This is a genomic window from Spongiivirga citrea, from assembly GCF_010671565.1.
Lineage (GTDB): Bacteria > Bacteroidota > Bacteroidia > Flavobacteriales > Flavobacteriaceae > Spongiivirga > Spongiivirga citrea.
This window is the reverse complement of the sequence record NZ_JAABOQ010000003.1, coordinates 230687-288357: the sequence shown is the minus strand read 5'-3', so window position 1 is coordinate 288357 and position 57671 is coordinate 230687. Positions and strand designations below refer to the sequence as shown.

Annotated in this window: 55 protein-coding genes (1 of these 55 cut by a window edge); 25 read left to right on the top strand and 30 right to left on the bottom strand. The window is 36.7% G+C overall.

The features are described from left to right. The 4 genes from GWK10_RS07960 to GWK10_RS07945 form a co-directional block, all read left to right on the top strand. Positions 1-384, top strand: the end of a protein-coding gene (locus GWK10_RS07960) for a TonB-dependent receptor (RefSeq protein WP_204263106.1). 2331 nt of this gene lie to the left of the window's left edge; 384 of the gene's 2715 nt are visible here — the last part of the coding sequence; its start codon lies off the left edge, out of view; it ends in the stop codon at positions 382-384. A gap of 211 nt (positions 385-595) precedes the next feature. After that, a complete protein-coding gene (locus GWK10_RS07955; RefSeq protein WP_164031331.1) occupies positions 596-2701 on the top strand; it encodes a DUF5689 domain-containing protein in 2106 nt (701 codons plus the stop codon). A 68-nt stretch (positions 2702-2769) separates the two neighbouring features. Next, complete coding sequence (locus GWK10_RS07950) at positions 2770-5286, top strand: DUF2569 family protein (protein WP_164031328.1); 2517 nt, start codon at positions 2770-2772, stop codon at positions 5284-5286. Between the two features lie 120 nt (positions 5287-5406). After that, positions 5407-6816, top strand: a complete 1410-nt coding sequence (locus tag GWK10_RS07945) for an amidohydrolase family protein (protein WP_164031326.1) — start codon at positions 5407-5409, stop codon at positions 6814-6816. On the opposite strand, the gene GWK10_RS07940 is transcribed toward GWK10_RS07945, so the two are convergent. Together GWK10_RS07940 and GWK10_RS07935 are read right to left on the bottom strand one after the other, a co-directional pair. After that, entirely contained in the window at positions 6817-7977 is a 1161-nt protein-coding gene (locus tag GWK10_RS07940; protein ID WP_164031324.1) for a serine hydrolase domain-containing protein, read from the bottom strand. A gap of 58 nt (positions 7978-8035) precedes the next feature. Beyond that, positions 8036-8839, bottom strand: coding sequence for a helix-turn-helix domain-containing protein (locus GWK10_RS07935; protein WP_164031322.1), 804 nt, complete (start codon positions 8837-8839; stop codon positions 8036-8038). Positions 8840-8986: 147 nt separating this feature from the next. Between GWK10_RS07935 and GWK10_RS07930 the strand changes: the two genes are divergently transcribed. Continuing rightward, positions 8987-9361 (top strand): VOC family protein, encoded by a 375-nt coding sequence (locus tag GWK10_RS07930; RefSeq protein ID WP_164031320.1) that lies wholly within the window; start codon positions 8987-8989, stop codon positions 9359-9361. A gap of 4 nt (positions 9362-9365) precedes the next feature. Here the strand turns inward: GWK10_RS07930 and gldD are convergent, their stop codons facing one another. From gldD to mutY, 4 genes are read right to left on the bottom strand one after another with little or no spacing between them, the layout of a single operon-like run. Then, positions 9366-9944 (bottom strand): gliding motility lipoprotein GldD, encoded by a 579-nt coding sequence (gldD, locus tag GWK10_RS07925; protein WP_164031318.1) that lies wholly within the window; start codon positions 9942-9944, stop codon positions 9366-9368. A 2-nt stretch (positions 9945-9946) separates the two neighbouring features. Beyond that, positions 9947-11266: a gliding motility-associated protein GldE gene (locus GWK10_RS07920; RefSeq protein WP_394351649.1), complete on the bottom strand. Its 1320-nt coding sequence runs from the start codon at positions 11264-11266 to the stop codon at positions 9947-9949. Positions 11267-11286: 20 nt separating this feature from the next. Continuing rightward, on the bottom strand, positions 11287-11757 hold the full coding sequence (locus tag GWK10_RS07915; protein WP_164031313.1) for a single-stranded DNA-binding protein: 471 nt from the start codon (positions 11755-11757) through the stop codon (positions 11287-11289). Positions 11758-11816: 59 nt separating this feature from the next. After that, entirely contained in the window at positions 11817-12854 is a 1038-nt protein-coding gene (gene mutY / locus GWK10_RS07910) for an A/G-specific adenine glycosylase (RefSeq protein ID WP_164031310.1), read from the bottom strand. Positions 12855-12986: 132 nt separating this feature from the next. Between mutY and GWK10_RS07905 the strand changes: the two genes are divergently transcribed. The 3 genes from GWK10_RS07905 to GWK10_RS07895 all read left to right on the top strand — a co-directional run bounded on the left by GWK10_RS07905 (position 12987) and on the right by GWK10_RS07895 (position 15734). Next, a complete protein-coding gene (locus GWK10_RS07905) occupies positions 12987-13277 on the top strand; it encodes an HU family DNA-binding protein (RefSeq protein ID WP_164031308.1) in 291 nt (96 codons plus the stop codon). A 369-nt stretch (positions 13278-13646) separates the two neighbouring features. Continuing rightward, positions 13647-15191 carry an Rne/Rng family ribonuclease gene (locus GWK10_RS07900; protein ID WP_164031905.1) on the top strand — a complete coding sequence of 515 codons (1545 nt, stop codon included), beginning with the start codon at positions 13647-13649 and terminating at the stop codon, positions 15189-15191. Positions 15192-15254: 63 nt separating this feature from the next. After that, positions 15255-15734 carry a regulatory protein RecX gene (locus tag GWK10_RS07895; RefSeq protein ID WP_164031306.1) on the top strand — a complete coding sequence of 160 codons (480 nt, stop codon included), beginning with the start codon at positions 15255-15257 and terminating at the stop codon, positions 15732-15734. Here GWK10_RS07895 and GWK10_RS07890 read toward each other — a convergent pair. The 6 genes from GWK10_RS07890 to GWK10_RS07865 all read right to left on the bottom strand — a co-directional run bounded on the left by GWK10_RS07890 (position 15712) and on the right by GWK10_RS07865 (position 21810). Then, positions 15712-16173 carry a hypothetical protein gene (locus GWK10_RS07890; protein WP_164031304.1) on the bottom strand — a complete coding sequence of 154 codons (462 nt, stop codon included), beginning with the start codon at positions 16171-16173 and terminating at the stop codon, positions 15712-15714. The genes GWK10_RS07895 and GWK10_RS07890 overlap by 23 nt on opposite strands. A gap of 102 nt (positions 16174-16275) precedes the next feature. Beyond that, positions 16276-17145 carry a cupin-like domain-containing protein gene (locus GWK10_RS07885; protein ID WP_164031303.1) on the bottom strand — a complete coding sequence of 290 codons (870 nt, stop codon included), beginning with the start codon at positions 17143-17145 and terminating at the stop codon, positions 16276-16278. A 68-nt stretch (positions 17146-17213) separates the two neighbouring features. After that, positions 17214-18308 carry a biotin synthase BioB gene (gene bioB / locus GWK10_RS07880; protein ID WP_164031300.1) on the bottom strand — a complete coding sequence of 365 codons (1095 nt, stop codon included), beginning with the start codon at positions 18306-18308 and terminating at the stop codon, positions 17214-17216. A gap of 256 nt (positions 18309-18564) precedes the next feature. Continuing rightward, complete coding sequence (locus GWK10_RS07875) at positions 18565-20001, bottom strand: flotillin family protein (RefSeq protein ID WP_164031299.1); 1437 nt, start codon at positions 19999-20001, stop codon at positions 18565-18567. Positions 20002-20013: 12 nt separating this feature from the next. Further along, complete coding sequence (locus GWK10_RS07870) at positions 20014-20583, bottom strand: hypothetical protein (protein WP_164031297.1); 570 nt, start codon at positions 20581-20583, stop codon at positions 20014-20016. 69 nt (positions 20584-20652) lie between these two features. Then, complete coding sequence (locus tag GWK10_RS07865; RefSeq protein ID WP_164031295.1) at positions 20653-21810, bottom strand: beta-ketoacyl synthase N-terminal-like domain-containing protein; 1158 nt, start codon at positions 21808-21810, stop codon at positions 20653-20655. A 50-nt stretch (positions 21811-21860) separates the two neighbouring features. Between GWK10_RS07865 and GWK10_RS07860 the strand changes: the two genes are divergently transcribed. Then, positions 21861-22295, top strand: a complete 435-nt coding sequence (locus tag GWK10_RS07860; RefSeq protein WP_164031293.1) for a cytochrome c oxidase assembly factor Coa1 family protein — start codon at positions 21861-21863, stop codon at positions 22293-22295. Here the strand turns inward: GWK10_RS07860 and bioA are convergent. From bioA to GWK10_RS07830, 6 genes are all read right to left on the bottom strand, one after another. Continuing rightward, the gene (gene bioA / locus GWK10_RS07855) at positions 22275-23546 is read right to left on the bottom strand and encodes an adenosylmethionine--8-amino-7-oxononanoate transaminase (protein ID WP_164031291.1); all 1272 of its coding nucleotides are present in this window, start codon (positions 23544-23546) and stop codon (positions 22275-22277) included. The two genes, GWK10_RS07860 and bioA, sit on opposite strands and share 21 nt — an antisense overlap. Positions 23547-23587: 41 nt before the next feature. Beyond that, positions 23588-23866: a GIY-YIG nuclease family protein gene (locus tag GWK10_RS07850; RefSeq protein ID WP_164031289.1), complete on the bottom strand. Its 279-nt coding sequence runs from the start codon at positions 23864-23866 to the stop codon at positions 23588-23590. Positions 23867-24023: 157 nt separating this feature from the next. Further along, a complete protein-coding gene (gene bioD, locus GWK10_RS07845; protein ID WP_164031287.1) occupies positions 24024-24644 on the bottom strand; it encodes a dethiobiotin synthase in 621 nt (206 codons plus the stop codon). Between the two features lie 96 nt (positions 24645-24740). Next, a complete protein-coding gene (locus tag GWK10_RS07840) occupies positions 24741-25733 on the bottom strand; it encodes a S41 family peptidase (RefSeq protein ID WP_164031285.1) in 993 nt (330 codons plus the stop codon). 103 nt (positions 25734-25836) lie between these two features. Further along, positions 25837-26673 (bottom strand): LytR/AlgR family response regulator transcription factor, encoded by an 837-nt coding sequence (locus tag GWK10_RS07835; RefSeq protein WP_164031282.1) that lies wholly within the window; start codon positions 26671-26673, stop codon positions 25837-25839. Position 26674: 1 nt separating this feature from the next. After that, positions 26675-27814: an aminotransferase class I/II-fold pyridoxal phosphate-dependent enzyme gene (locus GWK10_RS07830; protein ID WP_164031280.1), complete on the bottom strand. Its 1140-nt coding sequence runs from the start codon at positions 27812-27814 to the stop codon at positions 26675-26677. 161 nt (positions 27815-27975) lie between these two features. Between GWK10_RS07830 and GWK10_RS07825 the strand changes: the two genes are divergently transcribed. Genes GWK10_RS07825 through GWK10_RS07795 form a run of 7 tightly spaced genes read left to right on the top strand, consistent with a single transcriptional unit; the run spans position 27976 to position 32641 of the window. Beyond that, positions 27976-28488: a DUF2975 domain-containing protein gene (locus GWK10_RS07825; protein ID WP_164031277.1), complete on the top strand. Its 513-nt coding sequence runs from the start codon at positions 27976-27978 to the stop codon at positions 28486-28488. Positions 28489-28491: 3 nt separating this feature from the next. Further along, positions 28492-29004 carry a DUF2975 domain-containing protein gene (locus tag GWK10_RS07820; RefSeq protein WP_164031275.1) on the top strand — a complete coding sequence of 171 codons (513 nt, stop codon included), beginning with the start codon at positions 28492-28494 and terminating at the stop codon, positions 29002-29004. 2 nt (positions 29005-29006) lie between these two features. Beyond that, complete coding sequence (locus GWK10_RS07815) at positions 29007-29213, top strand: helix-turn-helix domain-containing protein (RefSeq protein WP_164031273.1); 207 nt, start codon at positions 29007-29009, stop codon at positions 29211-29213. Positions 29214-29246: 33 nt separating this feature from the next. Continuing rightward, positions 29247-29678 (top strand): ankyrin repeat domain-containing protein, encoded by a 432-nt coding sequence (locus GWK10_RS07810; protein ID WP_164031271.1) that lies wholly within the window; start codon positions 29247-29249, stop codon positions 29676-29678. 52 nt (positions 29679-29730) lie between these two features. After that, entirely contained in the window at positions 29731-31539 is a 1809-nt protein-coding gene (locus GWK10_RS07805) for a M61 family metallopeptidase (RefSeq protein ID WP_164031269.1), read from the top strand. A 2-nt stretch (positions 31540-31541) separates the two neighbouring features. Beyond that, the gene (locus tag GWK10_RS07800; protein ID WP_164031267.1) at positions 31542-32084 is read left to right on the top strand and encodes a GNAT family N-acetyltransferase; all 543 of its coding nucleotides are present in this window, start codon (positions 31542-31544) and stop codon (positions 32082-32084) included. A 59-nt stretch (positions 32085-32143) separates the two neighbouring features. Next, on the top strand, positions 32144-32641 hold the full coding sequence (locus tag GWK10_RS07795; protein WP_164031264.1) for a hypothetical protein: 498 nt from the start codon (positions 32144-32146) through the stop codon (positions 32639-32641). A gap of 52 nt (positions 32642-32693) precedes the next feature. On the opposite strand, the gene GWK10_RS07790 is transcribed toward GWK10_RS07795, so the two are convergent. The 3 genes from GWK10_RS07790 to atpD form a co-directional block, all read right to left on the bottom strand. Next, complete coding sequence (locus GWK10_RS07790) at positions 32694-33194, bottom strand: hypothetical protein (RefSeq protein ID WP_164031262.1); 501 nt, start codon at positions 33192-33194, stop codon at positions 32694-32696. 93 nt (positions 33195-33287) lie between these two features. Continuing rightward, on the bottom strand, positions 33288-33581 hold the full coding sequence (locus GWK10_RS07785; protein ID WP_164031259.1) for a F0F1 ATP synthase subunit epsilon: 294 nt from the start codon (positions 33579-33581) through the stop codon (positions 33288-33290). Positions 33582-33652: 71 nt separating this feature from the next. Then, entirely contained in the window at positions 33653-35161 is a 1509-nt protein-coding gene (atpD, locus tag GWK10_RS07780) for a F0F1 ATP synthase subunit beta (protein ID WP_164031254.1), read from the bottom strand. Positions 35162-35423: 262 nt separating this feature from the next. Between atpD and GWK10_RS07775 the strand changes: the two genes are divergently transcribed. Continuing rightward, on the top strand, positions 35424-36695 hold the full coding sequence (locus GWK10_RS07775; RefSeq protein WP_164031251.1) for a sterol desaturase family protein: 1272 nt from the start codon (positions 35424-35426) through the stop codon (positions 36693-36695). A gap of 102 nt (positions 36696-36797) precedes the next feature. On the opposite strand, the gene GWK10_RS07770 is transcribed toward GWK10_RS07775, so the two are convergent. The 5 genes from GWK10_RS07770 to GWK10_RS07750 form a co-directional block, all read right to left on the bottom strand. Beyond that, the gene (locus GWK10_RS07770) at positions 36798-38354 is read right to left on the bottom strand and encodes an SGNH/GDSL hydrolase family protein (RefSeq protein WP_164031248.1); all 1557 of its coding nucleotides are present in this window, start codon (positions 38352-38354) and stop codon (positions 36798-36800) included. 17 nt (positions 38355-38371) lie between these two features. Next, entirely contained in the window at positions 38372-41236 is a 2865-nt protein-coding gene (locus GWK10_RS07765) for a TonB-dependent receptor (protein WP_164031245.1), read from the bottom strand. 96 nt (positions 41237-41332) lie between these two features. Further along, positions 41333-43180, bottom strand: coding sequence for a glutamine--fructose-6-phosphate transaminase (isomerizing) (gene glmS, locus GWK10_RS07760; protein WP_164031242.1), 1848 nt, complete (start codon positions 43178-43180; stop codon positions 41333-41335). A gap of 167 nt (positions 43181-43347) precedes the next feature. Beyond that, positions 43348-45021, bottom strand: a complete 1674-nt coding sequence (locus GWK10_RS07755; RefSeq protein WP_164031239.1) for a DUF4270 domain-containing protein — start codon at positions 45019-45021, stop codon at positions 43348-43350. 100 nt (positions 45022-45121) lie between these two features. Then, positions 45122-45925, bottom strand: coding sequence for a glycogen/starch synthase (locus GWK10_RS07750; RefSeq protein ID WP_164031235.1), 804 nt, complete (start codon positions 45923-45925; stop codon positions 45122-45124). Between the two features lie 107 nt (positions 45926-46032). Here GWK10_RS07750 and panC point away from each other — a divergent pair, with 107 nt between their 5' ends. The 6 genes from panC (at position 46033) to GWK10_RS07720 (ending at position 51671) form a co-directional block, all read left to right on the top strand. Then, positions 46033-46878 (top strand): pantoate--beta-alanine ligase, encoded by an 846-nt coding sequence (panC, locus tag GWK10_RS07745; protein WP_164031232.1) that lies wholly within the window; start codon positions 46033-46035, stop codon positions 46876-46878. A gap of 13 nt (positions 46879-46891) precedes the next feature. Further along, positions 46892-47242, top strand: coding sequence for an aspartate 1-decarboxylase (panD, locus tag GWK10_RS07740; RefSeq protein ID WP_164031229.1), 351 nt, complete (start codon positions 46892-46894; stop codon positions 47240-47242). Between the two features lie 4 nt (positions 47243-47246). Then, positions 47247-48227 carry a lysylphosphatidylglycerol synthase transmembrane domain-containing protein gene (locus GWK10_RS07735; protein ID WP_164031226.1) on the top strand — a complete coding sequence of 327 codons (981 nt, stop codon included), beginning with the start codon at positions 47247-47249 and terminating at the stop codon, positions 48225-48227. A 75-nt stretch (positions 48228-48302) separates the two neighbouring features. Further along, complete coding sequence (locus GWK10_RS07730) at positions 48303-49445, top strand: alpha/beta hydrolase (protein WP_164031223.1); 1143 nt, start codon at positions 48303-48305, stop codon at positions 49443-49445. A gap of 77 nt (positions 49446-49522) precedes the next feature. Next, complete coding sequence (radA, locus tag GWK10_RS07725; RefSeq protein ID WP_164031220.1) at positions 49523-50884, top strand: DNA repair protein RadA; 1362 nt, start codon at positions 49523-49525, stop codon at positions 50882-50884. A 460-nt stretch (positions 50885-51344) separates the two neighbouring features. Continuing rightward, the gene (locus tag GWK10_RS07720) at positions 51345-51671 is read left to right on the top strand and encodes a hypothetical protein (RefSeq protein WP_164031218.1); all 327 of its coding nucleotides are present in this window, start codon (positions 51345-51347) and stop codon (positions 51669-51671) included. Positions 51672-51745: 74 nt separating this feature from the next. Here the strand turns inward: GWK10_RS07720 and GWK10_RS07715 are convergent, their stop codons facing one another. From GWK10_RS07715 to GWK10_RS07705, 3 genes are all read right to left on the bottom strand, one after another. Further along, on the bottom strand, positions 51746-52786 hold the full coding sequence (locus GWK10_RS07715) for an NADP(H)-dependent aldo-keto reductase (RefSeq protein WP_164031214.1): 1041 nt from the start codon (positions 52784-52786) through the stop codon (positions 51746-51748). 113 nt (positions 52787-52899) lie between these two features. Continuing rightward, entirely contained in the window at positions 52900-53862 is a 963-nt protein-coding gene (locus GWK10_RS07710) for an OmpA family protein (RefSeq protein ID WP_164031211.1), read from the bottom strand. Positions 53863-53878: 16 nt separating this feature from the next. Continuing rightward, positions 53879-54643: an exodeoxyribonuclease III gene (locus GWK10_RS07705; RefSeq protein WP_164031207.1), complete on the bottom strand. Its 765-nt coding sequence runs from the start codon at positions 54641-54643 to the stop codon at positions 53879-53881. 148 nt (positions 54644-54791) lie between these two features. Between GWK10_RS07705 and GWK10_RS07700 the strand changes: the two genes are divergently transcribed. Both GWK10_RS07700 and GWK10_RS07695 read left to right on the top strand, forming a co-directional pair. Beyond that, the gene (locus GWK10_RS07700) at positions 54792-55343 is read left to right on the top strand and encodes a transporter (RefSeq protein ID WP_164031205.1); all 552 of its coding nucleotides are present in this window, start codon (positions 54792-54794) and stop codon (positions 55341-55343) included. A gap of 76 nt (positions 55344-55419) precedes the next feature. After that, positions 55420-55956: a DUF3575 domain-containing protein gene (locus tag GWK10_RS07695; protein ID WP_164031202.1), complete on the top strand. Its 537-nt coding sequence runs from the start codon at positions 55420-55422 to the stop codon at positions 55954-55956. A 116-nt stretch (positions 55957-56072) separates the two neighbouring features. Here the strand turns inward: GWK10_RS07695 and GWK10_RS07690 are convergent, their stop codons facing one another. Further along, positions 56073-57614 (bottom strand): glycine--tRNA ligase, encoded by a 1542-nt coding sequence (locus GWK10_RS07690; protein WP_164031199.1) that lies wholly within the window; start codon positions 57612-57614, stop codon positions 56073-56075. Positions 57615-57671: the final 57 nt, after the last annotated feature.

Below are 57671 nucleotides of genomic sequence, written 5' to 3'. Positions count from 1 at the left end.
AACTTTTTCAGCAACGCATATGTAGATGTTGCTCCACTACCGCGAAGTAATAATTTCTTTTTAGATGGTGATGGTCTTCCGCTTAATAATATCGATAATGACTTAGCGAGAGATTTATTAAAACAAGAAGAGTTTGAACCTTATATGGTCGTCAATGCAGTCGGCGGTAAATCATGGAAGGTGAAAGACTATTATCTCGGGTTTTTTGCTAGCATCAACAATATTTTAAATGAGACCTATAAAACAGGCGGATTCGAACAAGGACGGAATTCAAATTACAATCAGCTAAAGGAAGATTTCGAAAGAGACCGTCCAGTTTTCGGAAATAAATACTGGTTCGGCCGAGGCACCAACTTTTTTGTTGGCTGTTATTTGAGGTTTTAACTAATTGTTGGTTCGAGTGATTTCTATGAAATAGAAATTGTATCGAGAACTCTAAATATGACTAATAAAACTAGTTGAAAAGAATATATAAATAACTCCATAAGAGTCCCCTCTCCCTTGAGGGAGAGGGTGTAAAGCCAGAAGGTTGTGAAATGATTAATCATCGAGAACCTTATGTGAGACAAATTAATCAAGTAAGAAATAAACTAAAATGAAAACCAAACTAACATACTTAATAATCAGCTTTCTTCTAGCCGCCTGCGTCAGCGACGACGAATTCGAAATTCCATCAGCATTGAATCAGGAATTTGAAGAGCCAGCTATAGAAGGAACAAAAACAACGTTCAAAGCAGTAAAAGAACGTTTCGATCAATCATTTGGAGCGGTGACATTTCGTGAAGATGAAACAATTTATATAGAGGGTTATGTCGTGTCGAGTGATGAGAAGGGTAACTTCTTTAAAGAACTGATCATCCAAAATAAGTTGGATGATTCATCGAGTAACGAGGATCCGAGATTAGGTTTTAGGGTAGATATCAATCAAAGTGGACTCTTTTCAACTTATGAAATAGGAAGAAAAGTATTCATCAAATTAGCTGGTTTATCTGTTTCAAAAGAAAATGGAGTGTTGGTAATTGGCAAACTGATAAACGGAGAATTAGATCGAGTTCCGCAGCAAGAATTAGAAAATAGTATAATCAGGAGCACTCAGGTTGGAACGATAATCCCCAAAGATATTAGTATAGCAGGTGTTAGCGAAAGTGATTTAAATACGTTGGTAACACTAAATAATGCACAGTTCGCAACTTCAGAAGTTGGAAAAACCTACGCGGGAGAAGGTGATGATCAATTTGATGGGGAACGACGTTTACAACAATGTGCTGATGCGAGTACTATGATAGTAAGTAGTAGTAAGTTTTCTGATTTTGTTTCTGAAGTGATTCCAAGTGGAAAAGGAACAATTACTGCGGTGCTTTCAAGAGATTTTAGTGATACCAAAAACGTTTTGCAAATACGAGATACCAGTGATCTTATATTTAATGAAAGCCGATGCGATATTAGCCAGAATTTGGAAACTACAATTTCTCTAAACGAAGTTGTCTCAAAATATAATGGATCAGTTATTGATTTTGGATTGGATAATCAAATAACGGAAGGCTATGTTATTTCAACTGATGAAGAAAAGAATTTTATAAACAGCATAGTTATCCAAGATAAAGCTGAGAATCCGACAGTTGGAATTCCCATTTTAGTTGAAGGAGAGTTGCTATATCAGCGTTTTCCTTTAGGAGGAAAAATAAAACTGAAACTCGATCAATTAGCACTGGGTAACACCAAACAAGGAATGTTGGCAATTGGGATATTAAGAAACGGATTTATTGATGAAATTCCGCTAGAACAAGCTGACCAATTTCTTTTTAGAACAGAGGAAGAAGTAACTTTAATACCAACTGAATTAACAACAATGGAATTGGCAATTCCTGGATCTTTGATTGCTATTAATAATTTAGAACTAGTAACGGAAGAACAAAATTCGGCCTATGCATTTTTTAGTGGGACTGATGATGGAGAAAGACGATTAATTCATTGTGATTCCTTCGAAACCATTTCATTAAGAAATTCCGGTGAGTCAACCTTTGCAAATTTGACTTTTCCATCAGGGAACGGTCAAATAAGAGCGGTTGTTTTAGAAGATGAAGAAGGAAGGTTTTTGAAAATTCGAGAAATAGAGGATGTGACTTTTTCAAATCCATATCAAAATTGCACGCCGACTAGTTCTTCAAATGCGATTATCTTTTCCGAGTTAGCTGATCCTAACAATAATGATGGCGCACGGTTTATCGAGTTGTATAATGCATCCGATGAAGCGGTAAATATTACAGGTTGGAAATTACGTCGCTATACCAATGAAAGTACAACAGTAAGTGTAGAAGAGGAACTGGAAGGGATTTTATTTCCAAACACTACTTTGGTAATTTCTCCTAACAAAGCTGTTTTCGAATCAGTCTACGGATTCAGTCCAGATCTCATACCATCAAATACCACCTTAGCCGACAGCAATGGCGACGATAATTATGAACTAGTTGATGCCGAAGAGAATATCATTGATGTATTTGGCGTAGTCGGTGAAGATGGAACTGGGACGAATCACGAATTCGAAGATGGTCGGGCATTTCGGAAACTCAGTGTTACTTTTGGAAATCCAAAATATGACTTTAGTGAATGGCAAATATGGAATGATACTGGAGCAGCTGGAACTGTATTGGAAGTTAGAGATGCGCCTGGAGGGTTTAGTCCGGGAGAACGAGAAGAATAAAGAAATTTTGTTCTTGACCGAATAAAATATATGTTTGACTAAACTAACCTAGAATAAATTTTTTAATAATGAGTCTAAAATTACTTCCTCAAATACTCATAATATTTTTCCTTTCCTACTCCGCATCGGCTCAAGTAAAAAAGGCTAAGCATCCCAGATGGGTCACTAAAATTGAAGTAAAAGACGAGAATGTTGTAGACAATTCTGGAGGTTTCAAATATCTATTAATCGATAATCAAGATAATATTGTTGAAAAGACCATTTATCGAAAATATGCATTTAAATTGCTTAATTCTGAAGGCATTCAAAATATGTCAACGATAAGTGTGGATTTTGATCCTAAATATCAAGCACTAGTCTTTCACGAAATCAGTGTTGTTCGAGGGAATAAAAGATATGATAGACTTGAAGACTCATTTATTAAAACCATTCAACGAGAAACTGGGATGGATCGATCTCTTTATGATGGATCGCTAACTGCAATTGTTGATCTTTCTGATATTAGAAAAGGAGATATTATTCAATATTCGTATACTATAAAAGGTTTCAATCCTATAAATAAAGGAAGTTACTTTAGCTCCTTTTATCAGAAATTCACCTTTCCTTGTAGTCGGGTATTTCAAAGGGTAATTGCACTAAATGAGGAACAGTTAAACTTTAAATATTTCTTAGGTGCTAAGGCACCTAAAAAATCAAGGGTTGGCAGTAACGTAGCTTATTCATGGGACTTTAGTGCAGATGACGTTCTTGTTTTTGATAATAATACACCTAGTTGGTATGATCCTCAAAAAAATGTTCAGGTCAGCACCTATAGTAATTGGAGTGAAGTTGTGAATTGGGCTCTACCGCTTTACAAGTATGACAAAAAGACAATTAGAAATTTAATACCCGATAATAATGATAGAGTATTAAAGGATCAGATCCTTGATGCCATACGTCTTGTGCAAGATGAGATTCGTTATTTAGGATTTGAGTCGGGCATTGGGGCGTATCGACCCAATGCTCCGCGAAAAGTATTTGATCAACGTTTTGGGGATTGCAAAGACAAATCCCTTTTATTAGTTTCTTTACTGAGAGAGATTGGCGTTGAATCACATCCTTTTTTGGTAAATACTTATCTAAAAAATGAGATCGAAAAGGTAATGCCTTCGCATACAGTTTTCGATCATTGTATTGTTAACTTTAGTTATGATGGGAAGGACTATTTTGTTGATCCAACGGTATCTAATCAGGGAGGTGATATTAATAATTTATTCTTACCGAATTACCAATTTGGACTATTGATTAAACAAGGTGAAAACAATCTAAAGAGGATTGAAACTAGTCCAATTACTTCAATAGAAATCCAAGAAGACATTTTTGTAAACGAAATAGGGAAAGAGGCTTTAATAAAGGTTAAAACAGAATATACGGGAAGTCGCGCCGACTTTATGCGATCGTATTTCGACAATAATTCAAGGGAAACGATTCAGCAACAATTTTTAAATTTCTATAGCTCGCTTTATCCTTCCGTACAAACAGAAAGAGATTTTGAGATAGATGATTCTGAAAGATCAGTATCGAATAGACTTGTTACAACCGAATTTTACAAGGTTGATGACTTTTGGCAAGATGCGGAGGATGAACAAAATATTTATGCAGAAATATATCCTTTGGAATTAGAGTCTATCATTCAGCATACAAAATCAGCAAAAAGAAAAATGCCTTATTGGGCAGGAGAGCCAACGAATTTTACAAAAACAAGTACTATAAGACTTCCTGAGACATGGAATGTGGAGCCAGTTTCGAATAAGATAGAGGGACTAGGGTTTAGTTATATGAGTGAAATGAATGGGTTTGGAAAGATAGTTACAGTCAAATACGACTATAAACTTGCCAAAGATGTAATAGAAGCGGACGAGGTAGAAGATTTTTTAAAAAAACATGATGAGATACAATCGGATTTATCTTCTTATATCACCTATAATGTGAAAGCTGCTAATGCGAAGGGGATTAGTTATATTCCAATCTTGACATCTTTAATAACGATTATTTTGTTTTCTATTTTTTGCTTTAAAATTTACAAAAAATATAATCCATCAAATGAGATAAGCATTTCGAATAAGAAAGGTATTGGCGGTTGGTTGATTCTTCCTGCAATTGGTATAACGATAACTCCTTTTGTGCTAATAGTCGGAGTGCTTACAGGGGGGTTTTTAGACGAATCCACTTGGGTGGCTTTAGGTTCTTATGATGCGGCAACAAGAATTGAAATAGGAGCATTGTATTTGTTTGAACTTGTTTATAATGTTGGTTCCATGATATTTGTGATTTTATTATGTATTCTTTTTTATTCTAAAAGAACAAGTCTTCCTAAGCTTATTATTATTTTTTATGTGCTAAATGTAGTTTTTCAAATAATTGATATTGTGCTAGCCGATCTAATACTGTCGGACGTACTTACAAACACTGATTATAAAAATTCTAGCAAGGGAATAATAAGAGGAATTATTGCTGCGGCAATTTGGATTCCGTATTTCTTTAAATCTGAACGTGTTAAAAACACATTTGTAAATACCTACCAAGATATTCATGGTGCTCGGTAGAAACTAACTTGATTTGAAAGATGAAATACTGTGATATGAATTCTTAACAAAAGGATAAGCAAGAATGAAAGTATTTCTCTATTGAATTTAGTAAAATACTAAAAAAGCCATGTTCGAAATATGAAAAAAGCCTTTCATTTAATACTTGTTCTTTTAGTCATTAGCTGCTCTCAAACCAAAAAACAAGCCTTCGATATCGTCCTAAAAAATGGGAATGTAATCGACCTAGAAACGGGAGCAATAACCAGACAAAACATTTTTATCAATGACGGTCGTATAGCAAAAATCATTTCGTCCGAGAGCGATTTTCAATATCAAACTGAGAATGAAATTAATGCAGAGAATAATTACATTCTACCTGGCTTTTGGGATAATCATGTACACTTTCGTGGAGGCGATTCACTCATTCAAGAAAACAAAAATCTATTGCCACTTTTCACTGCCAATGGTATTACCACAGTTCGTGATGCTGGAGGTGATTTGACAAGCTCAGTTCATTCATGGCAAAAAGAAATCGAAGCAGGAGAATTAGTAGGGCCTACCATCTTTACTTCTGGACCTAAAATAGATGGTCCAAACGCTACTTGGGCGGGTTCTTTAGTTGTAGAAAATGAAAATGATATCAGTACAGCTTTAGATTCATTACAAGCATTAAAAACAGACTTTGTAAAATTGTATGATAGTAGAATTAGTGGAGACCTTTATCTAAAAACTATTGAAGAAGCCAAGAAAAGAGGTTTGATCACCTCTGGTCATAAGCCATTTACGGTCACTTTAGATGAAACCATAAATGCAGGAATTTCCGGGATAGAACATTTGTATTATATCATGAAAGGCTGCTCTTCAGAAGAAACATCGGTAACTGAAAAACTAAAATCAAAAGAAATCGGATTTTGGCAAGCCATGCCGATACTTCAAAGTACTTATCAAGATAGCACTGCGCAAAATACCTTTCTAAGACTAAAAGAGAATGGTGTATATGTCATTCCAACATTACACATAGGTGAAACCTTGAGTTATTTGGATGAGGTAGATCATCAAAATGACGATTATTTAAAGTATATGGGAAAAGGTATCGTAAAAACCTATCAAGGCCGCATTAAACGTGCTTTAAACGCATCGGAAAAAGCAGCAAAGGATAGGAAAGAATTGGATATGTTTTTCGGTTCGCTAACTAAATCTTTAAGTGATGCAGAGGTAAAGTTATTAGCGGGATCGGACAGTGGCGCTTTCAATTCATATACCTATTCTGGAATTTCATTACATAATGAACTAGAAGCGATGGTTAAAACAGGAATGAGTCCGTTAAAAGTATTACAAACATCAGCATATAACGGGGCGACTTTTCTTAAAAAAGATACCGATTACGGCATTATAGCCAAAGGCAAGGTCGCTGATCTAGTTGTTTTAACGGCCAATCCGTTAGATGATATTAGAAATACCAAAAAAATAAGTCATGTTATTCAGGGAAATAGGACCTATAACAAACAACAATTAGATGCTTTGCTAAGGGCATTGCTTTCCAGCTAATTATTTTTGCTGTTTCCGTTCCGCTAACCATTGCACATAATCAATAACACGTTGAGTAATCATATTGTCACCATCATTTGTATCATTAATGGCTATGCTGCAATTGTACGCCGGAAAGTGTAAAAATAATGTGCCCCAAAATCCGGAATGCAAGAATACTTCTATACCGGAGTCTTTGCCTTTTATACTACCAAAACCTAAACGTTGGTTGGGGAGTTCTTTTCCATTCGCATCGTACTCTTTCTGTAATAACATGATTGGTAGTGTATCCTCTTTTTCGAAAATTTTACCATTAAAAAGCGCTTGAAGAAAAATGCTAAGATCTCTAGTGGTTGATGCCAAGCCCCCACCACCATATAAATCGATAGAGTTATCCCAGTTGGTTGTATCGAGTGTCCCCATATATCTTTTTACTGATGGGAGAAGGTTTTCTGGTCTAGGTTCTAATGATTCTAACCAAGTAGATGACATGCCCAGCTCTTCAAATTTTAAAAGGCTTCGAAGTCCTTCGGCCAGTCCAGTTTTGGTTAGGGTTTCTATGGTTTCACCTAAAAGAATATATCCCGTGTCACTGTAATGCTCTTCAACACCTGGCGCTGCATGAGGCTTGCCGTTATCCATTGCAAATTGCAATTGTTCTGTTCTAGTCCACCGTTTTGAGGAGTCTTGAGAGGCTGTTTCTATGTATTCTGGTCCCCCTTCCGCATAGTCATAAAGTCCACTGGAGTGGGTTAGACAATGACGTATTGTTATTTGGTCAGGATTGTAACCACCTTTCTTCATTATGGTAATATGCTGTTGCGAAATGTATTTTGAAATAGGATCTTTTAAGGAAAGTTGATTGTTTTCCTTTAAACGCATAATAGCCGCTGCGACAAAAACCTTGGTGAGGCTCGCGATGCGAAACGGTTGCTCAGCATTAAGAAGATTATCCTTTTTAAGGCTGTCAAATCCTGCTGCTCCCGTAAAATCGATATCTAGATCTGGAGAAATCACTGTTAGTGATAAACCTACAGAACTTTCTGCATCTACTCCTATTTCTTCTTGTAAAATGCGATTGAAGTTTACACTTGGATTAGCATCGTAGTTAACTGGTTTTTTGGTGCTGTTGCAACTCACGCAAATCACACACAAAACAATGCACAATAATCTGTATTTCATTAATTTTATTTTGATACAAATATGAGCTTTCAGCTAAGTTTGTGATTGTAAAAATTCGTCATAAATACAATGGGCGAACCTCAATAAAGGCAGGGGTATTCAATAACCGTGCAGGTGTGTGATTGGTATAGCGCTTAATTTCTTTTATAAAATGCGATTGATCGTAATAACCATATTTAGCGACATAATGTTGCCAATCGCTATTGCGCGTGACGTACAACTCTCTAATAGCAAGTTTATAACGTTTTAAAGACTGAAAACGTTTAGGTGTAAGCCCTGTGTCTCGTTTAAAATAACGCTCTATGGTACTATAAGAATAGCCCGTTGCATTCATGATTGTTTTGATGTCAAAAGTGTCGCTTACCTCTTGCGCCATTTCGACTATAAAGCCTTCGTCTTCTTTGTTGTATAGGCTAAGAAACCATTCGTCGAGCGATGCGGCTATTTGTTCAGATGATAAACCATTTAGCGATGTTAGAAAATGAGATATTTCTATATCGAAAACATCATTTACGAAAGCAACAGAATCTTTCATTATCCGTTCGGCATTTGCCTTTACAAAAGGTTGTAAAGAAGAGAGTCCACGAGACTTAAACTTGATGATAATACATCGTTTAAGTTGCGACAAGTCAAGATATACGTGCTCATGAATAAAGCTAAAAAGCATGCTTCGATTTGACTGATATGTCTGTCCCATATAGGTCATTTTATAGTGCCCTTCTAATACGATAATCATATCTGGCGTGATTCCTGGATAGGCGTACATAAAAGGACTTGCCTTGGTAAGCACGGCAAAATCATTTATAATCCAATAATGATCTATGTGTTTTTGTATTTCAGGAATTGACGGCTCAAAAATCATAATGCCAAACTAGGAATAATATTTTTAAATGATACTCCGAATTAAAGATTTACTTAATTATAAATCCTATCCAATTAAGCTAACAAATAATCCAGATTATAATTGAAGCCGTACATATTCAAAAGAGAGTTTGTGTACACCAATCAAATGAAAATTATAGCCAGGCACCAACAGGTGATGCCTTTTCTTTTATTGTATAATGCCGATGCGTTTATCGATTTTACAAGAAAGATATTTAACGCTCAGGAAATGCTTCGCACGTTAAACGCCAAAAAACAAATTCAGCATTCTGAAATTATGATAGGTAATGCGACTTTTTTGTTAGCAGAAGCTGAGAGTCCGGAAAGGAGTACCTGCTCTTCCTTATATATTTATGTAAATGATACTGATGCTACTTATTACAAAGCATTAGATGCAGGCTGCGAATCGTTAATGACACCAATTGATGAAGAAAATGGAAAGCGAGCTGCGGGATTTAAAGACCCATTCGGAAATAGTTGGTGGTTGGCTACACTATCTTAAATGGTTAAGGCTTTTTCCAAACTATCGTCTCCATTAAACGAACCATATCATTTTGAATGTAGGCCGCCGCAGGTTGAATAGAATCGAAATTAGGTTTGGCATAAAAATATAGTGAGCCAGTTAAAAAATGGTTGACACTATCTGTTGCGTAAAATTGACTTTGTGATGCGGCATTGCCTAAAACCTGATAGAACATTCCGTATACATTTCGAACTTCATTCTCATACAAATCGCTTTGAATATCATCAGCTTTTACCACGTGTTTTTGAGTTAGGTTTTGTGCATCTCGTAACAAAGAATCGATGTTGTTGGTTACAGGCATATATGATAAATAAACCGTAGCATTTAACAACGGATATTCAAGGTTCACTGCTTTTTGACGATTATTGGCGCCCGATTGATAAACGGCTTTTGCAAGTTTGTTTTTTTCAAAAGTTAAGGGTAGATCTTTTGCTTCTAACTCATACAAAGCCTCAGGATATTCTAAACGCAGCTGGGCTTTTGGTTTCGGTAATGTTTCCTCTCCGCACGAAAGGATTAAAATGAAAAACAGGACTGCTATGGGGTAAAAAAACTTCTTCATGTTTAGGGTATCGTAACCTTTACTTGTTTAATTCGTTTGCGGTCGAGCGCTTCAATGTCAAACATATAATTTTCAAAACTAATACGATCTCCTTTTTTAGGGAAACTTCCTGAAATTTCTAAAACAAAACCAGCAATACTTTCAGCTTCTCCTTTTTGATCTTCGAACAAACTATCATCTTCAAGGTCAATCACTTTATAAAAATCTCGTAGGGCTGTTTTACCTTCAAAAACGAATTGATTGTCGTTTATTTTAGAATAGACTAGATCTTCATCATCAAATTCATCGGTGATGTCTCCTACAATTTCTTCTATAATATCCTCTAAAGTAACGAGGCCCGATGTCCCACCGTATTCATCTACAACAATAGCGAGATGATTTTTCTGTTCTTGAAATTCTTTTAAAAGATCGTCTAACTTTTTGTTTTCAGGAACGAAGTATGGTGGTCTTATTAGCTTTTCCCAAGCATATGATTTCTTATCAATATGAGGTAATAGATCTTTTACATATAAAACACCGGCTACCGTATCAATATTGTCTTGAAAAATGGGAATTCGAGAATAACCATTTTTTATGATTTCAGTTACCACGTCTTTAAAAGGCATATCGGTACCTAAAGCAAAAATATCGATACGAGGCCGCATGACCTGTTTGGTGTCGGTATTGCCAAAGGAAACGATGCCCTGTAAAATTTTCTGCTCTTCGGCAGTGGTATCTTCTTCTGATGTTAATTCAAGGGCTTGCGATAGCTGATCAATAGACAGATTTGTTTTTTTATTTCCGAATTTATCATGGATAAAACCTGTAATGACCTGCATCGGTCGGCTTAAGGGAGCAAACAAAATATCTAATATATAAATAGGGCGAGCCATTCTTTTTGAAAAGGATAGGCTATTTCGACTTGCGTATATTTTTGGTAAGATTTCTCCGAATAGGAGAATCAAGAAGGTTACAATACCCACTTCTACTACAAAGCGTAGATCGATCAAACCTAATACTTTGTAATCGAGGTTTGAAAAAATTACAGCACCAATCGCATCAAATAGCAGTACGGCTCCAATATTAATGGTATTGTTTGCTACTAAAATTGTTGCCAGTAGTCTTTTGGGGTTTTGTAAGAGTTTTAAAACTAATGCTAAGGATGAATCTTCTTCGGATTTTGCTTCTTTCAATTGAGTTGAAGAAAGACCAAAAAATGCTACTTCGGCGCCAGAGATAAGTGCAGAGCAGACCAACAATAAGAGCAATACTAACCATTCTAGCACCATATAAGTGCTGTTAAACAGAAGAAAAACTATTAAACTCGGAGGTTCGGTATCCAATAGATGTTAATTAGTTAAACTTAAAATGGTAGGTCGTCTTCTTCGACAGGCTGTTCAGGCGGTGTAGGCGCAGGTGTAGCAGGTTGTTGCGCTACTTGTGGTTGGCTCGGAGCTACCGCTTGAGGTTGTCCGCCTTGCTGCATACCAGACTCCTGTTTAGCAGTTAGAAAGGTGAAATCGACACATTGTATTTCAGTACTGTAGCGCTCCATTCCTTTATCATCAGTCCATTTACGAGTCTTGATCCGACCTTCAACATACATTTTATCACCTTTTTTTAGGTATTTTTCACAAATTTCGGCGGCCTTATTTCGCACTACAATGTTATGCCACTCAGTGTTCGAAACACGTTCACCAGTAGTTTTATTAGTATAGGTTTCATTAGTCGCCAAAGGGAAGCGACCAATACACCCTCCTCCTTCAAAATAATGCATCTTCACTTCATCTCCCAAATGCCCAATAAGCATCACTTTGTTTAAGGTTCCTGACATGGTTTTTGTTTGTTTATTGTAATATTAAATATAGTCAAAAATAAGAATATAAGCTTGGACTAAAAGTTATATTCTTCTAAGAAATTACTGATTAGAACTGGCACTGCGTATGTTTTTAAAGAATCGATAGGGACCGTTTCCTGTGGGGTAGTATCTATTTCAACAACCCAAAATTTAGTATGTAAATGCTGATGTGATAGCTTGTGTACAATATCCTTGTCATTATATAAGACTATTTGAAAAGGATTTGCGCCAATTAGATTTTTAAATTGGTCATGAGACCTAAGGTGTTCTTCATTAATTGATGTTTCAGTTTCAATTAATGGAAATTCATATAAATTTTGCCAAATACCTTTTAAGGTTCGCTCATTTAAAATAGACTCATTCGAACTGGTTTTAAAAACTAAATAATTAAAGTAGCGTTGTTTGACTTTTGTTTTTTTGAGTTTGACAGGCAAGTCTTTGATCTTATTCTTTTGAAGAGCAACACAACTTTCATTAAATGGACAATGCAAACAATATGGGTTTTGAGGCTTGCATTGTGTTGCGCCAAATTCCATAATGGCCTGATTAAAAGTAGCGGGCTGACTTTTGTCAATTAGTGTTTCGGCCAAATCTCTGAACTCCTTAATTCCTTGGGTGCTATTAATAGGTGTGTCAATCCCGAAATATCGAGCAAGTACTCTAAAAACGTTTCCATCGACAACAGGCGTGGGCAAATCAAAACAAATTGAACCAATTGCGCTTGCTGTATAATGTCCAACCCCTTTTAGTTTTAGCAATCCCTCAAAAGTTTCTGGGAACTTTCCATCGAGCTTAAATGCAATATGTTTCGCGGTGGCATGTAGATTTCGAGCACGAGAGTAGTAACCTAGTCCTTGCCAAAGTTTTAAAATCGATGACTCATCGGCCTTTGCTAGGTCAAAAATAGTCGGAAAAGTTTCCAAAAATTTAAAATAGTAGGGCATACCTTGTTCGACACGAGTTTGTTGCAAAATTATTTCTGAAAGCCAGATGGGGTAAGGGTGAGTTGTGTTTCGCCAAGGCAAATCCCTTTTATTAATTGAGTACCAGCGAATTAAGTGTTGAGAAAACATGTGTAATTTAACAATAATTGTGTAAAAATATGAGTTTATATATTTATATTTAAGTCAATTACGTTTTATTAATTGGGCAAAAAATGTATATATTTGCAGCCCTTATAAACAAACCCTAAAATTCAATTAAAAATGACAAAAGCGGATATCGTAGCAAAGATTTCAGAAAAGTTAGGAATCGAAAAAGGAGACGTACAGGCAACTGTTGAATCTTTTATGGAAGAGGTTAAGAACTCATTAGAAAGTGGTGACAATGTATATTTAAGAGGTTTTGGAAGTTTTATTATTAAAACTAGAGCCGAAAAAACTGGAAGAAATATTTCAAAAAATACTACAATTAAAATCCCAGCTCACAATATTCCAGCATTCAAGCCTGCTAAAGTTTTCGTAGAAGGTGTGAAAACGAATGTGGAGGTTAAGTAAAACAATTAAAATTAACACACAGTATGCCAAGTGGTAAAAAGAGAAAAAGGCACAAGGTAGCCACTCACAAGCGTAAGAAACGTCGACGAGCAAACCGACATAAAAAGAAGTAGTTAGTTCTAACTACTTTTTTTTTGATGTCAACAAAAAAACGTTCTTTGAAAAAGATACTTATCTAAGTATAATGTATCTACAGGAATTTAAACCTGTGAACCTCATTTATAAAAAGACAATAAATGAGATTTAATGACATTGCAGTATAATCGAAGCCATTGATTAGCTGCGAGAAAGTATATTTTTATTTAAATGTATTTTCAACTTTATGTTTAATCCATTCCGATGAAGTATCGGGATAAAAATCAGATCAGCGTGAACAAAGAATTGATCGTAAGATCTAGCAATGCTGCTGACGATTTTGCCTTATTAAAGGATGGAAAACTAATTGAATTACATAAAGAGGTTGAAAACAATGATTTTTCGGTAGGAGATATTTTTCTTGCCAAGATCAGAAAACCCGTATCGGGGCTTAACGCTGCATTTGTAAATGTAGGGTATGAGAAAGATGCATTTTTGCATTACCACGATTTGGGACCAAAATTAACCTCTTTATTAAAGTTCATTAAACGTGTAAGCACAGGTAAATTAAAAGATTATTCTTTAAAAGATTTCCCATTTGAACCGGAGATTAACAAGGACGGCGCCATCAATGATGTGCTTAAAGCCAACCAGTCAATCTTGGTACAGATCGTTAAAGAACCAATTTCGACTAAAGGCCCTAGAATTAGCTCAGAGCTATCTATTGCTGGTCGTTATTTGGTACTGGTTCCTTTTTCTGATAGAATCTCTGTTTCTCAAAAAATAGAGAGTAAAGAAGAAAAAGACCGTCTTAAACGATTGGTAAAAAGCATCAGGCCAAAAGGTTTTGGTGTAATAATTCGTACCGTAGCCGAAGGCAAAAAAGTCGCTGAACTAGATCAAGACTTGCAAAATCTGCTAAATAAATGGGCAGCAATGTGCAAAAAATTGCATAGAGCGAAACATCCATCAAAAGTATTAAGCGAATTAAGTAGAGCATCGTCTATCCTTAGGGATATATTTAACGACGGCTTTACAGGAATTCAAGTTGATGATGAACAGCTTTATCAAGAAATTAAAGACTATGTGCATAAAATTGCACCAAACAAAGAATCAATCGTAAAACACTATCAGTCTAAAGTGCCCATATTCGAGAAATATGGCATAGAAAGGCAAATTAAGACATCTTTTGGTCGTACCGTTTCGATGAGTCGAGGCGCGTATTTGGTTATAGAGCATACCGAGGCACTACATGTAGTAGATGTAAATAGCGGTAATCGATCTAATAAGGCCAAGAACCAAGAAGATACGGCATTAGAGGTAAACCTAATTGCAGCAAGCGAAATTGCAAGGCAGTTACGTTTACGCGATATGGGAGGTATTATTGTAATCGATTTTATCGACATGAGTAATGCAACTAACCGACGCAAACTGTTTGATCATTTACGAAATGAAATGAAAGAAGACAGGGCAAAACACAAAATTTTGCCACCAAGCAAGTTTGGGCTGATACAAATTACGAGACAAAGAGTTCGACCAGAAATGGCTATAAAAACTAGGGAAGAAGACCCTAACGGCAACGGAGGTGAAATAGAAGCCCCTATAGTAATTGTCGACAAAATTAATCATGATCTGGAAAAAATCTTGTCAAACAACAAAAACAAAAAAGTAGCGCTGAATACGCATCCGTTTATTGCGGCCTACTTAACAAAAGGATTTCCATCCATCCGTTCGAAATGGCTTTTTGAACACAAAAAGTGGGTAAAAATATTACCTAGAGATGCTTACACGTATTTAGAGTACCGTTTTAAAGATGAAAATGGTACTGTATTAAAATAAAAAGAGCCTGTTTCGTTTTCGAGACAGGCTTTTTTGTTTTTACATAAGTTTTATATTCGCTATGTGAAACAATCAACTCAATCTTATACAGTAACGGAAGCTAAAAGAAAGCTAGAAGCGTATTGCGCCTATCAAGAACGTTGTCATAAGGAAGTCGTTCAAAAACTAAGAGGTATGAATATGATACCGCTTGCAATCGACACTGTCGTTTCACACCTTATAGAGCATAACTTTTTAAACGAACAGCGCTTTGCACAAAGTTTTGCACGAGGAAAATTCAATATTAAGAAATGGGGGCGAAATAGAATAGTTCGGGAACTAAAAATAAGAGATATCTCAAAATATAACATCAATAGCGCCTTAAAAGAAATTGATATAAATAACTATCATAAAACCCTAGATACACTAGCCAAAAAACGCTTAGCTCAAATTAAAGAGAAGAACCTTTATAAGCGAAAAAAGAAACTTGCCGATTATTTGCTTTATCGAGGATGGGAATCACATTTGGTTTATGAAAAAATTAATCAGCTAGTCCGTACTTAGCATTCTTTAAAGTTTTATTAAACCAATCTTTCGTAGAGTACAGAATATGTTGTGAAGCGCCTTCGAAAATTTCTTTAAGAGTTGTTTGATTTCCACGTTTACAGCCAGCACAAAATCCCACTTTTTCATTTAAATCGAACAATTCGTCAATGCGCTCTTTTTCCGTCTTGCTAATAATATTAGAGATCTTAGTTTCGCTAATTTTTAAATAAAATATTCCAAAGTACTGCTCAACAATATTTTCAGAATAAATAAGCTTCCCGATTTCACTTGGACTTTCAGAAATTAATAGCTTTTCGATTTTTGGTAATGCGGCGGATCGACTACCATTACAGGAAAAACCAATAGTGCGTTCCATTTTCCAATCATGTTGTGCAATACATACATGAGCTGTCCCTAAAAGAACAAAACAGATTAGACCAAATTTGAATTTTCGCATAATTAAAGATACGTATTTTACAGGTCGAATATTAAGAAAAAGAAACCCTAGAAATCAAACATTGGGGGTAGATTTAGATGTAAGGAACGTCTTGTCTCTAATTTAAGATATTCCAAGCTTAGCATGTGTGCGTAACACTGCCTGTTCATTTTTATGGTCAATCCATGCCTGCCCTTTTCGCTTGCGCATCCAATTATCATAAAACCGCATAAAGAATACATTGTAGATTGCCTTACTTAGATTTTTAGGGTTTCTAGCAATTGCTCGCAAACTCATCGAAAATCCAGGTGTCAGGTAGCGCATATAGTGCCAGTAACCCTCGGGCATGTATAAGATGTTTCCGTGTTCAAGATTTGCAATATGACCATTGGCATGTTTTAATGCCGGCCACTTTTCAAAATCGGGATTCGCAAAATCAATGTCTTCTCTTGTAATTAAGGAGTGTGGTACTTTGTACAAATATGGGCTTTGTTCCTGATCAAAAAGAATGCATTGTTTCTGCCCTTCAAAATGAAAATGAAAAATATTTGCTAGGTCAATATCGTAATGCATAAACGTCGAAGAATCTTTCCCTCCAAAAAACAACATTGGCAGGCTTTTCATCAATCGTAAACCAAAATCAGGAAAGGTGAAGTCCTTTTGTAATTCAGGAATTTCTTTTAAAATATTCCATAAAAAAATGCGATACTTTGTGGGTTCACGTTTTAATAAATCAACATAATCACGCATCTTCATCTGCGCATGTGGTTCATTAAAACCTTCGTCATGTTTTACTGGTCGATCGTCGTATAAAGGCACTTCTAGATCTCCGGCAATACCTGCCATATAATCTAAATTCCATTTACTAAAAGCGGGCCAATCATTTATAAAACTCTCAATAACCACAGGTTTCTGCGGTTTAAAGTAATCACGGATAAATTCTGATTTGGTGATGGTTTTTACCCGGGGTATATCTTGTAGTTGAAATCCCAAATGATAGTAGATTTAAGCTTGATGAATGCTCAAAGTTAACAAAAGGTTTCCTAATGAATTCTTAAAGTTTAGAGACGACTTTTTGCCTGAGCTTTTGCTTCTTCGTTACGATCAATTTTGTGTTCTGGTCTTGTCCACCTCGGTTTCTCACCTAATGATTCGAATTGAGAATCGGCTGCCTCGACAGTTTCTGGCTGCATTTTCTTAATAAAAGGCTTCTGCGGATTCAGACCAAGTGTTTTAAACATTTCCATATCCTCATTTACATCAGGATTAGGAGTGGTCAATAATTTGTCACCAGCAAAAATTGAATTTGCACCAGCAAAAAAGCACATTGCCTGCCCTTCGCGAGTCATGTTTGTGCGTCCTGCTGATAATCTGACTTGTGTTTCTGGCATCACAATTCGAGTCGTTGCGACCATACGAATCATTTCCCATATTTCAACTGGAGTTTCCTCTTCCATAGGTGTGCCATCAACTGCAACAAGAGCATTAATAGGTACTGATTCTGGTTGCGGATTTAATGTTGAAAGAGCAACTAACATTCCCGCTCTATCCTCTACTTTTTCACCCATACCAATAATTCCACCACTACAAACGGTGACATTGGTTTTACGAACATTGTCAATTGTTTCCAATCGGTCTTCGTAGCCTCTTGTAGAGATAACTTCTTTATAATATTCTTCAGATGTATCCAGGTTATGGTTGTAGGCATATAAACCAGCTTCTGCTAATCGTTGCGCCTGATTTTCGGTCACCATACCAAGGGTACAGCATACCTCCATATCCAGTTTGTTAATAGTACGAACCATTTCTAATACCTGATCAAACTCAGGCCCATCCTTAACATTACGCCAAGCAGCACCCATGCAAACCCGACTACTACCTGACGACTTTGCTCGTAATGCCTGTGCTTTGACTTGTTGTACGCTCATTAGGTCATTCCCTTCAATATCGGTATGATATCTAGCAGCTTGCGGACAATAACCGCAATCTTCAGGGCAACCTCCTGTTTTTATAGAAAGTAAAGTTGAAACTTGTACAGTATTAGGGTCATGAAATTGGCGATGGACAGATGCAGCCTCGTATAATAACTCCATTAACGGCTTATTGTAAATAGCCAATATCTCCGCTTTCGTCCAGTTATGTCGTGTCGTACTCATTAAAATTTTTGGTTGTTGGGGCTTTCCCAACTTCGCTGTCGCTCTGTTGGGTCGGGCTTTCCGTTTTTACTCCTCGTCGCTATCACTCCTGTGGGGTAACCACTTCAATCCCTAAGCCATAATATAAAGTCAAAAATAGACTATTCACAAATCATATCCCAAATTCAATAAAGCTAAGCTTGTTAAAATCTGGTCTAAAAAGAATAACCCCGATAGTAATAAACTATCAGGGCTATTAATAAATAAGGTTAGTTATTTATTCCTCATCCTTTAGTTGAGGCTTGTCATTAGTATCAATTTGTTCTTCAGCGGTTACATCTTTACCTTTTAAATACTCAGGTAACTGCATACCAGCCATGTTAAACATTTCTTGTAATGGCGGTACTGATTTATACATTCCCGAAATAAAGTTGGCAGTAGAGTTTTTACCATCTTGAGTTTTAGCACCACTATCCCAAACAGTAACCTTATCGATTTTAATGTTTTTAATAGCTTCAGCTTGTGTTTTAACCAATTCAGGTAATTTATCAGCAATCAATAATAAAACTGCGTCTTTTGGATTATCGCCAGCAGCTTTAACGATCTGGTCTAAACCTTCCGCTTGTTTAGTTAATACTTCAAACAAACCTTGAGCTTCTGCCTGCGCTTTAAATAAAATTGCGTCTGCCTCACCTTTTGCTTTACGACGAATTCGTTCAGCTTCAGCTTCCGCGTCAATCTCCACCTTTTTCTTATCGATTTCAGCGGGCACCAAAATATCTGCTTGCTGACTACTGCGCTCTCTTTCGGCTCTGGCAACCTCTGCGTCTCTTTCAGCCGCATAGGACTCTTCTAAAGCTTTTGCTGACTGTACTTTTTCCGATGCGATAGCTACTCTTTCTGCTTCCGCTTCACGCTGACGACGTAACGAATCAGAATTAGCAACTTCAATTTTTGCCAAGTTTTCACCTTCAACAGCTTTTGCATTGGCCGCAGCAACCTGCGTGCGTTCATCTTGAACCGCATTTGCCTCACCAATCGATCCATCTCTGTTTTTCTCAGCTACTGATTTTCTTGCGGCGTTAATTGCGTGTGCTGCAGCCTCCTTACCAAGCGCTTCGATATAACCAGACTCATCTACAATATCGGTAATGTTTACGTTGATTAGTTTTAAACCAACCTTCTTTAATTCTGATTCTACACTTTGCGAAATATTAGTAAGAAACTTATCTCTATCGGCATTAATTTCTTCAATATCCATAGAGGCAACCACTAAACGAAGCTGACCAAAAATGATCTCTTTGGCTAATTCTTGAACATCTTGATGGCCTAAACCTAATAAACGCTCAGCTGCATTTTGCATAATGCCAGGTTCTGTAGAAATACCAATTGTAAAGCGAGACGGTACATTGACACGAATATTCTGCTTACTCAAGGCATTTTGTAATCCAACTTCGATCGATATCGGAGTAAGGTCAAGAAATTCATAATTTTGAATTACCGGCCAGATAAACGCAGCGCCACCATGAATACATTTGGCTGAGTTACCTGAGCCTACTTTACCATAGACTACTAGAATTCTATCCGATGGACATCGCTTATAGCGACGGATAAAAGTGATAATTATTATAAAGAAAAACAGAACGGCGAATGCAATTCCGATAAGGGTTGCACTACCACCATCTATCTGCAGGAGAGTTTGTGATAATTTCATATTAGTTAGTGTTTAAATTTGTTTGACAATTAAAATTCCGGTATTCGTAACATCGATTACTTTAATGACAGTGCCTTGAGTGAGATCGGACTCATCATCTGTTAATGCGTCTAGATCGCGTAATCCATTCTGTACTTTTACCTGAACTTTTCCCATTTTAGATCTGTTAGATCCAACGGTTAGGTATACTTCACCTTCTGTGTTAATCGCATTTTTTAGGTTTAGTGTACCACTGCTTTGCATTTTACCTAAATAGTAAAACAATGCGGCCATGGCGGTCATCATTAGTAACCCGCAAATAACTGATATGATAACGGTGATCCATTGCGGAGCGCCATTTTGAATGCAAGCGATACCCGACCAACCAAATAGGGTAAAAAATCCCATTAGATTTTTAAATGATAGAAATTGGAAGTCGATTCCAGTATCTCCCTCAATCTCAGTATCTACATCACCCAAATCTTCTACTTCGCCACCTATTAGGGTGAGAATGAGTAGAATTACGAAGATAATTGATGAAATCCCGGCGACAATCCAGTAAATTTTTTCAAACCCAGAGAGGGCTTCAAACCAAGTATTCATAATAGTTAGTGTTAGTTAATCAATTGGTAAGATAGTAACTTCTTTGTTACGAAAAATATTACTTCTTCCTTATTTTGAGAGTAGGATCGAAACTGCATTTCCTCCAAATCCGACTGCATTAACAAGGATATTATTGAGCTTGTCGGGTTTAGTTTGAGGAGAAATGTAGGGAACTTCAATGGTTTGTTGGTGCTGTAACATAAGAATGGCCAATTCAACACTCAACATTCCAGAAGCACCGAAAGTGTGACCTACTTTCCATTTATTTGTAGTCAAAAAAGGAATTTTGTTACAAAATATTTTCTGTATGGCATTGTACTCCGCTAAATCACCCTTAATTGTACCTGGAGCATGCATTACAATGGCATCAATATTTTCTTCGCCCACTTTTTTAATAGCCATATGCATCGATCGTTGAAAACAGTCGGCATCAGTAGAAATTGATATGTTATGTTGAAGTGGTTCGGTGGCATAACCTATTTCTGATATAGTTGCAAGTGCACTCTCTGTTTTACCTAGTTCAAGACATGCCATAGCAGCACCTTCACCCAAAATCATACTATTTCTTTTTTTATCCATATCAAGAGCGCGACATGGAAATTCGTTCTTCAGATCCTTTGAATATATTTTAAGCGCTTGCATCTGTGCAATAGTAAAATCAGTCAAAGCGGCTTCACTACCCCCTACTAAAAACTTATCTGATAGCCCACTTTGTAGCCATGCGATGCCATTTAACATTGCGTGTAATGCAGTGGAACAGGTGATGGAATGACTAATTTCTGGACCTTTTGTTTGTAGATCGTGCGCTACCCAAGACGAGATATTTCCCAAAGTTGTGGTAGGAGAAGTAAGTGTTTCGGTATTTCCTTTTTCCAAAAATTGTTGGTGATAATTTTCAAATAAAGAAGTAGCACCACGAGATGATCCTATATTGATTCCGAAATCATCATCCTGGTTCCAGCCTGATTCCGAAATGGCATTTCTAGCTGTAATAATTGCATATAAAACAGAGTCGTCTAAGTGCTTGTATTTTGATTCCGATTGCCTTAAGTATTCAATAGCTGTAATCTGATTTTCCGCTAATCTTGCTATTGGGACTGAAGCGTTTTTGATACTTTTAGATGTGAAAAGATGCTTATTTTTCAAATAAGATTCCCATATTGCCGATCGGTTACTCCCTAAAGGAGAAATAGAAGAAAGGCCAGTAATTGAAATTGGTTGCTGCAATTTTTACGAAGAATTTGAAACAAAAATAGGGTTTATCATACTCATAAGTCATGGAAGAAAACAAAAAAAGTTGGTTTGGTCGAAACTGGGTTTGGGCTGTACCGTTGGGAGGGTGTTTAACGCTAATCTTAGCATTTGTATTTGGGATAGGTGCTTTGATATTTGGAGTATCTGAAGCACTAACAGGATCAGAGCCTTATGAGTTGGCCATGGAAGAAGTTTCTAAAAATGAGTTGGTCATCGATGCTCTTGGCGAGCCTATTGAGGCCGATGGTATCATGAATGGTTCTCTAAATTTTAGTAATGGTGTAGGGAAAGCCGATTTCAACATTCCAATCAAAGGACCAAAAGGTGATGCAAGAGTGTACGTTCTTGGAACTAAAGAGGACGATGAATGGACCTATGAAAAATTATATGTTATAACGGCAGGTCAATCTGAAGAACATATCGATTTGTTGCCAGAACTACTCGATAATCTGGAATGATCGCTCAATCACATCATAGATCTTGCTCATTTGTTGTTTGGTAGTGATATAGGGTGCTAAAATGTAAATAGTATTGCCTAATGGTCTTAGGAAAACTCCATTATCCATAAAAAATTTATAGAGTTTGTCCCTTAGATTTCCATAGCGAGCCATTTCAACATTTAAATCTAAGGCAAAGATGATTCCGATTTGCCGAATGCTTTTTACTTTAGGATGTCCGGCTATCTTCTGACCAAACTCTAGATGCCAGGTCATAATGTTTTTTATGTTTTGCTGAATTTCATCTGATTTCAATAATTCAATTCCGGCGAGGGCCGCAGTACATGAAAGCGGATTAGCTGTGTATGTATGCGCGTGAAACAAACCCTTACTAATATCATCATCATAAAAAGCATTAAAAATTTCTTGGGTACAACTTGTTACTGCCATTGGGAGTAAGCCTGCTGTTAATGCCTTCGACATACAAATAACATCTGGTTTATTGGTTAAATGATCCGATGCGAAATAGGTGCCGGTTTTACCAAAGCCTGTCATTACTTCGTCGGCAACCGTTATAACTTCATTTTCCTTACATAGTTTGATTAGAGCATCTAGTCGGTTAGCATCATGCATTTTCATAGCGGCAGCTCCTTGGACAAGGGGTTCGAATACAAAACCAGCAATATTATCTTGATCGATATAGCTTTTTAATTGATCATACACCTCTTGGTTATTCTCACCATTCGGAACGGGAATACGTTTTACATCAATAAAAAACTCTTCAAAGGGGCCGTTGTAAACGGAAAGTCCTGAAATAGACATCGCACCAAAAGTATCACCATGAAATCCTTCTTCAAAAGCTACTAGCACATTACGCTTATTACCCTTGTTAAAGTGATACTGCAAAGCCATTTTTATCCCAATCTCGGTTGCAGTCGATCCGTTATCGGAAAAGAAAAGCTTAGCTTGATTATCCGGCAATATTTTCATCAAAGCTTCGGATAGTTTTACGGCAGGTTCATGGGTAAATCCGCTAAAAACCACTTGATCTAATTGTTGCATTTGTTCCTGAACTTTCTCAGTAATAAACGAATTACAGTGACCGTAAACGGCAGTATACCAAGATGAAATGCCATCAATGTATTCATTACCCGATTCATCAGTAAGGACGACTCCTTTTGCGCTTTTTATAGCGAGCATTTCTTTTTGATGCTTATGTTGCACCAGTGGATGCCAGATGTATTTGCTATCGCGTTTTGATATGCTACTCATAGTTTCGTCATGCTGAACTTTTTTTCAGCATCTCATCATAATTAGTATTCCAATGTTGCCAAAGTTGGGTTGACTTTTCTAATTAAATTCAACTTCCATTCTTTGCGCCAGTTTTTTAATTGCTTTTCTCTTGCTATTGCCTGATTAATATCCGTGAAGACTTCAAAATAAATAAGATCGACCACATTGTATTTGCCTGTGAATTTAGAACCCGTTCCACTAGTATGTTCAACGAGTCTTTTCTTTAAATTTCCTGTGACACCAATATAAAATGTAGTTCGATATTTATTAGTTAATACATAAATATAACTTTCCTTCATTTTTCGTACTTACGTCATGCTGAACTAGTTTCAGCATCTCACTAAAAGCTTTTTTATTTCAAAATTATAGCAAGTGCTGGTCAATTAGTAAAGCTAATCATAAAACTTATACTGGATGCTCTGATGAGACCCTGAAACAAGTTCAGGGTGACGCTCGTTATAAAGTTTCCAAATTTCCCCTAAATAACTCAGCATATTCTTTAATGACATTTTGATCAAAATAAGGTTCTTCATCAATGCGTCCTATGATGGGAGTCTTAGTCATTTTTCTAATAATTGTCTCTGTTGTTGGATGTTCAGCTCCACTAAAAATAATACCAGCAACCTGCAATCCCTTACTTTTCAAATATTCAATTGATAATAGTGTATGATTAATACTTCCCAAATAATGACGACTAACAAGTACTATTTTATAGTCAGGTAGTATAATATCGGCAATAGTATTCTTGTTATTAAGCGGCACTAGAAGGCCTCCAGCACCTTCAATCACTAAATTATTGTTAGTTTTTGGGGATTGTATATCTTTTAATTTAATAGTAACGCCATCTATTTCAGCTGCCGCATGCGGACTCATCGGTGTTTTTAGAGCATAGCTATTAGGGTGAAAAACAGATCGACTGTTTGAGATTAACTTTTCAACTTTATGAGTGTCAGAATTATCTAGATCTCCAGATTGAATAGGTTTCCAATAATCTGCCTCTAAAGCTTCAACAATAATGGCAGAAGCTATCGTTTTGCCGACTTCTGTAGATATTCCGGTAACAAAAATGTTTTTCATACTGCTTTCAAAAGCATTTGCTAATAGATATCAAAAATAAAGAACAGCAACCAATCCTGATCGCTGTCCGTTGTGAAATAAGTTATAAAAATGATATTATTCCTTTAGTTGCTTTAAAGCTTCACTCAAGGCATCTTCCGAATTAACTTCAATATTTGGAGTAATACCAACTTTATCCAATCTATTTCCGTCGGCAGTAACATAATCTATTATTGGAACAAATAATGAAAATGAATCATCCAACTTAAACCATCGCCCACTTAACATGGCTCCCGCGGTGGTTTCTCCAATAATAGTTTTTCCTTTACTTTTTAGCAAATGAACAAAAGGTTCGCATGTACTTGCAGTTTTGCTATTGGTTAAGACATAGGTATTACCTTTAAAAATGGGATTACTATGTGGAGGAAGGACCATTCTAAATCCGTTGCCCTGACTCATTTTTTGAAACCCTTTATAAGTCATGTCTGTTAGAAAAGGAAAACTGTTAATTTCTTCCAAGCTGGGGTATCTTCCGTTTTCCATAAACCAATTTCTGGTAAGATAGGTGCCCGCATCAATCATGTCGTTGGTTAAAAAACGACCAAGTACTACTGCAGCGTCGAGCGTACCACCGGTATTATTTCTAAGGTCAATGATAAGGTTCTGGTATGATTTAGCTTCAATTTCTTTGACCAATTTTACCATTCCTCTTGCGTCTGAAATAAAACTTCTAACCGTTAAAATAGCTGTTGTTTCATCGATTTCTTTAAGTTCAAATGCCGCCTTTCTTTTTTCACTTTTCTTAGTTTCGATTGATAAAGATTGCTCCTTATAATTAATATAGAAATGAGTAAAAGGGAGCGATCGTACTGCTAGATTGAAGGCAAGTTCAAAAGAAGCATCATCCATGTGCTGCATTTCATCAGATTGTAGTTTGGTAGTAAAGCTCTTCCATTCATCTGTTTCTAAAAAAGCAGGATTACAAATGTTATTTTCTGCAAGAGTAATAATTTGAGAGATGAGTTTTTCTCGTTCCAGTTTATCTGATTGGTTTGGAAGTACAATAGTACTGATGAACAAGAAAATTGTGGTGATTAAGATATTTTTCATGACGTTTTATTTTAAATGTTCCTCAAATAGAGGATATTAAAATCAGTCAAAAAAACAAGAGTGACCACATTGAAGTTTTAGTGACGAAATTGAAACAAGCGGGCTATTTTTGAAGGTTTTGGGACGATTTCGAAAGGCGGTTTTTGAGTGCCTCGTAGTATTTTTGTGAGATAGGAATAGGCTCAGCAGGAGTTGTAAGTGTCATAGATCGTTTTCGGGCATTACCCTCAACACTCTTTAAAAAGTCGAGATTTACAAGATACGATCGATGTACCTGCCAAGCATCAGGAATTTGCTTCGTTAAGTTTGCAAGAGTGGATCGTATCATCTCTTGTTTTAATTCACCTTCGGCAATGTAATTTATAGCTACATAATTTTGTTGTGCTTGTGCAAACACAAAATCAGAAAAATTAAGTGATATTGATTCTGATTTATTTTCACCCGAAATTGTAATTACTACTTCGGATGATTTCCCTTCATTAGCAGTTGGAACAATAATTTCACCAAATTTTGAACGTAGATACATCCAAGGTGGGCCTAGTAACGGTATGAAAGGAAGACCATAGTATTTCATAAAGTAGATCCATCCACTAGTGGTGGCAGTAGAATTATTTACAACATAAACATTATACAAAAAGCAAGATGAAATAACTGTGAAAAGGCATAATACCATATAGGTTACTTCATTTACAATGAACCAGCGGTTTTTTTGTTTTTTATAAACAGCGTTTCCAGCTAAATGAAAAATCGAGGCAGGTATTACAATACAAAAAGTGTAACCTGCCAGACGAAGTTCTTTGTAGGACATTGTTGCCTCACTCGTATCAAAAGGTTCTAGCAGAATAAGTGCGGCACTTAAGCCACCTCCTATAATAAAAGAAGTGAGCAACACTTTAGGCCAACTTTTGGTGTAAGCAACGGTTTTATTAAGCGAGATCATGTTAACTAATAAGGTCCGCCAATAAAGATAACATACTTTTTATTTCTTCTTTCGTGTTAAAACTATGAAGACATATTCTAATCCGCTCTTGACCTTTAGGCACCGTGGGCGAGAGAATTGGCTTGACATCAAAGCCTTTGTTTTGTAGGGTTGTTGCTAACTTTTTTACTCGATCATTTCCTGAAACAAGTGCGCAATGGATTGCAGAATCACTTGGAATAAAGTGCCGCTTTAGGATTGATTTTTCAACCTCTTTTTTGAAAAAATTGATATTTTCTTGAAGTTGAATAATTGGCTCATCATTATGGGTTAATTGATTGTATGATGATAAAATTGTTGCCAATGAGTGCGGTGGCAAACCTGTGGTATAAATAAGGCTTCGCGCAAAATTTATTAGATATGATTTTAGATCTTCGGACCCTAAAATAGCGGCACCATGACAACCCATCGCTTTTCCGAAAGTGATGACACGAGCAAATACATCATTTTGTAAGTCAAGTTGTTCAATCAGACCATTACCAAAAACACCAACGGCATGTGCTTCGTCAACTATTAAATGGCAATTGTACGCCTTGCAAATAGTAACAAACTTTTTGAGATCTGGTGTATCACCGTCCATTGAGAATACGGATTCTGTAACTATATAAATTACCGCATCATGAGAACTTCGACTGCGCTCAGTCTGGCATTTTTGTTCCAATTCGACTAAATCATTATGCTTGAACTTATAGCTTTTAGCATTACTCATTGTGATGCCGTCCCGAATGCTAGCATGAATAAATTCGTCATACAAAATGACATCTCCTCGTTGAGGGACTGATGAAAAGAATCCAATATTAGCATCATAACCGCTGTTAAAAATTAAGGCAGCCTCGGCTTGATGAATGTCTATAAGCAAATTTTCAACCTGCTTATATAAGGAATGATTTCCGGAAAGCAAACGAGAGCCTGAAGCACCATTCTGAGGGGTTTTGGAATTAGATAAATACTCGTGCGCTGCTTTAAAAATGGCCTCGCTTTTAGAAAACCCTAAATAATCGTTGGACGAAAAATCAATTAGATTGTTTTCGTTGGGTAATGCTCTTAGCGCATTCTCCTCTTTACGTTGATCTAATTTTTTCAGAAGCTTTTTTGGTAGCATGCTGTAAATATACGGTCGTAAATGGAACTTACAAGACGTCATTCTTGAAACCTACAAGGTTAGAAATAGCTTATAGGTTTAACTAAAAAACATCAATATTCAATAAAAAATTATTGTTTATCAATAATTTTTATATATTTGAACCAATCAATGAATTAAAAATGAAAGATAATCTAACCATTCTGTCTTACTTAATCTGGGGAGTTGTACTACTCGGCGTTGGTGCCTTGCTAAATGACATACGAGATTTTGATACGAATCAATTTAAAAATTTTATCTCATGGGCTAAAACTGCTGATAAAAATGAGCATTGGTGGACATCAAAAAATGCAATTGAGTGGAGTTATTATGCAATAAGTATGGCGCTATACTTTTTCAAGGGGTATTTGATATATGGGGTTTTTAAGTTTACTGCCATTATTGATAATGTGAAAAATGGAGACTATTTCTCAGACAATAACATTACTTTATTCAAAAAAATAGGAAGCATATTTATAACCTACGCAGTTAATGTGTTTATACTTAAAGCAATACTATCGTATGTGGCAGTAAGTCGATTTAAAGTAGGGGATGAGTTTATGATACTTGTACCGGCTGGAGTCGGTTTATATGTTCTAGCTTCTATTTTTAAAAGAGCTAAGGAGTTGAAAGAAGAAAATGAATTAACAATTTAGTTTATGAAAATGTTTGGTAAAAATTCAATTTCGAAGCTGTTGTACTATGTTACAATGGCTGTTGTTATTGGATATGGTGTGTTTATTGGTTTTGTAGCTTTTGCATTGATAACCAATCGATTTGAGTTGACAGATGATAATAGGTTCAAAATAAAAATCCTTTTTGTAGATAGTTACGTAATGGGAGCCTTAGATGGGAAGACCATTGTTGTTCTTTTGTTATTTCTAGCCTACTATTTACTGTATTTCCTTTTATTATTACGGATTTTGAAGGCTTTCAAATCTGATGCCTTATTCACAAATAGTATTATTAAGAGGCTCGACTGGTTTACATATTTCAACTTACTATTTCCAGTAGCAACTTTCATAGGTGTCCTTATTATGGGCGATGGAAAGTTAAATGACGAAGTAGTGTATGGCATGTTTCATATACTAATTGCAATTTTTAGTGGGTTTATATCTGCGATTTTTAAACAAGGTTTCCAATTGCAACAAGAAAATGACCTAACCATATAGCTATGCCCATAATTGTAAACCTGGATGTAATGCTGGCTAAGCGCAAAATGAAAAGTAAAGACCTTGCAGAAATTGTTGGGATTACCACAGCAAACCTTTCAATCCTGAAATCGGGGAAAGCCAAAGCAATTCGTTTTTCAACCTTAGAGGCGATCTGCAAAGCACTAGATTGCCAACCTGCAGATATATTAGAGTATATAGAAGAGTAATCAATCAAATATTAATTTTAAATCAATCAAAAAATGAACAAATCAATTCTAATTATCAGTTTTTTTATCTGTAATTTCTTATTCGCGCAAGAGTTAACTAAAGATTTTGTAATCGCATTAAAAGGTGACGATGTAACGACTTTTAATACATTAATTTCCGAAGAGAATAAAAATGACTGTTTTGATGCTGGAAGTACGGATTATACTTTATTAGCATTGACCCTAAAAACGAATGCTCAGAGCTGTTTTAATTTATTATTAGAGCAAGAAGTAGATCTTGAAAAAGAATGTTCTGGTAAAACGCCTTTGATGTATGCAGCCAAGTATGGCCGATTAGAAATGGCTAAAGCACTCATAAAAAATGGGGCTAAGCCAAATACGGAAAACAATAAAGGACGGACAGCTTTGGCCTATGCAACCAAATACAAACAAGAAGCCATGATAGACTATTTTAAGTCTTTGTAATTGCCTTGCAGATGTAAGCAACTAAAACTATTTTTAAGGATAAAATAATCCTATGCTACGTTTTCTGAGTTTTTTGTTGCTTATATCTCATTTTTCTTTGGCGCAAGCACCTGTCGTTTATGAAATGTCATTTCCGAATGCGGTTAATCATGAGGCAGAGATAACGGCAATTTTTAGAGATCTTCCAGCTCAAGATATTTCAGTGCGAATGAGCCGCACTTCGCCAGGGCGTTATGCATTGCATGAGTTTGCTAAAAATGTGTACAATGTTCAGGCTGTTGATAGTAAAGGAACCCCTTTATTAATTACAAGACCGGATCCGTATCAATGGATTATATCGGGACATGATGGAGTAATTGAATTATCCTATACACTGTTTGCTAACAGAGCAGATGGGACTTACAGTCAAATTGATACTACCCATGCGCATCTTAATATTCCCGCAACTTTTATGTATGCACCGGTGTTAAGTAGTCGACCAATTCTGGTTTATTTTGATATTAATGATGACTTGGGATGGCGCGTTGCCACTCAGCTTAAAAGGTTAAGTGGCAATAAGTTTATGGCGCCTAACTTCTATTACTTTATGGATAGTCCGATTGAGTTAAGCAATTTTTCGAAAAGGAGCTTTTCTGTAGGAAAAGGAAAGGATATCCAAAAAATTAATTTTGTACTGCATCATCGAGGATCAGAAACAGAACTGGATGAATATTTTGAAAGTGTAAAGAAAATTGTTTTGGAAGAAGAGGCAGTTTTCGGTGAGCTTCCCGAATTTGATTTTGGTGAATATACATTTCTAGCCTGCTATATACCTAATGCATCTGGCGATGGAATGGAGCACCGAAACAGCACTATTTTAACTTCAACTAGAAGTTTAGCAAAAGGGGGGATGCAACGAAATTTAGGCACGGTGTCACATGAGTTTTTTCATGCTTGGAATGTGGAGCGCATCAGGCCAAAAAGCTTAGAGCCATTCGATTTTGAAAACGCCAATATGAGCGGTGAGCTTTGGTTTGCTGAAGGGTTTACCAGCTATTATACTAACCTAATGTTGTGTCGAGCAGGTTTAAGAACTACAAAGGAATATGTAGAAGGGTTGAGTGGAACGTTCAACTATGTGTGGAATTCACCTGCACTAGCATATTTCAATCCTATTGAAATGAGTTACCAAGCCCCTTTTGTTGATGCTGCGACATCCGTCGATCCGGTGAATAGAGAGAACACATTTGTTTCTTATTATTCTTATGGAAGTATGCTTGGTCTAGCCTTAGATCTTTCCTTGCGAAGTAAAGGAAACTTAGACCTTGATGGTTATATGCAAATAGTTTGGAAGCGTTTTGGTAAGAATGAACAGGCCTATACCATTCCTAATCTACAACAAAGTTTAGAGCAGTACGCGGGTAAGGAGTTTGCAGATGCGTTTTTTAATAGTTACATCTACGCTAGCAATGTGCCCGATTATGCAACACTATTTGATTCAGTAGGAGTGGTGCTCGAGCAAAATAAAAATGCTGCTAGTTTTGGAGCCAGAATTAATATTCGGGATAAAAAAGTAATTATAACGGGTAATCCATATCAAGATCAGGCCGCTTATCGCTCGGGTTTGATCAAAGGAGATGAGGTCGTTAAGATCAATGGAGAAAAGGTAAAAGGAGCAAATGCTGCTGAAATTTTTGGAACATTTAAACCTGGAAAGCAGATTTTGGTTGATTATATTCGTTTTGGTCGAAATCTTCAAACGACAGTGCAGTTAGATGAAGGCTCACGATATACAATTCGCTTGCTAGAAGCTGCAGGAGGAAAGCCTAGTAAAAAGGCTGCTAAAAAACGAGAGGCTTGGCTTTCTTCAAAAGTGAAATAAAGATGTTCACCTATCATAGAGCACATACCGATGACGAACTGCACCAAATTCTTCAAGTGCAATCGGAAAACCTGAAAGATCAAGTTGATGAAAACAAACGGCTAAGTGATGGTTTTGTTACACTAAAACATGATTTCTATTTATTGAAAAGAATGAATGATGCTTGTCCGCACATTATCGCTAAAGATGAGGATCGGGTCGTCGGTTTTGCGTTAAGTATGCTAGGGGATTTTAAAGATGATATTCCTTTGTTAGACGGCATGTTCAAGATGGCAGATAGACTTTTCCCAGATAGAAAGTATTTAGTTATGGGACAGGTTTGTGTCGATGAAAATTATCGAGGGAAAGGTGTTTTTAGGGGGTTGTACACGCATATGCAAAGCTGTTATAAAAATGGATATGATCCTTTGGTTACTATTGTAGCGAAACAAAATATCAGATCGTTAAATGCGCATAAAGCAATAGGTTTTCAAGCAGTCCAATCAAATAATGAGGTTGATTGGGTCTTTATTGTTTGGAAATGGAATACCAACGATAGAAGTTGAATTCACTAATAGTGGCATGGTGTTTGACAAGTTTGTTGAAACAATTAACCTTTAACATAATGAAAAAATTGGTCTACACTTTCGCAAGTTTTTTAATACTATTTACTTCTTGTACTAAAGATGCTGCAATAGAAGAATCTTCCGAAAGGTTTTCTATTGAAGATGTGAATCTTATTCATGAAAATAGCGAAAAGAAATGGAGAATAATTAATGTTTTCGAAAAATATGATGACGGAATAATAGATGAGGATTTAACAGAATGTCTTAAAGATGAAATCTACACTTTTAAGTCAAATACTGGTGAGGCAGAAGTAGAATTCGGAAGCACAAGTTGTTATCCTTATCCTGAACTTATAAATGATGGAGGTGGGGCGAAATATACTTTTTACGAGGAGTCTGGTGATTTCTATTTAGACTTTTCTTACGGGGCATCTTTTAATAATAATACTTCAACTGGGACATCTAGAGTTTATGGTTGTATTTCTATAACTGAGGATACTATGATATTTGCCAATGGAGAAGGGCGAGGACATGGATTAATTTTTGAAGCGCTCTAAAAAAATATGCCATAAAAAATCCCAAGTTTAGACGTTGAACAGTAAAATAGTTTTAATCGAGATCAACTAGTTTGCTCTCACCATTAGTGGCATCGTATAAATCAACCTCAAGAGTGCGGGCGATAGCCTTTCCCATTTCTAGACTTTCAAGAGGATTGGTGCTTTCAAAAGCTTCTAAATGTGCATTACCATACCAAAGGTTGACATCATATATGTAATTTGAATTTTCTAAAGACTGTTTAAATACAGAAACATATTCAATGTCAGGTAGTACTTTCCATGTACCAAATTTAAAAGAACCTATAGCCTTAATTTTTTTGTATTGTAGATTATTAAAATCAAAAGCTACACTTTTATGAATAGAAAAATTGATGGCTCCGGCCAAGATAAGAATGGTAATTTTGAAGTAGTCAAGGGCTTTTTCGGACGCTCCTTCAATTATTGATTTTGTTACTAAGAATAATAGGAATAATGTTGCCGTAAAGCATGCAGCTGCTATGACTAGTTGCCAAAAGGGTCGCTTACCTTCAGTAATTAAAACATTGTTTTTCAAGAGAGGAAATCGATTAGTTTAGAATTTCAAATATAAAAAATCCCAAACTCCTAAGTTGGAATTTGGGATTTCAAATTTTGGAGTTACTTCAGCTTAGTCGGCTAAAACAATCACTTTATTATCTTTCATTTCAATAGTACCTGACTGAATATTCAATGTCAACACTTTTGCATCATTAGCAGAAGGAACAATAACTTCAGGTAATTCATCAAAACTTTTATGCTCTTGACTATGCACACGAACCTTCACTGTGCCTTCGCCAAGCAAAGAAACGATTGGTGCGTGATTTTCAAGCATTTCAAACTCACCATTAATGCCAGGTACAACTACAGAGTCAACATTTGCGCTGAATAAGGTTGCTTCTGGTGATACGATTTCTAAATACATATTCAGTCTTCAGTTTGCAGTCTTCAGTCTTCAGTCACTGTATGCAGCGGACTGGCGACTGGCGACTAGATTTATGCTTCCGCTAACATTTTCTCACCAGCTTCAACAGCTTCTTCGATAGTACCTTTAAGGTTGAATGCCGCTTCCGGAAGATGATCTAACTCACCATCCATGATCATGTTAAAACCTTTGATAGTTTCTTTAATATCTACTAGTACACCTGGGATACCTGTAAACTGCTCTGCAACATGGAAAGGCTGAGATAAGAAACGTTGAACACGACGAGCGCGTCCTACTGCTAACTTATCATCTTCAGAAAGTTCTTCCATACCAAGGATAGCAATAATATCTTGTAGCTCTTTGTAACGTTGTAATAACTCTTTTACGCGTTGCGCACAGTCGTAGTGCTCATCACCTAAAATATCAGCTGTTAAAATTCTTGAAGTAGAATCTAACGGGTCAACGGCTGGATAAATACCAAGCTCAGCAATCTTACGAGATAATACAGTTGTTGCATCTAAGTGAGCAAAGGTTGTCGCAGGAGCAGGATCCGTTAAGTCATCCGCAGGTACGTAAACCGCCTGTACCGATGTAATCGATCCTTTTTTAGTTGATGTAATACGCTCTTGCATTGCACCCATCTCCGTTGCCAATGTTGGTTGATAACCTACGGCTGATGGCATACGTCCTAATAGTGCCGATACCTCAGAACCTGCTTGTGTAAATCGGAAGATGTTATCTACGAAGAAAAGTACATCTTTACCTTGACCATCACCTGCACCATCACGGAAGTATTCCGCAATAGTTAAACCAGATAGTGCCACACGAGCACGAGCTCCAGGAGGCTCATTCATTTGTCCGAATACGAAAGTCGCTTTTGATTCTTTCATAGCAGTTTTATCTACTTTAGAAAGATCCCATCCGCCTTCTTCCATACTATGTGTAAAATCATCACCGTATTTAATAATACCGGACTCTAACATTTCACGAAGTAAGTCATTACCCTCACGAGTACGTTCACCTACACCAGCAAATACTGAAAGTCCACCGTGACCTTTAGCGATATTATTAATTAACTCTTGAATTAGCACCGTTTTACCTACACCAGCACCACCAAATAATCCAATTTTACCACCTTTTGCATAAGGCTCGATCAAATCGATTACCTTAATACCAGTAAATAATACTTCAGTAGAAGTTGATAATTGATCGAAAGCAGGAGCTTCACGGTGAATTGGAAGTCCGTCTTTTCCAGCTTTTGCCAAGCTTTCCATCCCATCAATAGGATCGCCAATTACATTAAATAGTCGTCCGTATACATCATCGCCAATTGGCATTTGTATCGGAGCGCCTGTAGCTACAACTTCAGTTCCACGACTTAATCCATCTGAAGAATCCATTGCAATGGTTCTAACGGTATCTTCACCAATGTGCGATTGTACTTCTAGTACTAATTGCGAACCGTTTGGCATTGCGATTTCTAAGGAATCATAAATTTTTGGAAGTTCGGCACCAGCCTCAAATTCTACATCGATAACCGGACCAACGATCTGTGCAACTTTTCCTGTAACTTTAGACATTACTATTCTATATTTAAAAATGTTGTTTTTTGTTGTCTGAAATTCAAGTATTATAGGCTTAAAACCCACCTGATTTTCGGCTGCAAAGATATGCTTTTATCTTAAAAAACAATAGCTACAAATTCCTTTTTTTTAAGTTGATTTAACTAGGGGTAAAACAGCAGATTTTTACCGCTGTTTGTACCCTAATTCAAGTTGATTTTAAAAGTTTTATATCTTTAAGAACTTGAGCGTTTAATTAACTCATAATTGAAATTGATTTATGGAAACCTATGCAACCGCTTTGAGCTATGCGATACCTGGTTTTGCTGTACTTATTCTTGTTGAATATTTCATAAGTGTACTCATGAAGAAACAAGTTAATTACGGCCTTGATACTATTTCAAGTATTAGCTCTGGCCTCACTAATACCTTAAAAACCTTAATGGGGCTTACAGTGGTAATAGTTAGCCATGAATGGATGGTAACTCATTTGGCTATTTACTCAGTTAAGTCAACTGCTCTCATTTATATATTGTGTTTTATTGGTCATGATTTTGCGGGCTATTGGTCTCATCGCTTTAATCATACTATAAATCTGTTCTGGAATAGACATATTATCCATCATAGTAGTGAAGAATTTAATTTGGCTTGTGCGCTGCGTCAGAGTGTTTCTGCCATAGTTGGTATTTATTTCTTTTTATATATACCAATGGCTTTGATAGGGATTCCAGTAGAAGTGGTAGCACTTGTAGCACCTATTCATTTTTTTGCCCAGTTTTGGTATCATACAAGATTGATTAATAAAATGGGGTTTTTAGAGTATATCATTGTTACGCCATCTCATCATCGGGTGCATCATGCCATAAATGATCGCTATCTCGATAAAAACTATTCAGAAATATTTATTGTTTGGGATAAACTATTTGGCACTTTTCAAAAGGAGTTAGAAGAAGATCCACCAGTTTACGGTGTAAAGAAACCTGTGCGTACGTGGAATCCTCTGCTTATCAATTTTATTCATTTATGGGGAATTATAAAAGATGCTTGGCGGACTAAGAGCTGGAAAGATAAATTACGAATTTGGTTTATGCCTACAGGTTGGAGGCCAAAGGATGTTAAGATCAAATATCCAATCTCCATTATTGAGAATCCGTTTGAGATGGAAAAATATCGGACTTCGGGCTCATTGTTTTTTGTTTTATGGGGTTGGTTTCAATTAGTTTTGACATTAGTGCTCATGTACTTTTTGCTAATAAGTGTTGCTGATTTGAACATGACACAGATTGTTGGGTATGCAATGTTTTTAATGATTTCAATATTCGCGTATACATCTTTAATGGATAGGCATGGTATTTCACTATACGCGGAAATTGGAAAACTGGCATTAGGAGCTTATTTTATTTATAGTTCGGCAGGATGGTTCGGGCTTGAAAAAATAATCCCGTTTGCTTCGTATGCTGTTGGAGTCTATTTGCTTATATCTTTACTAACTACCATTTATTTACTCTATTATGAGAAAAAGAATGATCTAGGTGAATTAATTGCAGCTTAGTATCCTTACCGAGTTTTAAAACAAACTCAATATATCTAACAAAAAAAGCGTCTCTTACTAAGGAGGCGCTTTTGTTTTATATACTTTCTTTGTTCCTATTTACTACAAGGTAGGAGAAAAGTTTGTTGGTAAATCTCCAGCATTTGGTACTGCACCAGCTAAGATAAAATTTGATCCATACTTCGAATCAATTGCACGTAACGCTTCAAGTGCGGTAAGACCGTAGCCTCGTGCACCTGGATGAACACCATCAAGGGAAAAAGCTCCGCCAGTAACTAGGTTGCCTGTTAAGGTAAAATTACCAAAAGGTACCCCTGATTCGGTTAATTGTCTTAATAACGTGTTAGAGTCGAGTAATGCTAAATCATTGCTACTTGCGACTGATGCGATCGTTGCGTTAAAAGCTGCGGTAGCATCTGCAATTAGAGCTTGCTCTTCAGGTGTAAGTACCCAATTGTCAGCTAGTGCAACGGCCACTCCATTTACTGAAAGCGGATTGTTAGGGTCCGCAAGTGTACCAATAAAACTTGCTGCAGGTAATACTAATAAATCATCTGCGGTAGCTTGTCTTAATTTAGGCAAAGCTGCAAATGCAGGATTGATGGCCCCAAGATCTGTCAGATCTTCATCGATAATTACAACAGCATTGTTTGTTCCAGCGCTAAAAGAGATAGTGCGCCTGTCAACTTCTTCCTGCGTTAATAAACCAGTTCCTGCCAAAGCTGCTAATGCCTGTTGTAATCCACCATTATATGCTGCGTAGGCTTGGTTTACTGCGCCAGCTGTGGCTTCATCAAGAGGTACTGGATTGTGCGGAACAGTAGTGAAAAATGGAATTGAAGTAACATCTGCAATATTAGAAACAATACCTTTTGCTCCATTTGCAGTAAGTGTTTGCGCCAATCCAGCGTACACTTGTGCAAATAAGCCTGGGTCTGTTATGTCATTTCCACCATATGTCGAAGCATCAGGGTTTCCTTTTTGATCAACACCAGCGCCACCACTTGTAGCAAAACTTAAAACATCATTATTTCCTATCCATAATGAAAAGAACGTTGGTGCTTGTCCTGCTGCAAGCTCTATCATAGATGCATCAGGAGTAGATCCGGTCATTCTCGCAAAATAAGGATTTGCCAAACCAGTAGGAACGTTGGCAATGTTGCCATAACCGTTAGCTAAGAGATGAAAACTTTTAGCGCCAGGAACTCCCATGTTGTTGAAAGGTCCGGTAGGATCATTAGCACCAAGAGCGGTTCCTGGCATAACAGGTCCTACAATAGATTCTAAAGGAACTGGTCCAGCACCACCAAAAACAAGTCTTGGTTCTTGAATACGATTTCCACCTAGTGTGATTCCTCCAATATTATCAGCCATTAAGGGCTGGGTAAATTCGCCACCGCCAACTTTAGCAAATTGTTGAGCTAGTTGATTAGGGAATGAGTTTTCCTGCGCAGCGATATACAAAGCGCCATCCATAAAACCAGCAGTAAGGGAATTCCCTATTGCTACGTACTTTGAAAAGTCAGCTGAGCCAGCAGAAACTTCTACTGCAGCTGCTTCTTCTATTTCAGTTCCTGTAGGAAGTGGGTCATCGTTACAAGCAACGAAGCCTAGCGCACTAAATGCAAGTGCTATATATTTTGAATTTTTAATTATCATAATTTTTCTGATTTGGCTTAAAGATTATTGATAGTCCAAGAAATGAAGAATTGCGATCCTACATTTCCAGATCCTGGAGCAGTGATATACTCGTCGCCTAAAATATTAGATCCACCTACTTTAAATAGCGACTTTATGCTAGGTACGCTATAATTAATTTGTGCATCAAGCAATGTTCTAGAAGGAATCACAGCATTGGCGATACTTGCTTGCCAGAAATACTCGTCACTCCATCTTGCGTTAATACCGAAACCGAAGTTGTCAAATAGATTTGTACTTCCTAGAGAAAATTTCACCTTATGTTCTGGAGTGTTGAAACCTGCTGAAAAACCTGGGTCTGATTCTTGATCAAAATCAAATTTAGCAAGCGTGTAGTTCACACCAACATCAAATTTATCTAACAGCTTGGTGTTAACTCCAAAAATAAGACCATATGAAGAAACGTCAGCTAACGAATTCGTGTAGGTTTGGAATACTTGGAAGTTACCAGTAGCAATATCTGCTACACCAGTTGCATCTGTTGTGCTTCCTGAAACAGGAGTCACGACATTACGTTGATTGATAAAACCATCATAAATATTATAATATGCATTGACATCAACTGAAGTTGAGTTTCCTAATTTACCACGATATCCTATATCGAAGGCTGTTACTTTTTCAGGCTGTACTAAACCTGTAGTTTCAGGAGACAAAACACCTGCATTTTGCTGAACAGCAAGTCCCTGTGCTTGTTCTAATGAAATTCCTGGATTAGCTGCCAAAATTCCTGGAACTGCAGCCGCAACAGCAGTACTAAAATCTTGTACTGAATTAAGTGAATATGAGTCAAAATAAACATCGCGCCCTACTAGATCGGTATTTGGAAGTCTTCTGTCTAAGTTGTCTGGAGAAGACCCTACAAGTGTAGCTCGACCTACATCAAAACCAATAAATAACGATTGCGTATCAGGGTTTCTAAAACCAGTTTGGAAAGAAGCTCTAATATTGTGTTGCTTGTTTTCACCTGCAGAATATCCTAAAGATAATCTAGGTGAAATATTACCGTCGAAGAACTCATTTTTATCATAACGCATCGATGCAGTTACTCTAAGTCTATCATCTTCTAAAAACTTCTTAACACCTTGAACATATGCACCATATTCACTATACTCAATAGGACCATCAAAATCTGTAAAAATGGTTCCTTGAGAATTTAATGAGTATTGTCTGTAGGATGCACCCACTTGTACATCAGCTGCATCATTTAAAAGACTTGAGAAATTATAGTTTCCTTCAGCATGATTTAGTGATGTGTTATCTAAAAACTTAGATCCAGTAGAAATGTCAGGATCAGATGTTACTTGGTCAAAAAGACGTTGAAATTCTGGTGTTCCTGGTTGTGGTGTAAATGCATTATCTGCAGCTATTCTTGCAGCAGCATGCGAATCTGCATCTGTAGCTCCAGCCAAGGTTGACTGTAAATATGCACCTGCATATGTTCCGAACCACTCGGTTGCATTTACACGATTCATATTGATACCCGTAAATCGTAAATCGTATGAATCTTTAGCGTCTTCTGTGGTTCTATAACCTCTTACGAAGAAGTTATCACCTTTAACTTCAACTTTGTGCTGTTGAACAATGAAGTTTTTGAGTTGATATCTGTTTGCTCCTTGGTAAATAGTATTTCCTTTTCCAAGACGTGTAGTCAAAATCACCTCAATATCATTGGCGAATGGTCGGTAGTGCAAGGCCGCATCAAATTTGATACTTCTCGCCTCATAATCTGTTAAGTCCTGCTCTCTATAACCCGTTCTACCCACATTAACCGCAGGAATAAGCGCACTCGCTCCAGCAGGAATTAATCCCATTGTTTCTAATTGTTGTGCTACACCGCGTAGATCAGTTCCAGCTGCCGCTGTTGTAATTTCATCACCATAGATGTTTAAACCATCATGGTCGAGACGATCAGCAGATTTATTGATGATTTCATCGGGCTCACCAATTCTTGTACGGGCATCAGAGTATTGTCTATCATCAGTTGCGAACCAGTCCGTACCCTGTAAGTATGAGAAGTTTGCCTTTCCAGCTAATTTTTCACTGAACTTTTTAGCTGCACGAATACCAAAATCGTAGAAGTTATTATCACCAGCATCTTCTGATGAAGTAATACCTGTTTTAGCATAAGCTCTGATGCCTTCATGATCAAACGGATTTTTACTTGTCATAAATAAGATACCATTAAATGCGTTTGCTCCATATAGCGCGGAAGACGCTCCTGGTAATAGCTCGATACTGTTCACATCAAGCTCGTTCATACCAACTAGGTTACCTATCACGAAGTTAAGTGCAGGCGATGAGTTGTCAATACCATCTACTAATTGCACAAAACGTGTGTTTGCAAAAGTGGCGAACCCACGAGTATTTACAGACTTAAAAGTTAAACTACCAGTATTAAGATCAACACCTTTAAGATTTTCTAAACCGTCATAGAAGTTTGCAGAAGTGGAGTTCTTAATTTCAGTAACGCCAACTCTTTCAACAGTTACTGGAGATTCAAAAAGACGCTCTGGTGTTCTTGAAGCCGAAACTACAATTTCGTCTAGTAAAGCTACATCTTCTTCAAGCTTGACTGTTACGTTCTGATTGTTTTGTGTAATTTGAACTTTTTGGGTTGCAAAACCAATGCTTGAAACTTGAAGTTCGAAAGGGGGATTTTGATCGACTTTTAAACTGAAATTCCCGTCAAAATCGGTTACCGCCCCTACAGCCTGACCTGTCAATTTGATGTTTGCACCGGGAATGGGTTGATCGTTTTCATCAACCACTTTTCCTGTTACATTTGTTTGTGCAAAACTTACCGCACAAAAAAGCAACAGGCATAAAGAAAAGAGTGTTCTCATATAAGTGTTATTGGTTACTTTGAATTTGCTTCCAATATACACTTTTTTGCCAAAAGCCTAATATAACGTTAAGAAATTAATGCATTTGATAAAAACTTACTCTACAGTTACGGATTTAGCAAGGTTACGCGGTTGGTCAACATTACAATCACGCATAACGGCAATATGATACGATAGTAATTGTAATGGTATGGTTGTCAGTAACGGAGAAAGAGCTTCTTCAGTTTCGGGAATCTCAATAACATGATCTGCTAACCCTTTAACTTCGGTGTCGCCTTCAAAAACAATTCCGATAATTTTTCCTTTTCTAGACTTGATTTCTTGAATATTACTCACCACTTTTTCATAATGACCTTTTCTGGTAGCAATAACAACCACCGGCATCTGCTCATCAATCAACGCAATTGGTCCATGTTTCATTTCTGCTGCAGGATATCCTTCAGCATGTATGTAAGAAATTTCCTTAAGTTTTAAGGCCCCTTCAAGTGCTACAGGAAAATTATAACCTCTACCTAGGTACAAACAATTAGGAGAATCCTTATATATTGCTGCAATCTCTTTTATTGTGGAGTCAGACTCAAGTGCTCTTTCAACTTTTTCAGGAATAAGCTCTAGTTCTAATAAATGAGTTCGGTATTCTGAACTGGTCATGGTGCCTTTTGCTCTTGCTAGTCTTAATGCAATTAAAGTCAATACCGTTATTTGTGTGGTAAATGCTTTTGTCGATGCCACCCCAATTTCTGGTCCAGCATGAGTGTAAGCACCGGCATGAGTTTCTCTTGAAATAGAAGATCCTACCACATTACAAACTCCGAATACGAATGCACCTTTTGATTTAGCCAGTTTAATAGCGGCTAGTGTATCAGCAGTTTCACCAGATTGTGATATAGCTATTAGGACATCTTTATCGGTTATAATAGGATCGCGATATCTAAATTCTGAAGCATATTCAACTTCAACAGGAACTCTAGCAAAGCTTTCAAACACATACTCAGCTACCAATCCAGCATGCCATGACGTACCACAGGCCACAATAAGAATACGGTCAGCATTTAAGAACTTCTTCATGTTATCTTCAACACCTGCCATTTTAATTAGGCCTTGTTCTCTTAATAATCGACCTCTATAGGTGTCCCGGATAGCCTTCGGCTGCTCGTAAATCTCTTTTAACATGAAGTGGTCATAGCCACCTTTTTCTATTTGTTCGATATTTAGACGAAGCTCTTGAATATATGGATCGACTAATTTGTCATCTTTTATTTTACGAACCTTCACTTTTTTACCAAGTCGAACAACGGCCAACTCTTCGTCTTCTAAGTAAATAGCATTTTTGGTAAATTCAATAAACGGCGTGGCATCAGAAGCAATGAAAAATTCATCCTCGCCAACACCTATTGCAAGCGGACTTCCTAAACGCGCCACTACAATTTCATTTGGTTTTGTCTTGTCAAAAACGGCAATCGCATATGCGCCGATCACTTCGTTCAGGGCAATTTGCACCGCTTTACCAAGCTTTACCTTTTCGTTTTTCTTAATATCCTCAATAAGGTTAATCAATACTTCAGTATCAGTATCCGATTTAAAGGTGTAACCACGTTTAATCAATTCTTTTTTAATGGAATCATAGTTTTCAATAATCCCATTGTGAATAATCACAAGATCACCGGAGTTAGAATAGTGTGGATGTGAGTTTACATCGTTTGGTACGCCATGTGTTGCCCAGCGTGTGTGTCCTATACCAAGATTTCCGTTAGTAGCAATTTCTTTTTTTACACGGTTTTCAAGATCGGCTACTTTTCCTTTTGTTTTGGAAAGCTGTACGTCCTTGCCGTCGTATAGGGCTATACCGGCACTGTCATAACCCCGATACTCTAACCGTTTTAAGCCATTAACAATAATAGGATATGCGTCTCTATGACCTATATAACCAACAATACCACACATATGTATATAAATAAGATTTGATTCCTAATGCGATGAGCAAAAAGAAAATGATTAATTGTGCTGCGAAATTGACCTATTTAACTTGCGAGCTGAAAAAAACTCGACAAGGAGGCATTCATTATCGTTATTGCACCTTTGGTAAAATTACCTTTTTTAAAATGAAGAGGTTAATCTATTTCGCTAAAAAATACTTCAAGCTTAGTACGTTTGTTTTCTGGAACAGTTGGGCTATTGCCATGAAGGACAACACCAAACGGACTGATGACAGCAGCTTCTGGAGTAGAAATATCTGAGTCTAACAGGGGTCTTGAAACATTGATATTATTAATATCAGAAGTTAGGGAGAGTCCTAATTTAACATTGGTTGAATCTCTTCTAATTATGTTACTTAAATGAGAAGTAATGCTAAATCGATATAAAGGTCCGTCATCAGCTGTTTCATCCAAAATCCCACCATAAACACTTCTAGATTCATCACGTTCAGATGCTGCGCTCGAGCTTGTAGGATCAATAAGATAATCAAACAAAGCTGTTTCATTTTCCAGATCATACAAATACAATCTGTTTGGCAAAGTTGTATTAGCTGAAGCCGCTTCATCTACATAAAAAATGAGATTAGCCTGATTAATAAGCCAATTGTTGGCTTTAATTTGATCAAGTACGTCAGAGGATTCGCCTTCATCAAACAATTTAACCTCTGTCATAATTCCCTGGCCTCCTCGAATAAATAAATTTTCTGGGGCGTCAGTGTTAGCTAAAGCGTCACTTATTGTTATTGGTAATGGATCATCCTCTAAAATATTGATTACATTCCCATTTAGTGGAATTAAAAAAGTATCTTGATCAACTACAATCGTATCGTCACTCGGGTCATCTACAGTGTTGTTGGTGTCTACTTCATCAAATTCATACTCGATGCGAATATTGGCGTTCGCAAAGTCTAATAGCATTAATAAATTGTCAACATTCGATGTTGTGATATATATACCTCTTAAGTAATCAGTGAATTCACTATCAGTCGATAAAACACTAGTTCCCTCAGCATTTAAAATTCGTTCTTGAATGAAAAGAGAATCAAGTGGCACTCTAATTCTTGGTGATAACCGCTCATCGGTTACAGGATTTCCTTCGTCATCTGGTTGCACATTGATTACGTCAATTTCTTCATCACTTATAGAAGTTACACCATCAAAAAGAACTGTTCCAGTAAAATCTGCAAAATTAGGAGTTGGATTCCCATCTCCTGTCATGCCAATAGAAGTATAATATTGCTGTACTTGTTGAAAATTGTTGTCAGGATCTAGGCTTCTTAAAAAGAAGGTAAGCTCCTCAACTTTCATATTAAAGGTAGCATCTCGATTTCCGAAAAGAGAATCCAGTTCGTATGTGTTCTCTTCATCCTCCGTGCTTACAACGGTGCTAAAAAAAGGAATGTCTAAATAGGCGTTTACTACACGTTCGTTATCTGCGAGCGTGAGGTCGTCGCCATCAGCTGCATTTGTATCTTCAACATCTTGAGTGAAATTACCAAAAGTTGGATTGTAATTTGTACCGTTTGCCGAGACCAGTCGTAATTGCGCTGCAACTGAAGCCGTTCTTCTACCAAAAATTGCATCTTCTCTACTGCCCAATTGATATAGGGGTAGAAAATTACTTCTCACGGGACCAAGCTTTGTGTTTGTTAAAAAAATGTCGTCTATTACGGTTTGTTCTACATTAAAATCACCGCCACCAATAACATCAGCACCGATAGTGTTGAATTCTTGTGTACAAGATCCGGCAAATGCCAAAATCAAGGTAAAAGTAAAAAAGGCAGAACCGGCGTTGACTAATCGCTTCATTGACATCGTTGTTTTATTCAGAATTTAGCTTGAGAAATACATGCTTTGCGGACAAATGTAGCTTTTTTGATAAGATAGAAAAGCTAAGGTCCTCTTAAAACTAGCTTAAAACTTTTGTTTGATAAAACTCCGTGTAAGCATCAGCAAATTCTTCTTTTGAAACAAAAGGAAGTATTGGCTTATCTAGTTGATCTATATGACTTTGTAGGTCGTTTGGCAGGTTTTCACTTGCAATAACCACAGCGTCAGAATGATCAACTGCCACTTTCATTATGTTAACATATGAAGGAGTCTCAAGTGCATCAGCACCTTCAACATTGTCGAACTTCACTTTGTCCAGCATTTTAGGATCAAGAGTTGCGTCAAAATCTTGTTGGTATACTGATGTTACGATCTTACTTTCGGCAAATAAAGGCTCATCGCCGTAGTACTTCTTAAGATATAATGGTAGTAATGAAGCCATCCACCCATTAACGTGAATAATATCTGGAGCCCAGTTTAGTTTTTTAACCGTTTCGACAACGCCTTTTGCAAAAAAGATAGCGCGCTCGTCATTATCAGGAAACAAATTTCCATCCTCATCAGTCAAGGTTGCTTTGCGTTTAAAGTATTCTTCATTGTCAATAAAATATACTTGCATACGCTCCTTAGGGATAGAGGCCACCTTAATGATTAATGGCATATCCATATCATTAATAACCAAATTCATTCCTGAAAGTCGAATAACCTCATGTAGTTGGTGTCTTCTTTCATTAATATTGCCAAAACGTGGCATGAATATTCGTATTTGTCCCCCTCTATCATTTACCATTTTTGGTGCCTCAAAAGACATCGATGATATTTCTGTTTCTGGTAAATATGGCACCACTTCCGATGACACGTACAATACCCTTTTATTCGTCATAAAACACGCTTCTGTTAGGTTATTTTAAAAAACACGCAAAATTACGAAAATTATGCAGATTAACGGCAAAATACTATGTTTGCAAGCTGATTATTTTTAAAGATAGAATGGTTTTTACCGAAAAAGCAACACTAAATAAATATATTAGTCAACAGCGGGACAACAAGCAATCAGTTGGTTTGGTTCCGACAATGGGTGCTTTGCATGATGGGCATCTATCTCTTATTCAGCAATCTACAAAACAAAATGAGCTTACTGTTGTAAGCGTTTTTGTGAATCCCACGCAGTTTGACAACCCTAATGATTTGGTTAAATATCCAAGAACTCTGGATGATGATGTTAAACTGATAAAAAGTTTAAAAAAACATGTAATTGTGTATGCTCCAGCTCCAAATGACGTATATGAGGACTCCGTTTCTTCTCAAAATTTCGATTTTGATGGCTTAGAAAATGAAATGGAAGGAGAGTTTAGAACAGGTCATTTTGATGGTGTGGGAACCGTGGTAAAACGACTGCTCGAAATCGTAAAACCGGATTACGCTTATTTTGGAGAGAAAGATTTTCAGCAATTACAGATAGTTAGAAAACTGGTAAAAAAACACAAAATTTCGGTAGAAATTGTTGGCTGTCCAATTAGCAGGGAGGATAGCGGATTGGCGATGAGTTCAAGAAACAAAAGGCTTACCGAAGAAGAGAAGCAAAAATCTGCATTTATTTATAAAACACTACAACAGGCAAAGGCGAAATTTGGCACAGAAAGTGCTAATACAGTAGTAGAATGGGTGACGAAACAATTCGAAAGACATTCGTTTTTAACGTTAGAATACTTCAAGATCGCTGAGGTTTTGACATTAAAAAGTGTTAAAAGAAAAACAAAAAACAAAAAATATCGAGCCTTTATTGCAGTGTATGCAAATGACGTACGACTAATAGACAATCTAGCCCTAAATTAATTAACTTTGCCCCATGCAAGTAACTGTAGTTAAATCAAAAATTCACCGCGTAAAAGTTACCGGTGCCGACCTAAATTATATCGGTAGTATTACCATCGATGAGGATTTAATGGATGCTGCGAATATTATCGAAGGAGAAAAAGTACAGATCGTTAACAATAACAATGGAGAACGATTAGAGACTTATGCAATTCCTGGTCCACGAAATAGTGGAGAAATCACTCTAAATGGTGCGGCTGCAAGAAAAGTAGCAGTCGGAGATATACTAATCTTAATTTGTTACGGAATGATGGATATTGAGGAAGCTAAAAGCTTTAAGCCATCACTTGTTTTTCCTAACGAAGCCAACAACAAGTTAAACTAAAAGCTTGAACCCAAAACTCTCTAAAGCCTTACAGATTATCTTGCCCTTAGGCTTAGGGATATTTCTTATTTGGTATTCGTATAATAAGTTCACACCAGAAGAACTTATCACCATAAAAGAGAATTTTAAAAGTGCCAATTATGGGTGGGTTTTATTAAGCATTGTTTTTGCCTTATTAAGTCATTTTTCTAGGGCATACCGCTGGAATTATATGCTGGAGCCATTGGGTTATCGTCCGAAAGTGCCAAATAATATCATGGCCGTTGGAATCGCGTATTTAATGAACATGTTTATTCCTCGATCAGGAGAAGTATCCCGTGCCTTAGTTGTCAAAAAATATGAAGGAGTTCCCTTTGATAAGGCATTTGGTACTATCATTGCTGAAAGGGTTGCTGATCTTGTTATTTTGGGAGCACTTGTACTAATTGCGCTCTTATCACAATTTGATATTTTAAGTGCCTACATTATTGATAGTCTTCCTCAGGAAAAACTGATATTTGCTTTGGTATCCTTAGTTGTTTTTGTTGTAGTGACCATTCTTTTCTTTCGGTACTCTAATAATGCAATAAGCAAAAAAATAAAGACCTTTTTGATTGGCATTAAAGAAGGAATTTTTAGCATTCTTAAAATGAAGAATAAATGGGGATTTATTTTTCATACTATTTTCATTTGGGTGATGTACTTGTTAATGTTTTACGTCTGCATTTTTGCATTGCCAGAGACCTCTCATATAAATTTTCCTATTCTTATATCGGCGTTTGTTGTTGGCAGTTTTACTATTGCATTTACTAATGGCGGTGTAGGCTGGTATCCATTTGTAATCGGTAAGATTCTTCTTCTTTACGGAATTGCTGAAACTGATGGTGCAGCTTTTGGTTGGATAGTTTGGACCGCACAGTTTATAATGATCCTGATTTTCGGGGGCGTTTCATTTCTTATTCTTCCGTTTTACAACAGAAAAAACAAGCAGAAAAACGAAAGTTAAAACCTGTATAACTGCGATTCTTGCCTCTTTTATTCATTTATACCTATCTTGAAAGCAGATACTAACCTATTTATCATGAAAAAATTACTTTTACTTCTATTGGTGTGTTCTACATCGATCAATGCCCAAGTGCTTAATGAAGAATTCAATTCGTACAAGATGGGCGAAACACGTAATATTAGTATTTACGTTCCAGAAAGCTACTCAGCAGAAGATAAAAAGACATATCCATTAATCATTGTTTTAGACGGCGAATATCTTTTTGATCTAACCGTTTCTAATACAAAACTATATAGTTATTGGGAGGAAATGCCGGAAGCTATTGTTGTAGGAATCGAACAAGAAGACGTTCGCATTGGTGACACAAAATTTAATGCAGATAGTGGTTTGCCTGAAGAACGTGGTGCTTCATTTTTTGAGTTTGTTGCTATGGAGCTAGTTCCTTACATAGCTAAAGGATATAAGACAGCTAATTTTAAGATGATTATTGGTCATGATCGTACGGCTGCTTTTTTAAATTATTACTTGTTCAAGGAGGATCCTATGTTTGATGCTTATGTGAGTTTAGCTCCAAAATTTGCTCCTTTTATGGAGGAGCGTTTGGCAGACAAATTGAACAGCACCGAAAAAAGACGTTTTTACTACTTAGCGACTAGCGAAAATGACGATAAACGAGGACGAAAAGCGATTAAAGCCCTCAACGAAAAACTAAAAACAAGTACTAACGAGAATTTGAGTTTTTATTTTGATGAGTTTGCCAACGCGACTGAAAATGCCGTTTCTGGCTATGGAATTGCCAGTGCGATGGATCAAATTTTTGGGATGTACAAACCAATTACGGTTAAAGAGTATCGGGAGAATATTGCCAAAATGGATTCGGATGTATTTAGTTACTTGGATAAAAAATATAATGATATCGAGACTTTCTTCGGTTTTAGAAAGCAAACAACCATGAACGATATTATGGCAATCTATGCTGCCGCTAAAAAGAAGGAAGATTTAGAATCGCTTCAGAAGTTAGGTGTACTTGGTCTAAATGAATATCCTGAAACCATGTTAGGCCATTTTTTCGAAGCGGAGTTTCACGAGCTTTCTGGCGAACCAAAAAAAGCATTGCGAACCTACGAAAAAGCTTTTGCATCACCTGAGATTGACTTTATGACCAAAGACTTAGTCCTTGAACGCATGGAGGCCTTAAAAGCTGATTTTGGATATTAATGAATGAAAATTTCTGTTTTTTGAAATTTCAAATTCCAACTTTCGTACATTTCGGGTTTTAAATAAGGAACCTGTAAATGGCTAAAGTAAAAACTACCTTTTTCTGTCAAAACTGCGGATCGCAATTTCCAAAATGGCAAGGACAATGTTCTAGCTGTAAGCAGTGGAATACAGTGGTGGAGGAAGTGGTTCAAAAAGTGGAAAAATCTGATTGGAAAACACCACAATCACCTGCCAAGCGCGTTTCAAAACCATTGAAAATAAATGAGATTGACACGGCCAAAGAGGCGCGCATGAATACAGGTAATTCTGAATTTAACAGGGTGCTTGGTGGTGGAATAGTACCAGGAAGTATGATTTTGTTAGGTGGCGAACCTGGTATTGGTAAAAGTACATTACTGCTTCAAATCTCGTTAAAATTACCATATAAAACCTTATATGTTTCTGGTGAAGAAAGTCAGAAACAAATTAAAATGAGGGCAGAACGCATTCATCCTAATGCTGAGAACTGCTACATTTTAACCGAGACCAAAACACAAAACATTTTCCGGCAGATTGAAGAGGTAGAACCGGATATTGTGATCATCGATTCCATTCAAACGCTGCATTCGGATTATATTGAATCATCAGCTGGGAGTATTTCTCAGATTCGTGAAACGACTGCCGAATTAATGAAATTCGCCAAGGAAACATCTACTCCTGTAGTATTAATAGGCCATATCACCAAAGATGGTAATATTGCTGGTCCGAAAATATTAGAACATATGGTCGATACCGTACTTCAGTTTGAAGGCGATCGCAACCATGTATATCGCATTTTACGTGCATTAAAGAATCGATTTGGGAGTACTGCTGAATTGGGAATTTACGAGATGTTAGGTGCTGGTTTACGAGAAGTGAGCAATCCTAGTGAAATCCTTATTAGCAAAAAAGATGAAGAATTAAGTGGTAATGCAATTGCGGCAACCCTCGAGGGAATGCGACCGCTGATGATCGAAATTCAGGCTTTAGTTAGTACTGCAGTATATGGCACACCACAACGAAGTACAACCGGCTATAATGCTAAGCGATTAAACATGTTGTTGGCAGTACTCGAAAAACGCGCTGGCTTCCGACTAGGAGCTAAGGATGTATTTTTAAACATCACCGGAGGTATCAGTGTTGATGACCCAGCAATTGATTTGGCAGTGGTCGCTGCAATTCTTTCAAGCAATGAAGATATTCCAGTTGAAAAAGATGTTTGTTTTGCGGCTGAGGTCGGACTTTCCGGAGAGATAAGGCCAGTAAACCGAGTAGAACAGCGTATTCTGGAGGCTGAAAAACTCGGCTTTACAAAGATCTTTATTTCTAAATATTGCAAACTCTCTCTAAAAAATCCTCAAATCGAAATCATCAAAGTCGCTAAGATTGAAGATGTTGTGAGTTGGTTGTTTGGGTAGTTTCTTTTCTTTTTGACGATCATATCTTTTTGGAGTTCAACAGGAATGACATCTATCCTGTTTTTCTACTTTCGTTGGAAAATTCAAAAATTGTCGAACGAAATAAGATTGAATAAAATTCAACAAAATTTCACTTTTTGATATTTTGATGAAAAATATGCAGGAAATTGAAAAATACGATGAAGATAATATAATCTGGTAACGTTAAGTTAACATTGGGAAAAATACAATTTTAATAAGATTTTTCCGATTTTGCTAGAATAATAATATCGATTGCCGAAAAATTGATCCTTCAAAAAAACGAGATATAAAAAATGGAATCTGCACTTTTTTCATGGTTTTGAGCATTAACATTTAGGCTTGTTCATTTGACGTTTTGGTAACCTTAAACCCTTGTCATCGCGAACATATGCTAATAATTTTGAAGTGTAACTCAAAGTCTAATTAAAAACAAAAAGACATGAAAAGAGTAGCTTTATTATTATCAGTATTAGCATTTAGTGTAAATGCATTTGGAGCCTCAATACCTGCAGAAGTTCCTGTAAAGGTATTGCAAAATCAGATTGTAAGGTTATTAGATGAACCATCAATGACCATTTATAAAGAAACAAAAGTTCAGTTGAAGTTCATGGTGACCAAAAATGGCAAACTGGATGTGGTTTCGTCAAAATCTGAAAATGAGAAATTAGCAGAATATGTAAAGAAGCGCTTAGACGATAAGAATCTTGCGATTTATGTTGAAAATTCGAAAGAGGTATATAGCGTTGTTTTGCGATTTATTGTTTAAACTAATTAATTATTTAAAAGAAAAGCCAATTCTTAATAGAATTGGCTTTTTCATATATTTAAATCGAAGGCTTATCACGGTGCTGGATCTGGGATTTGACTATGAATAGCTTCAATACCTTTTAAAACATCATCACTTAAATCGACATTAATACTGTCGATATTTTCTTTAAGCTGATCTAAAGTGGTAGCGCCAATAATATTGCTAGTTACAAAAGGCCTAGTATTTATATATGCCAATGACATTTGGGCTAGGGAAAGTCCATGTTTTGATGCTAATTCTGCATATAGTCGTATAGCTTCTTTTGATGGGTCACTACCATAACGCAGTACAAAATTAGGAAATAGCGTACCACGAGCGCCTTCTGGTTTCTTACCACCGATGTATTTGCCACTTAATGTGCCCGAAGCCAAAGGAGAGTAAGGCAATAACCCTACATTTTCTCTCATGGAAACCTCAGCATTACCAACTTCGTATGCACGATTTAATAATGAATACGGATTTTGAACAGTACTGATTTTTGGTAAATTATGAATTTTACTTTCTTGCAAATATCTCATAATTCCCCAAGGTGTTTCGTTAGATAAACCAATGCGCCGGACCTTACCCGATTTGATAATCTCATCTAATGTGGATAATATTTGGTTGATATTATCTTCCCATTGTTCATTTTCATCGTGTACATGACCTCGCTTACCAAAGAAATTAGTATTGCGATCAGGCCAGTGTATTTGATACAGGTCGATGTAATCAGTTTGTAATCTTTCAAGACTGCCATTTACAGCATCGTGTAATGATTCTGGTGTAAAACCTGTTGTACGAATATGAGATGTATAGGGTCCTGGGCCAGCTATTTTTGAAGCAAGTATAATTTCTTCTCTTTTGCCTGTTTTCTTAAACCATGTTCCTATAATCTTTTCAGTCGCACCATATGTTTCGGCTCTAGCAGGAACTGAATATAACTCTGCTGTATCAAAAAAGTTAATGCCTTGCTCAACTGCATAATCCATTTGATCGTGGCCTTCTGCTTCTGTATTCTGCTCGCCCCAAGTCATGGTGCCTAAACAAATTTTGCTTACTTCAATTTTGGTATTGGGTAGTGTAGTATATTTCATTTTATAGCATTAAAAAATCCCAACTAAATGGGATTTTTGATATATGTAAAATTACTGAATTATGATTTTATATAAGTGCACATTCCATGCTGAAAATGTTGTGGCTTCAACAGTTATTCCACCTCATTCAACAACTTAGTCACTTCATCTAACTTAGGAGTTAAAATCACTTCAATTCGTCTGTTTTTTGACTTTCCTTCCGCAGTTGTATTCGGTGCAATAGGAGAATACTCACCACGACCAGCGGCTGTTAAGTTTTCTGGTTTAATCTGTCTATTTTGTCTCAAAATAGCAACAATAGAAGTTGCACGTTTTGTTGAAAGATCCCAATTGTCTTTTATATTGCCGTTGCCTGAATAGGGTGCATTATCAGTATGCCCTTCAATAAGTACAGAAATGTCAGGATTCTTAGCAAGTACTGTTCCTAATGCATTCACCGCACGCTGTCCCTCAGAGCCCACAGCCCAGCTACCAGATTGAAACAACAGTTTGTTTTCCATCGATACGTAGACTTTTCCGTCACGTTGTTCGACTGTTAATCCTTTGCCTTCAAAATCGAGCAATGCTCTAGAAATAGCATCTTTTAACTTTTTCATGGCAGCATCTTTGCTAGCAATAACACTTTCTAATTCGTTAATGCGATTAGATCGTGCATTCAACTCTTTCTGTAGCTTTTCAAGTCGAGCATTTTCAGCGGCTAAAGCTGCTTCTTTGGCTTCTAATTGTGCTAATAATTCTCGATTCTTTTTAGCGTTTGCAGCGATTGATGCACTGCTGTTTTTCTCTAAGGCTGCATATGAATCATTAAGCTTATCGTATTTTGATTTGAGTCCGACATAATCGCGTTCTAAAGCATTTTTCTTGTCTTCAGATGTTTTGTATAACTTCTCTAGTGAAGCAAATTCATTTTGCAGCTTATTTTTCTCAGCTTGCAAGTTGGCATAATCATCGACTAGCGATTCATGCTCGCTCTTAAGATCGGCATATTTATCTTCTAATTCTTTAAAAACTTTTGCTGATACGCAAGAGTTTAAAAAGATGGGAATAAACAACAAAATGGCAATTTTCTTAATCATATGTTCTTTTAAAAAATTAATGATCCACTTCAACTAAAATAGGACAGTGGTCGGAGTGCACCGCTTCGCTTAGTATAACGGCGCGTTTTAATTTTTCTTGTAGTGGTTGCGATGCCATTGCATAATCAAGACGCCATCCTTTGTTATTGGCTCTTGAATTTGCACGGTAGCTCCACCAGCTATAATTATGAGGTTCTTTATTAAAATGACGAAACGTATCAATAAAACCACTATTGATGAAATTCCCGATCCATTCGCGCTCTACTGGTAAAAATCCTGATACATTCTTATTTCTTACAGGATCATGAATATCAATAGCCTCATGACAAATGTTATAATCACCGCACACAATTAAATTAGGTCGTGTCTCTCTCAACTTGTTGGCGTATTTATGAAAATCGGCCATGTATTTTAGTTTGAAATCAATTCGCTCAACATTCGACCCACTTGGTAAATACATACTCATCACAGATAAATCACCAAAATCAACCCGAAGATTTCTGCCTTCAAAATCCATATAATCAATACCAGTACCGTACTCAATATGATCGGGTTCATTTTTACAAAAAATGGCAACACCACTATATCCTTTTTTCTGAGCGCTAAACCAATAATGATATTTATAACCAGCATTCTCAATAATAGCAGTATCAACTTGGTCAACCATTGCCTTGGTTTCTTGTATACAAATTATATCAGGATTTGCAGATTGAAGCCAGTCGATAAAACCTTTATTTAGGGCGGCACGTATGCCGTTTACGTTGTAAGAAATAATATTCATTTTAGCGATAATTTGATATGGACTAAAGTAATGATTACTATTTTATGACTTTTAAAAATTTATCTTAAAAACTCTTTTAATAACTATTGAAATTCGGCAAAAAATGAGGTTGTATGTTTAGTAATTTTCCGATATCAAAACCAAAAAAATGAAATCATCGCCAATCAAAAAACTTCACAAAGTGCTATTGCGTTTTTCGTTATTGTTACTCGCTTGTTCAGCTAGCTTTGCTCAAGGAAGTCCTAACACTAGTTATCCTAACGAGTTTAAATTAAATGTTGGTTGGTTTATTGTTGATGGAACAATAGAGGCTGCATATGAGTATTTTATAAACTCCGAATCTAGTATTGGTGCTACAGCTTACTACGATGGTGATAGTAGCGATGCCTTAGGTAAGTTCGGTATTGGCCCAAATTTTAGAGTATATTTTGGAAAGCGCTATGCAAACGGGGTTTATGCAGAGGCTTTTGGGCTTTACTATACGGGAACACTTTCGGAAGACGTCATAGTTGATATGCCCAGAATAAATCAAGATTTTAATACGTTTGCCTTAGGTTTCGGGATCGGTTTTAAGCTACTTACCAGAAGCAGTAATTTTTCTTTAGACGTAAATGCTGCTTTGGGCCGAAATTTAACTCAAGAAAGTCTGCAGGACGCTTTCGTTGGAAAAGGTGGTATTTCGGTCGGATTTAGATTTTAGACCTGATATAAAATCAGATTGAAAAGCAACCTTTCTTATTTTTTTCATCTAAGAGCAGTAACCTAAACAAATTTAAATGAAGAAATCAATTCTATTATTTGTGCTCGCTTTTTTGAGCTTACCTGTATTTTCTCAGGATGAACCAGACGTTAGTTTAAAGAATAGTGAGCTAAAATTAAATGCACTTTTTTTAGTGATTGGTGCTTTGGAAGTTGAATATGAATATATTTTGAATGAGGAATCAGCTGTTGGGGTATCCGCTTTTTTGCCGATCGATGAAGATGTTGACATCAATTATTATATTTCTCCTTACTATCGATGGTATTTTGGTAAAAAGCGAGCGGCGGGTTTCTTTGTAGAAGGCTTTGGAATGCTTAACTCTGTTGAAAATGAGAATTACACATTCGATGATGTCACTTTTATAGGCTCAAGTACTTTTGAAACCAAGACCGATTTTGCAATTGGAGTTGGACTTGGAGCAAAATTTATAACTACAAGAAATTTTATCGCCGAAATCTATGCTGGAGTAGGAAGAAACCTCTTCAATACCGATGGCGATGATGACTTTGAAATTGTTGGTAAAGGGGGAATAAAGATTGGGCTGCGTTTTTAGGTAAGAGACTAATGCTAAATTGAAATGGTCAAACCCCTCTCCCTAACCCTCTCCCCAAGGAGAGGGGACCAATATTTTTTGTTTTTAGAAAAAAAGATCCTAATTAAAGACTGAAACTACATTTTCTGAAGCCAATTCTTCACGCTTACCTCTGCAGCAATAATCGATTTTAATTCGGAAATAGGAACACGTTTTTGTTCCATAGTATCTCGATGACGAATCGTAACGGTATTGTCTTCTTTGGTATCGTGATCTACAGTAATGCAAAATGGTGTACCTGCAGCATCTTGACGGCGATAGCGTTTTCCAACAGCATCTTTTTCGTCATAAAGCACATCAAAATCCCATTTAAGGTCTTCGATAATCTCTCTTGCAATCTCAGGTAATCCATCTTTTTTAACTAAAGGAAAAACTGCTGCTTTTGTAGGTGCTAATACCGCTGGTAATTTTAAAACTGTTCTAGTGGTGTTATTTTCTAAGGCTTCTTCTTCTAGCGAATTAGAGAATACGGCAAGGAACATACGATCTAAACCTATTGAAGTTTCTACTACATATGGAATATAACTTTCGTTGTCTTCGTGATCGAAGTAGCGCAATTTCTTTCCAGAAAATTCCTCATGGCTTTTTAAATCAAAATCAGTGCGGCTATGAATACCTTCTAATTCTTTGAAGCCGAACGGGAATCTAAACTCAATATCAGAGGCAGCATCAGCATAATGAGCTAGTTTTTCGTGATCGTGAAAACGATAGTTATCTTCACCCATTCCCAATGACAAATGCCATTTTAATCGGGTTTCTTTCCACTGCTCATACCATTCTTTTTGTGTGCCTGGCTTCACGAAAAATTGCATTTCCATCTGTTCGAATTCACGCATACGGAAAATGAATTGACGGGCCACAATCTCATTTCTAAAAGCCTTTCCAGTTTGGGCAATACCAAACGGAATTTTCATACGTCCCGTTTTTTGCACATTTAGGAAATTAACAAATATACCTTGCGCCGTTTCAGGCCGCAGATATAAATCCATTGCACTTTCAGCAGAGGCTCCCAGTTTAGTGCCAAACATTAGGTTGAACTGTTTAACATCAGTCCAATTTTTAGAACCTGAAAGCGGACAAGCGATCTCTAATTCTTCAATGAGTGCTTTTACGTCAGCTAGGTCTTCTTTTTCCAGCGATTGCCCCATTCTTTTCAAAATGGCATCACCTTTTTCTTTATAACCTAAAACTCTTGGGTTTGTCGCAATAAATTGTTCTTTATCAAACGAATCGCCAAAACGCTTAGCTGCTTTTTTTACTTCTTTTTCAATTTTTGTATCGAGTTTCCCAACATAATCTTCGATTAATACGTCGGCACGATAGCGCTTTTTCGAATCTTTATTATCAATTAAAGGATCGTTAAAAGCATCAACATGGCCAGAAGCTTTCCAAGTGGTTGGATGCATGAAAATGGAAGCGTCAATACCCACAATATTTTCGTGCATTTGCACCATGGCTTTCCACCAGTATTCGCGTATATTTTTTTTAAGTTGAGCTCCGTTTTGCGCATAGTCATAAACGGCACTTAACCCATCATATATTTCACTCGACTGAAACACATATCCGTACTCCTTTGCGTGCGAAATTACCTTCTTAAATTGATCTTCTTGATTTGCCATGGCGCAAAAATAATTCAATTTAGAAAATGGGAAAGCTTAGTGCTTGTTTTTTGTTGG

What these genes read in the sequence shown, in the direction of transcription:
- GWK10_RS07705 (WP_164031207.1), bottom strand. Translation starts at nt 54,643, where the DNA reads ATGAATATTATTTCTTACAACGTAAACGGCATACGTGCCGCCCTAAAT.
- GWK10_RS07955 (WP_164031331.1), top strand. Translation starts at nt 596, where the DNA reads ATGAAAACCAAACTAACATACTTAATAATCAGCTTTCTTCTAGCCGCC.
- GWK10_RS07930 (WP_164031320.1), top strand. Translation starts at nt 8,987, where the DNA reads ATGAAAATTATAGCCAGGCACCAACAGGTGATGCCTTTTCTTTTATTG.
- GWK10_RS07700 (WP_164031205.1), top strand. Translation starts at nt 54,792, where the DNA reads ATGAAATCATCGCCAATCAAAAAACTTCACAAAGTGCTATTGCGTTTT.
- GWK10_RS07805 (WP_164031269.1), top strand. Translation starts at nt 29,731, where the DNA reads ATGCTACGTTTTCTGAGTTTTTTGTTGCTTATATCTCATTTTTCTTTG.
- GWK10_RS07775 (WP_164031251.1), top strand. Translation starts at nt 35,424, where the DNA reads ATGGAAACCTATGCAACCGCTTTGAGCTATGCGATACCTGGTTTTGCT.
- GWK10_RS07800 (WP_164031267.1), top strand. Translation starts at nt 31,542, where the DNA reads ATGTTCACCTATCATAGAGCACATACCGATGACGAACTGCACCAAATT.
- panC (WP_164031232.1), top strand. Translation starts at nt 46,033, where the DNA reads ATGGTTTTTACCGAAAAAGCAACACTAAATAAATATATTAGTCAACAG.
- GWK10_RS07935 (WP_164031322.1), bottom strand. Translation starts at nt 8,839, where the DNA reads ATGATTTTTGAGCCGTCAATTCCTGAAATACAAAAACACATAGATCAT.
- GWK10_RS07840 (WP_164031285.1), bottom strand. Translation starts at nt 25,733, where the DNA reads ATGAAAAATATCTTAATCACCACAATTTTCTTGTTCATCAGTACTATT.
- radA (WP_164031220.1), top strand. Translation starts at nt 49,523, where the DNA reads ATGGCTAAAGTAAAAACTACCTTTTTCTGTCAAAACTGCGGATCGCAA.
- GWK10_RS07905 (WP_164031308.1), top strand. Translation starts at nt 12,987, where the DNA reads ATGACAAAAGCGGATATCGTAGCAAAGATTTCAGAAAAGTTAGGAATC.
- GWK10_RS07870 (WP_164031297.1), bottom strand. Translation starts at nt 20,583, where the DNA reads ATGAATACTTGGTTTGAAGCCCTCTCTGGGTTTGAAAAAATTTACTGG.
- GWK10_RS07720 (WP_164031218.1), top strand. Translation starts at nt 51,345, where the DNA reads ATGAAAAGAGTAGCTTTATTATTATCAGTATTAGCATTTAGTGTAAAT.
- GWK10_RS07795 (WP_164031264.1), top strand. Translation starts at nt 32,144, where the DNA reads ATGAAAAAATTGGTCTACACTTTCGCAAGTTTTTTAATACTATTTACT.
- mutY (WP_164031310.1), bottom strand. Translation starts at nt 12,854, where the DNA reads ATGTTTTCTCAACACTTAATTCGCTGGTACTCAATTAATAAAAGGGAT.
- GWK10_RS07830 (WP_164031280.1), bottom strand. Translation starts at nt 27,814, where the DNA reads ATGCTACCAAAAAAGCTTCTGAAAAAATTAGATCAACGTAAAGAGGAG.
- GWK10_RS07750 (WP_164031235.1), bottom strand. Translation starts at nt 45,925, where the DNA reads ATGACGAATAAAAGGGTATTGTACGTGTCATCGGAAGTGGTGCCATAT.
- GWK10_RS07815 (WP_164031273.1), top strand. Translation starts at nt 29,007, where the DNA reads ATGCCCATAATTGTAAACCTGGATGTAATGCTGGCTAAGCGCAAAATG.
- GWK10_RS07890 (WP_164031304.1), bottom strand. Translation starts at nt 16,173, where the DNA reads ATGCGAAAATTCAAATTTGGTCTAATCTGTTTTGTTCTTTTAGGGACA.
- panD (WP_164031229.1), top strand. Translation starts at nt 46,892, where the DNA reads ATGCAAGTAACTGTAGTTAAATCAAAAATTCACCGCGTAAAAGTTACC.
- GWK10_RS07835 (WP_164031282.1), bottom strand. Translation starts at nt 26,673, where the DNA reads ATGATCTCGCTTAATAAAACCGTTGCTTACACCAAAAGTTGGCCTAAA.
- GWK10_RS07875 (WP_164031299.1), bottom strand. Translation starts at nt 20,001, where the DNA reads ATGAAATTATCACAAACTCTCCTGCAGATAGATGGTGGTAGTGCAACC.
- GWK10_RS07710 (WP_164031211.1), bottom strand. Translation starts at nt 53,862, where the DNA reads ATGATTAAGAAAATTGCCATTTTGTTGTTTATTCCCATCTTTTTAAAC.
- bioD (WP_164031287.1), bottom strand. Translation starts at nt 24,644, where the DNA reads ATGAAAAACATTTTTGTTACCGGAATATCTACAGAAGTCGGCAAAACG.
- GWK10_RS07765 (WP_164031245.1), bottom strand. Translation starts at nt 41,236, where the DNA reads ATGAGAACACTCTTTTCTTTATGCCTGTTGCTTTTTTGTGCGGTAAGT.
- GWK10_RS07810 (WP_164031271.1), top strand. Translation starts at nt 29,247, where the DNA reads ATGAACAAATCAATTCTAATTATCAGTTTTTTTATCTGTAATTTCTTA.
- GWK10_RS07940 (WP_164031324.1), bottom strand. Translation starts at nt 7,977, where the DNA reads ATGAAATACAGATTATTGTGCATTGTTTTGTGTGTGATTTGCGTGAGT.
- GWK10_RS07695 (WP_164031202.1), top strand. Translation starts at nt 55,420, where the DNA reads ATGAAGAAATCAATTCTATTATTTGTGCTCGCTTTTTTGAGCTTACCT.
- glmS (WP_164031242.1), bottom strand. Translation starts at nt 43,180, where the DNA reads ATGTGTGGTATTGTTGGTTATATAGGTCATAGAGACGCATATCCTATT.
- bioA (WP_164031291.1), bottom strand. Translation starts at nt 23,546, where the DNA reads ATGAGTAGCATATCAAAACGCGATAGCAAATACATCTGGCATCCACTG.
- GWK10_RS07850 (WP_164031289.1), bottom strand. Translation starts at nt 23,866, where the DNA reads ATGAAGGAAAGTTATATTTATGTATTAACTAATAAATATCGAACTACA.
- GWK10_RS07690 (WP_164031199.1), bottom strand. Translation starts at nt 57,614, where the DNA reads ATGGCAAATCAAGAAGATCAATTTAAGAAGGTAATTTCGCACGCAAAG.
- atpD (WP_164031254.1), bottom strand. Translation starts at nt 35,161, where the DNA reads ATGTCTAAAGTTACAGGAAAAGTTGCACAGATCGTTGGTCCGGTTATC.
- GWK10_RS07755 (WP_164031239.1), bottom strand. Translation starts at nt 45,021, where the DNA reads ATGAAGCGATTAGTCAACGCCGGTTCTGCCTTTTTTACTTTTACCTTG.
- GWK10_RS07820 (WP_164031275.1), top strand. Translation starts at nt 28,492, where the DNA reads ATGAAAATGTTTGGTAAAAATTCAATTTCGAAGCTGTTGTACTATGTT.
- GWK10_RS07715 (WP_164031214.1), bottom strand. Translation starts at nt 52,786, where the DNA reads ATGAAATATACTACACTACCCAATACCAAAATTGAAGTAAGCAAAATT.
- GWK10_RS07770 (WP_164031248.1), bottom strand. Translation starts at nt 38,354, where the DNA reads ATGATAATTAAAAATTCAAAATATATAGCACTTGCATTTAGTGCGCTA.
- GWK10_RS07785 (WP_164031259.1), bottom strand. Translation starts at nt 33,581, where the DNA reads ATGTATTTAGAAATCGTATCACCAGAAGCAACCTTATTCAGCGCAAAT.
- GWK10_RS07945 (WP_164031326.1), top strand. Translation starts at nt 5,407, where the DNA reads ATGAAAAAAGCCTTTCATTTAATACTTGTTCTTTTAGTCATTAGCTGC.
- GWK10_RS07730 (WP_164031223.1), top strand. Translation starts at nt 48,303, where the DNA reads ATGAAAAAATTACTTTTACTTCTATTGGTGTGTTCTACATCGATCAAT.
- GWK10_RS07950 (WP_164031328.1), top strand. Translation starts at nt 2,770, where the DNA reads ATGAGTCTAAAATTACTTCCTCAAATACTCATAATATTTTTCCTTTCC.
- GWK10_RS07915 (WP_164031313.1), bottom strand. Translation starts at nt 11,757, where the DNA reads ATGTCAGGAACCTTAAACAAAGTGATGCTTATTGGGCATTTGGGAGAT.
- bioB (WP_164031300.1), bottom strand. Translation starts at nt 18,308, where the DNA reads ATGAGTACGACACGACATAACTGGACGAAAGCGGAGATATTGGCTATT.
- GWK10_RS07825 (WP_164031277.1), top strand. Translation starts at nt 27,976, where the DNA reads ATGAAAGATAATCTAACCATTCTGTCTTACTTAATCTGGGGAGTTGTA.
- GWK10_RS07860 (WP_164031293.1), top strand. Translation starts at nt 21,861, where the DNA reads ATGGAAGAAAACAAAAAAAGTTGGTTTGGTCGAAACTGGGTTTGGGCT.
- gldD (WP_164031318.1), bottom strand. Translation starts at nt 9,944, where the DNA reads ATGAAGAAGTTTTTTTACCCCATAGCAGTCCTGTTTTTCATTTTAATC.